General features: G+C 71.8%; 56 protein-coding genes (1 of these 56 only partly in view). 25 read left to right on the top strand and 31 right to left on the bottom strand.

Features of this window, described 5'->3' with window-relative positions; translation table 11 throughout:
• Positions 1-410, bottom strand: partial view of an ATP-binding cassette domain-containing protein gene (locus BLS95_RS20435; RefSeq protein WP_090933564.1) — the beginning only. It extends 541 nt beyond the left edge of the window; 410 of the gene's 951 nt are visible here — the first part of the coding sequence; it begins with the start codon at positions 408-410; its stop codon lies off the left edge, out of view.
• A gap of 48 nt (positions 411-458) precedes the next feature.
• Between BLS95_RS20435 and BLS95_RS20430 the strand changes: the two genes are divergently transcribed.
• Positions 459-1,226, top strand: a complete 768-nt coding sequence (locus BLS95_RS20430; protein WP_090933562.1) for a TetR/AcrR family transcriptional regulator — start codon at positions 459-461, stop codon at positions 1,224-1,226.
• Between the two features lie 137 nt (positions 1,227-1,363).
• Positions 1,364-2,038 carry a TetR/AcrR family transcriptional regulator gene (locus BLS95_RS20425; RefSeq protein WP_090933561.1) on the top strand — a complete coding sequence of 225 codons (675 nt, stop codon included), beginning with the start codon at positions 1,364-1,366 and terminating at the stop codon, positions 2,036-2,038.
• Between the two features lie 12 nt (positions 2,039-2,050).
• Here BLS95_RS20425 and BLS95_RS20420 read toward each other — a convergent pair whose 3' ends face one another.
• From BLS95_RS20420 to BLS95_RS20405, 4 genes are all read right to left on the bottom strand, one after another.
• On the bottom strand, positions 2,051-2,422 hold the full coding sequence (locus BLS95_RS20420) for a hypothetical protein (protein WP_090933559.1): 372 nt from the start codon (positions 2,420-2,422) through the stop codon (positions 2,051-2,053).
• Between the two features lie 121 nt (positions 2,423-2,543).
• Positions 2,544-3,239 (bottom strand): GNAT family N-acetyltransferase, encoded by a 696-nt coding sequence (locus tag BLS95_RS56895; RefSeq protein WP_218135880.1) that lies wholly within the window; start codon positions 3,237-3,239, stop codon positions 2,544-2,546.
• Positions 3,236-5,014, bottom strand: a complete 1,779-nt coding sequence (locus BLS95_RS20410) for an NAD+ synthase (protein ID WP_090933557.1) — start codon at positions 5,012-5,014, stop codon at positions 3,236-3,238. The genes BLS95_RS56895 and BLS95_RS20410 overlap by 4 nt, the downstream gene beginning before the upstream one ends.
• 73 nt (positions 5,015-5,087) lie before the next feature.
• Positions 5,088-6,281 (bottom strand): MDR family MFS transporter, encoded by a 1,194-nt coding sequence (locus BLS95_RS20405; RefSeq protein ID WP_090933555.1) that lies wholly within the window; start codon positions 6,279-6,281, stop codon positions 5,088-5,090.
• A gap of 59 nt (positions 6,282-6,340) precedes the next feature.
• Here BLS95_RS20405 and BLS95_RS20400 point away from each other — a divergent pair, with 59 nt between their 5' ends.
• Entirely contained in the window at positions 6,341-7,303 is a 963-nt protein-coding gene (locus BLS95_RS20400) for a DUF5937 family protein (RefSeq protein WP_090933553.1), read from the top strand.
• Between the two features lie 52 nt (positions 7,304-7,355).
• Here the strand turns inward: BLS95_RS20400 and BLS95_RS20395 are convergent, their stop codons facing one another.
• On the bottom strand, positions 7,356-8,348 hold the full coding sequence (locus BLS95_RS20395; protein WP_245765180.1) for a terpene synthase family protein: 993 nt from the start codon (positions 8,346-8,348) through the stop codon (positions 7,356-7,358).
• Positions 8,345-8,890, bottom strand: a complete 546-nt coding sequence (locus tag BLS95_RS20390) for an EF-hand domain-containing protein (RefSeq protein WP_090934057.1) — start codon at positions 8,888-8,890, stop codon at positions 8,345-8,347. The genes BLS95_RS20395 and BLS95_RS20390 overlap by 4 nt, the downstream gene beginning before the upstream one ends.
• Positions 8,891-9,044: 154 nt before the next feature.
• Between BLS95_RS20390 and glnA (BLS95_RS20385) the strand changes: the two genes are divergently transcribed.
• On the top strand, positions 9,045-10,406 hold the full coding sequence (gene glnA, locus BLS95_RS20385; protein WP_090933551.1) for a type I glutamate--ammonia ligase: 1,362 nt from the start codon (positions 9,045-9,047) through the stop codon (positions 10,404-10,406).
• Positions 10,407-10,425: 19 nt separating this feature from the next.
• Here the strand turns inward: glnA (BLS95_RS20385) and BLS95_RS20380 are convergent, their stop codons facing one another.
• Both BLS95_RS20380 and BLS95_RS20375 read right to left on the bottom strand, forming a co-directional pair.
• The gene (locus tag BLS95_RS20380) at positions 10,426-10,770 is read right to left on the bottom strand and encodes a YciI family protein (protein ID WP_090933549.1); all 345 of its coding nucleotides are present in this window, start codon (positions 10,768-10,770) and stop codon (positions 10,426-10,428) included.
• Positions 10,771-10,839: 69 nt separating this feature from the next.
• Positions 10,840-11,463, bottom strand: coding sequence for an AAA family ATPase (locus tag BLS95_RS20375; protein WP_245765179.1), 624 nt, complete (start codon positions 11,461-11,463; stop codon positions 10,840-10,842).
• Positions 11,464-11,912: 449 nt separating this feature from the next.
• Here BLS95_RS20375 and BLS95_RS20370 point away from each other — a divergent pair, with 449 nt between their 5' ends.
• Positions 11,913-12,626, top strand: coding sequence for a PaaI family thioesterase (locus tag BLS95_RS20370; protein ID WP_090933547.1), 714 nt, complete (start codon positions 11,913-11,915; stop codon positions 12,624-12,626).
• Positions 12,627-12,697: 71 nt separating this feature from the next.
• On the opposite strand, the gene BLS95_RS20365 is transcribed toward BLS95_RS20370, so the two are convergent.
• On the bottom strand, positions 12,698-13,570 hold the full coding sequence (locus BLS95_RS20365; RefSeq protein WP_090933545.1) for an alpha/beta hydrolase: 873 nt from the start codon (positions 13,568-13,570) through the stop codon (positions 12,698-12,700).
• Between the two features lie 144 nt (positions 13,571-13,714).
• Here BLS95_RS20365 and BLS95_RS20360 point away from each other — a divergent pair, with 144 nt between their 5' ends.
• The 3 genes from BLS95_RS20360 (at position 13,715) to BLS95_RS20350 (ending at position 18,645) form a co-directional block, all read left to right on the top strand.
• Positions 13,715-14,401 carry a type 1 glutamine amidotransferase gene (locus BLS95_RS20360; protein WP_090933543.1) on the top strand — a complete coding sequence of 229 codons (687 nt, stop codon included), beginning with the start codon at positions 13,715-13,717 and terminating at the stop codon, positions 14,399-14,401.
• 91 nt (positions 14,402-14,492) lie between these two features.
• Positions 14,493-17,585: a bifunctional [glutamine synthetase] adenylyltransferase/[glutamine synthetase]-adenylyl-L-tyrosine phosphorylase gene (locus BLS95_RS20355; protein ID WP_245765178.1), complete on the top strand. Its 3,093-nt coding sequence runs from the start codon at positions 14,493-14,495 to the stop codon at positions 17,583-17,585.
• Between the two features lie 31 nt (positions 17,586-17,616).
• Entirely contained in the window at positions 17,617-18,645 is a 1,029-nt protein-coding gene (locus BLS95_RS20350) for a hypothetical protein (protein WP_090933541.1), read from the top strand.
• A gap of 93 nt (positions 18,646-18,738) precedes the next feature.
• Here BLS95_RS20350 and BLS95_RS20345 read toward each other — a convergent pair whose 3' ends face one another.
• A complete protein-coding gene (locus BLS95_RS20345) occupies positions 18,739-19,575 on the bottom strand; it encodes a LysR family transcriptional regulator (protein ID WP_090934052.1) in 837 nt (278 codons plus the stop codon).
• 84 nt (positions 19,576-19,659) lie between these two features.
• Here BLS95_RS20345 and BLS95_RS20340 point away from each other — a divergent pair, with 84 nt between their 5' ends.
• Entirely contained in the window at positions 19,660-20,910 is a 1,251-nt protein-coding gene (locus tag BLS95_RS20340; protein ID WP_245765177.1) for an MFS transporter, read from the top strand.
• A gap of 123 nt (positions 20,911-21,033) precedes the next feature.
• Complete coding sequence (locus BLS95_RS20335) at positions 21,034-21,684, top strand: B3/B4 domain-containing protein (protein ID WP_245765176.1); 651 nt, start codon at positions 21,034-21,036, stop codon at positions 21,682-21,684.
• Positions 21,685-21,768: 84 nt separating this feature from the next.
• Here BLS95_RS20335 and glnA (BLS95_RS20330) read toward each other — a convergent pair whose 3' ends face one another.
• Both glnA (BLS95_RS20330) and BLS95_RS55775 read right to left on the bottom strand, forming a co-directional pair.
• Complete coding sequence (gene glnA / locus BLS95_RS20330; protein ID WP_090933537.1) at positions 21,769-23,193, bottom strand: type I glutamate--ammonia ligase; 1,425 nt, start codon at positions 23,191-23,193, stop codon at positions 21,769-21,771.
• 94 nt (positions 23,194-23,287) lie between these two features.
• A complete protein-coding gene (locus BLS95_RS55775; protein WP_090933535.1) occupies positions 23,288-24,352 on the bottom strand; it encodes a hypothetical protein in 1,065 nt (354 codons plus the stop codon).
• Between the two features lie 76 nt (positions 24,353-24,428).
• Between BLS95_RS55775 and BLS95_RS20320 the strand changes: the two genes are divergently transcribed.
• The 3 genes from BLS95_RS20320 to BLS95_RS20310 are packed head-to-tail and all read left to right on the top strand — an operon-like array spanning position 24,429 to position 26,499.
• Entirely contained in the window at positions 24,429-24,890 is a 462-nt protein-coding gene (locus tag BLS95_RS20320; protein WP_090933533.1) for an RDD family protein, read from the top strand.
• A gap of 59 nt (positions 24,891-24,949) precedes the next feature.
• Positions 24,950-25,564: a TetR/AcrR family transcriptional regulator gene (locus BLS95_RS20315; RefSeq protein WP_245765174.1), complete on the top strand. Its 615-nt coding sequence runs from the start codon at positions 24,950-24,952 to the stop codon at positions 25,562-25,564.
• Positions 25,561-26,499, top strand: coding sequence for a glycoside hydrolase family 113 protein (locus BLS95_RS20310; RefSeq protein WP_218135879.1), 939 nt, complete (start codon positions 25,561-25,563; stop codon positions 26,497-26,499). Before BLS95_RS20315 ends, BLS95_RS20310 begins: the two co-directional genes overlap by 4 nt.
• On the opposite strand, the gene BLS95_RS20305 is transcribed toward BLS95_RS20310, so the two are convergent.
• From BLS95_RS20305 to BLS95_RS20240, 14 genes are all read right to left on the bottom strand, one after another.
• Positions 26,480-27,244, bottom strand: coding sequence for a class I SAM-dependent methyltransferase (locus BLS95_RS20305; protein WP_090933531.1), 765 nt, complete (start codon positions 27,242-27,244; stop codon positions 26,480-26,482). The two genes, BLS95_RS20310 and BLS95_RS20305, sit on opposite strands and share 20 nt — an antisense overlap.
• Complete coding sequence (locus BLS95_RS20300; protein ID WP_090933529.1) at positions 27,244-27,924, bottom strand: DUF4191 domain-containing protein; 681 nt, start codon at positions 27,922-27,924, stop codon at positions 27,244-27,246. The genes BLS95_RS20305 and BLS95_RS20300 overlap by 1 nt, the downstream gene beginning before the upstream one ends.
• A gap of 62 nt (positions 27,925-27,986) precedes the next feature.
• The gene (locus BLS95_RS20295) at positions 27,987-30,362 is read right to left on the bottom strand and encodes a glycoside hydrolase family 3 protein (RefSeq protein ID WP_090934045.1); all 2,376 of its coding nucleotides are present in this window, start codon (positions 30,360-30,362) and stop codon (positions 27,987-27,989) included.
• An 82-nt stretch (positions 30,363-30,444) separates the two neighbouring features.
• Complete coding sequence (locus BLS95_RS20290; protein WP_245765173.1) at positions 30,445-31,284, bottom strand: alpha/beta fold hydrolase; 840 nt, start codon at positions 31,282-31,284, stop codon at positions 30,445-30,447.
• A complete protein-coding gene (locus BLS95_RS20285) occupies positions 31,260-31,646 on the bottom strand; it encodes a VOC family protein (protein ID WP_090933525.1) in 387 nt (128 codons plus the stop codon). The genes BLS95_RS20290 and BLS95_RS20285 overlap by 25 nt, the downstream gene beginning before the upstream one ends.
• Before the next feature lie 95 nt (positions 31,647-31,741).
• On the bottom strand, positions 31,742-32,695 hold the full coding sequence (locus BLS95_RS20280; protein WP_176993292.1) for an AraC-like ligand-binding domain-containing protein: 954 nt from the start codon (positions 32,693-32,695) through the stop codon (positions 31,742-31,744).
• 189 nt (positions 32,696-32,884) lie between these two features.
• Positions 32,885-33,814 carry a lipoyl synthase gene (lipA, locus tag BLS95_RS20275; protein WP_090933521.1) on the bottom strand — a complete coding sequence of 310 codons (930 nt, stop codon included), beginning with the start codon at positions 33,812-33,814 and terminating at the stop codon, positions 32,885-32,887.
• A 42-nt stretch (positions 33,815-33,856) separates the two neighbouring features.
• Positions 33,857-34,837 carry a M48 family metalloprotease gene (locus BLS95_RS20270; protein ID WP_090933519.1) on the bottom strand — a complete coding sequence of 327 codons (981 nt, stop codon included), beginning with the start codon at positions 34,835-34,837 and terminating at the stop codon, positions 33,857-33,859.
• A 58-nt stretch (positions 34,838-34,895) separates the two neighbouring features.
• On the bottom strand, positions 34,896-35,591 hold the full coding sequence (lipB, locus tag BLS95_RS20265; RefSeq protein WP_090933517.1) for a lipoyl(octanoyl) transferase LipB: 696 nt from the start codon (positions 35,589-35,591) through the stop codon (positions 34,896-34,898).
• A gap of 37 nt (positions 35,592-35,628) precedes the next feature.
• Positions 35,629-36,366: a Type 1 glutamine amidotransferase-like domain-containing protein gene (locus tag BLS95_RS20260; RefSeq protein ID WP_090933515.1), complete on the bottom strand. Its 738-nt coding sequence runs from the start codon at positions 36,364-36,366 to the stop codon at positions 35,629-35,631.
• A gap of 42 nt (positions 36,367-36,408) precedes the next feature.
• Complete coding sequence (locus tag BLS95_RS20255) at positions 36,409-37,302, bottom strand: TIGR01777 family oxidoreductase (protein WP_090933513.1); 894 nt, start codon at positions 37,300-37,302, stop codon at positions 36,409-36,411.
• Positions 37,303-37,412: 110 nt separating this feature from the next.
• Positions 37,413-38,888 carry a 2-oxoglutarate dehydrogenase, E2 component, dihydrolipoamide succinyltransferase gene (sucB, locus tag BLS95_RS20250; RefSeq protein ID WP_090933511.1) on the bottom strand — a complete coding sequence of 492 codons (1,476 nt, stop codon included), beginning with the start codon at positions 38,886-38,888 and terminating at the stop codon, positions 37,413-37,415.
• A gap of 38 nt (positions 38,889-38,926) precedes the next feature.
• Positions 38,927-40,291 (bottom strand): dihydrolipoyl dehydrogenase, encoded by a 1,365-nt coding sequence (gene lpdA, locus BLS95_RS20245; RefSeq protein WP_090933509.1) that lies wholly within the window; start codon positions 40,289-40,291, stop codon positions 38,927-38,929.
• Positions 40,292-40,414: 123 nt separating this feature from the next.
• Positions 40,415-41,884, bottom strand: coding sequence for a leucyl aminopeptidase (locus BLS95_RS20240; RefSeq protein ID WP_090933507.1), 1,470 nt, complete (start codon positions 41,882-41,884; stop codon positions 40,415-40,417).
• A 105-nt stretch (positions 41,885-41,989) separates the two neighbouring features.
• Between BLS95_RS20240 and BLS95_RS20235 the strand changes: the two genes are divergently transcribed.
• The 3 genes from BLS95_RS20235 to BLS95_RS20225 are packed head-to-tail and all read left to right on the top strand — an operon-like array spanning position 41,990 to position 44,189.
• A complete protein-coding gene (locus BLS95_RS20235; RefSeq protein ID WP_176993291.1) occupies positions 41,990-42,337 on the top strand; it encodes a GntR family transcriptional regulator in 348 nt (115 codons plus the stop codon).
• Entirely contained in the window at positions 42,334-43,305 is a 972-nt protein-coding gene (locus tag BLS95_RS20230) for a hypothetical protein (RefSeq protein ID WP_090933505.1), read from the top strand. The genes BLS95_RS20235 and BLS95_RS20230 overlap by 4 nt, the downstream gene beginning before the upstream one ends.
• Positions 43,302-44,189, top strand: coding sequence for a CPBP family intramembrane glutamic endopeptidase (locus BLS95_RS20225; protein ID WP_090933503.1), 888 nt, complete (start codon positions 43,302-43,304; stop codon positions 44,187-44,189). Before BLS95_RS20230 ends, BLS95_RS20225 begins: the two co-directional genes overlap by 4 nt.
• A gap of 80 nt (positions 44,190-44,269) precedes the next feature.
• Here the strand turns inward: BLS95_RS20225 and BLS95_RS20220 are convergent, their stop codons facing one another.
• Complete coding sequence (locus BLS95_RS20220; RefSeq protein ID WP_245765172.1) at positions 44,270-45,016, bottom strand: adenosylcobinamide-GDP ribazoletransferase; 747 nt, start codon at positions 45,014-45,016, stop codon at positions 44,270-44,272.
• 34 nt (positions 45,017-45,050) lie between these two features.
• Between BLS95_RS20220 and BLS95_RS20215 the strand changes: the two genes are divergently transcribed.
• Positions 45,051-45,851: an ABC transporter ATP-binding protein gene (locus BLS95_RS20215; RefSeq protein ID WP_090933501.1), complete on the top strand. Its 801-nt coding sequence runs from the start codon at positions 45,051-45,053 to the stop codon at positions 45,849-45,851.
• A gap of 434 nt (positions 45,852-46,285) precedes the next feature.
• On the opposite strand, the gene BLS95_RS56890 is transcribed toward BLS95_RS20215, so the two are convergent.
• On the bottom strand, positions 46,286-47,680 hold the full coding sequence (locus BLS95_RS56890) for a bifunctional adenosylcobinamide kinase/adenosylcobinamide-phosphate guanylyltransferase (protein WP_245765171.1): 1,395 nt from the start codon (positions 47,678-47,680) through the stop codon (positions 46,286-46,288).
• A 195-nt stretch (positions 47,681-47,875) separates the two neighbouring features.
• Here BLS95_RS56890 and BLS95_RS20200 point away from each other — a divergent pair, with 195 nt between their 5' ends.
• Positions 47,876-48,082: a hypothetical protein gene (locus BLS95_RS20200; RefSeq protein WP_090933497.1), complete on the top strand. Its 207-nt coding sequence runs from the start codon at positions 47,876-47,878 to the stop codon at positions 48,080-48,082.
• Between the two features lie 71 nt (positions 48,083-48,153).
• Here BLS95_RS20200 and BLS95_RS20195 read toward each other — a convergent pair whose 3' ends face one another.
• Positions 48,154-49,152: an aldo/keto reductase family protein gene (locus BLS95_RS20195; protein WP_090933495.1), complete on the bottom strand. Its 999-nt coding sequence runs from the start codon at positions 49,150-49,152 to the stop codon at positions 48,154-48,156.
• 56 nt (positions 49,153-49,208) lie between these two features.
• Between BLS95_RS20195 and BLS95_RS20190 the strand changes: the two genes are divergently transcribed.
• A complete protein-coding gene (locus BLS95_RS20190; RefSeq protein WP_143043808.1) occupies positions 49,209-50,342 on the top strand; it encodes a hypothetical protein in 1,134 nt (377 codons plus the stop codon).
• A gap of 41 nt (positions 50,343-50,383) precedes the next feature.
• On the opposite strand, the gene BLS95_RS20185 is transcribed toward BLS95_RS20190, so the two are convergent.
• Complete coding sequence (locus tag BLS95_RS20185; RefSeq protein WP_245765170.1) at positions 50,384-50,968, bottom strand: DUF3043 domain-containing protein; 585 nt, start codon at positions 50,966-50,968, stop codon at positions 50,384-50,386.
• Between the two features lie 177 nt (positions 50,969-51,145).
• Here BLS95_RS20185 and BLS95_RS20180 point away from each other — a divergent pair, with 177 nt between their 5' ends.
• The 6 genes from BLS95_RS20180 to BLS95_RS20155 all read left to right on the top strand — a co-directional run.
• Positions 51,146-51,937, top strand: a complete 792-nt coding sequence (locus tag BLS95_RS20180) for a PspA/IM30 family protein (protein WP_245765198.1) — start codon at positions 51,146-51,148, stop codon at positions 51,935-51,937.
• Positions 51,934-52,212 (top strand): PspA-associated protein PspAA, encoded by a 279-nt coding sequence (pspAA, locus tag BLS95_RS20175; RefSeq protein WP_090933487.1) that lies wholly within the window; start codon positions 51,934-51,936, stop codon positions 52,210-52,212. Before BLS95_RS20180 ends, pspAA begins: the two co-directional genes overlap by 4 nt.
• Before the next feature lie 5 nt (positions 52,213-52,217).
• Complete coding sequence (gene htpX / locus BLS95_RS20170; protein WP_090933486.1) at positions 52,218-53,117, top strand: zinc metalloprotease HtpX; 900 nt, start codon at positions 52,218-52,220, stop codon at positions 53,115-53,117.
• Between the two features lie 6 nt (positions 53,118-53,123).
• Positions 53,124-53,684 (top strand): PspA-associated protein PspAB, encoded by a 561-nt coding sequence (gene pspAB / locus BLS95_RS20165; RefSeq protein WP_090933483.1) that lies wholly within the window; start codon positions 53,124-53,126, stop codon positions 53,682-53,684.
• A 37-nt stretch (positions 53,685-53,721) separates the two neighbouring features.
• On the top strand, positions 53,722-55,212 hold the full coding sequence (locus BLS95_RS20160) for an alpha/beta fold hydrolase (protein ID WP_090933480.1): 1,491 nt from the start codon (positions 53,722-53,724) through the stop codon (positions 55,210-55,212).
• Positions 55,213-55,343: 131 nt separating this feature from the next.
• Positions 55,344-56,232, top strand: an 889-nt coding sequence (locus BLS95_RS20155) for a serine/threonine-protein kinase (RefSeq protein WP_176993290.1), incomplete at its 3' end; no start/stop codon positions are given.

The following is a 56,232-nucleotide window of genomic DNA, read 5'->3' as shown; positions in this document are numbered from 1 at the left end:
GCGGCGGCGGTGAGGTGGAAGCGCTCCAGCAGTTCGCCCGCCTGGCGCCGGGCCTGCCGCCTGCCCAGCTGGTGGAGCCCGGCGAACAGCTCCAGGTTCTCCCGCCCGGTGAGCAGGTCGTCCACGGTGGCCTGCTGGGCGGTCAGCCCGATCGCCCGGCGCACGGCGACGCCCTCACGGGTGACGTCGTGGCCGCCCACCGAGGCGGTGCCGGCATCCGGCGCGAGCAGCGTGGTCAGGATGCGGACCGTGGTGGTCTTGCCCGAGCCGTTCGGCCCGAGCAGGGCCAGCAGCGTGCCCACCGGCACCGTCAGGTCCACCCCGGCCAGCACCCGCGTGCTCCCGAACGACTTGGTTAACCCGCGGGCGTGGATGGCATCTGTGAATGAGCTACTGTGTATGACGTTCATAGTTTTAAGGTAATGCACAATCCTAGGAGGCGGTCAAGGAGGAGTTCGATGGCGCACGAGCGGTCGCTGCCACCCGAGGTGGAGCGGATGTGGGGGCGCGAGCCCGTCTCGCGCAGGGGACCGCGGCCGCGACTGGACCTCGCGCGGATCGCCGCCGCCGCCATCGACATCGCCGACGCCGAAGGTCTGGCCGGGGTCTCGATGGCCAGCGTGGCCGCGCGGGTGAGAGTGGCGACGACGGCTCTGTACCGGTACGTGGGCAGCAAGGAGGAGTTGCTGACCGTCATGGCCGACAGCGCCGTGCCCTTGCCGCCCGAACCGGGGGATCTGCCCTGGCGCGACTACCTGGCCCTGTGGACCCGCGGCAACCGCGACATTTTGCTCGAACGCCCCTGGCTGCTGTCCGCCGCCCGGCTGTCCCCGCCGCTCGGCCCGCGGCGGCTGCTCTGGCTCGACCGGTTGATGACCGCGCTCGGCGGCACCGGGCTGGACGACGGAGAGAAGATCAACGTGGCGACCACCCTGACGGGCTACGCGCTGACCGACGCGGCGGTCGTGCACGGGGTGGGCGGCGGCGACCCGCGGCTGGAGGAGGCCGGGGTCAAGGGGGCCTCCGACTACGGTGACGTGCTCGCGGAGGTGCTCGACCCCGAGACGTATCCGGCGCTGTCGGCGGCGATGCGCGCGGGCGTCCTGCGGGGCGCCGTCGGATGGGTGGACGACGAGGACTTCCTGTTCGGGCTCAACCTGCTGCTCGACGGCATCGAAGCACTGATCGCGCGGCGGGCCTCGGAGGGCCGCGCCGACAGGGGGTGACCGCACGCCGGCGGGCGTCGGAGGGTCGCGCCGGCGCTGAGGGACCGCACGCCGGCCCAGAGCCGGCCCGCCGCCCTCCTCGGTCCCGCCGGGCTAGGGTGGTCGTACGGTTTTCCGTACAGTGCACGGGAGTCGAGATGCCGGAGTCCATCTGGTTCCGCGGCGACGAGCGCCCGCGCAGGCCGCGGCTGTCGCGTGAGCGCATCGTCGAGGCCGCCGTCGCCCTGCTCGATGCCGAGGGCGTGGCCGGGTTCTCCATGCGGGCCCTGGCCGCGCGCCTGCGAGCGGGCACGATGTCGCTCTACGAGTACGTCACGAGCAAGGAGGACGTGCTCGACCTGGCCCTGGACGCGGTCATCGGCGAGATCGAGCCGGTGGAGGAGGGCTCGTGGCGCGAACGGCTGGCCGGTCAGCTCGCCCGGAGCAGGCAGGTCATGCGCCGCCATCCCTGGGTGCCCACCCTGACCTCCACCCGCCCCCTCATCGGCCCGAACGCGCTGGCCCGCTCCCGGCCCTTCTACGCCGCCCTAGCAGACGCCGGGCTGAGCGGCCCCACCCTTGTCGCCGCCGTCGGCACGTTGTCCTCCTACGTGAACGGGTTCGTCGCCGCCGAGAACACCTGGTGGGCCACGGTCCGCACCCCCGGCGCCGACGCCGAGGCACGCGAGAGGGTCGGCGCCTACCTGGAGGAGCACGTCGCCGACCTCGCCCGGCACGCCCAGGTGGACATCAACGACTTCGACGGCCAGTTCCTTCTCGGCCTCGACCTCATCCTCGACGGCATCGCCGCCCGCCTGCCACCCGGGGCGTAGCCGGGACGGCGGCTAGAGATCCAGGCCGAGCAGCGCCCCGCCGGGGAGGTGCTCCACGACGGCCGACACCGTCATGGCCCGGGTGAGCAGCGTGCCAGGCAGCAGGGTGACGGTGGCGACCTGCCCGCCGAGATTCCCGCGTTCGGACCACGGCACGAAAGCGCTCTCCGGCGAGAGGATTTCCGCCTTGCGCATCACAGTGACCGGAATCGAGTGCCCGGCGTCGATTCGCTGCGTTATGCCGATCACTTCGACCCTTTTATCGGTATGGAATTTGATGGCGGCGGTCGCGACCAGTCCTCCCAGGAATATCAGCAGGCCAAGGGCGATCAGGTGGAGCCTGCGCTGCCGGAACGCGGGCTCCATCAGATGATCCATCGTCATTGTCGGCTTTTGTACGCGCATGCCATCCGCGGCAGGCTCGTGATGACTCCACATGGCTCGAAACAGTGCCGGAAAAGATCGGCCCGCGTTTGATCAACGCACATTAAAGTTGGCACCCCGATCACCGGGTGAGGTGCCAGAGCCAGCCGAGGGGGCGCAGTCCGAGCCGGGCGGCCACCCGCTGGGAGGAGCGGTTGTCCGCGCTCGTGCTGTAGAACAGCGGGATGCCGGGCAGCAGGCCGGCCCAGGCGGCGGTGGTGGCCGCCGCGTACCCCCGGCCGCGGAACGCGGGAGCGGTCCAGGTGCCGGCCTCCGCGCCGGCGGAGGTCAGCCGTGCGCTGTGACAGACGGCGACCACCTGGTCGTCCTTCACCACCATCGCCCACGGCGCGCCCGGGCCGCCGTCGGCGAGGACCTCCCACTCCTCCGGCTCCCACCCGACGGGCCGCAGCGGCCGCACCCGGCGCGCGTGCGCCGGGTCGTCCGACCGGAGCACCTCGACCGGCGCGTCGAACCGGACCGGCGGGCGCACCAGATAGCTCGGCCCGCCGGACACGGTCAGGTCCGCCTCCAGCAGCTCGCGGCACCGGGCCAGGACGGCCGGGGGCGTGCCGGGCGGCGACGGGGCGGCCCCGGCGACGAGGTCGAGGAGGCGGGCGGCGAGCGGGCCGGGCACGCTCGCGCCCACCGCCGCCGTCAGGCCGTCGGCCGCCACGCCGACCACCAACTCCTCCGGACCGGGGAGACGACCGCGGTCGTCCAGCCGCCAGATGACCCCTGTCTCGATGCGGAGCAGGTCGACGTCCCGGACGCTCACGCCGGTCCGGTCGTCTCGCGCCAGCGGTTGGTGATGGGCAGGCGGCGGTCCCTGCCGAAGTTCTTCGGGGTGATCTTCGGGCCCGGCGGGTACTGGCGGCGCTTGTACTCCGCCAGGTCCACCAGGCGGATCACCCGCGTCACCAGCGCCGGGTCGTGGCCCGCCGCGATGAGCTCCTGGGAGCCCATGTCCTTCTCCACGTAGTCGTCCAGCAGCCGGTCCAGCACCTCGTACGGGGGCAGGGAGTCGGTGTCCCGCTGATCCGGCCGCAGCTCCGCGCTGGGCTCCTTGGCGATGGAGTTCTCCGGGATCGGGGCCTCGGCGTCCAGCAGGAACGAGGGGTCGGTGTGGGCGTTGCGCCACCGGGACAGTTCCCACACCATCGTCTTGGGCACGTCCTTGATCGGGGCGAACCCGCCGGCCGAGTCGCCGTAGAGGGTGGAGTAGCCGGTGGCCAGCTCGCTCTTGTTCCCGGTGGTCAGCACCAGGTGGCCGTGCTCGTTGGACAGCCCCATGAGGATCATGCCGCGCACCCTGGCCTGCAAGTTCTCGGCGGCCAGGCCCGACAGGTCGATCTCCTTCTCGTAGGCGTTGACGATCTCCGCGATCGGCACCACCCGCGCGTTGATCCCCTGCCGGCGTACCAGCTCCTCGGCGTCGGTCAGCGAGTGGTCCGAGGAGTAGCGCGACGGCATGAGCGCCACGTGGACGCGGGAGGGGCCGATGGCGTCGGAGGCGATCGTGGCCGTCAGGGCCGAGTCGATCCCGCCCGACAGGCCCAGGATGACCGACTCGAAGCCGTTCTTGGTGACGTAGTCGCGGACCGCGAGCACCAGGGCCGAGTAGACCTCCGCGGCCGGATCCAGCCGCTCCGCGATCCGCGCGGGCACCGGGGGACGGGGCTCGACCGGGTCGGCGGACAGGACCAGGCGGTCGACCGTGATCGTGGACCCGTCGCCCGCGTCGTACGGGAACGTGCCCGCCGGCGCGTCGGAGACCGGCAGGTCAAGGTCCACGACCAGCAGCTCCTCCTTGAACTGGCCGGCCCGCGCCACCAGCTCGCCCGAGCCGTCCACCACGATCGAGTCGCCGTCGAAGACCAGCTCGTCCTGGCCGCCGACCTGGTTGACGTAGACGAGCGCGCAGCCCGCCTCGCGAGCCCTGCGCGCGCACAGCTCCAGGCGGACGTCGTCCTTCTCCTTCTCGTACGGCGAGGCGTTCGGCACGACCAGCAGCCCGGCCCCCGCCTGCCCGACGACGGCCACGGGGCCGCCCTCCTGCCACAGGTCCTCGCACACCGCGATCGCCACGTCCACCCCGTGCAGCCGGAAGATCGGCAGCCGGTCCCCGCGGACGAAATAGCGGTATTCATCGAACACCCCGTAGTTCGGCAGGTGGTGCTTGCTCGTGCGGGTCACCACCTCGCCCTTGTGCAGCAGCGCCGCCGCGTCCAGTGGGGCGCCCCTCGGCTGCCCCACCCGGGGGGCCAGGCCGGCACGGTCGACGTAGCCGACCACCACCGGCAGGTCGCCCAGGCCCTCCCGGTCCAGCCTGCGCGCCACCTCCTCCAGAGTGCGGATGCTGGCGTCGACGAAGGATGTGCGCAGCACGAGGTCCTCGACCGGATAGCCGGTCAGGAACATCTCGGTGAAGACGACGAGATGGGCCTCGCGTTCGGCGGCGTCGCGGGTCCACGCGACCAGCAGGTCCGCGTTGGCGGCCAGGTCTCCGACAGTCGGGTTGGTCTGTGCGAGGGCTATACGCAGTTGGGCCACGCTGCCCAGCCTAGTACGGCGTGATTTTTATCGTCAAAGCGACGAAAAGTCGGGCGGCACCGGCCGGACGCGTTCAGCGGCGCCGGATCGCCGGTCCGAGCAGCAGGATGCCCGCCGCCGACAGCAGGCCCACCCCGCCCACCGTGAACCACAGCACCCGCGGCCCGAGCTCCAGCAGCGGCCCGCCGAGCAGCGGCGCCAGCACCGCCGCCAGCGACCAGGAGAGCCCGAACAGCCCGGAGTACCGGCCGCGCAGGTCCGCGGGCGCCAGCGCGGCCACGATCGCGCCGGGGATGCCGGCCGTGATGATCTCGCCGACCGTCCACACGGTGATCGTGACGGCCAGCCCCGCCACGTCGGTGACGAACGCGGTCATCGCGAAGCCCAGCCCCATCACGACCAGCCCCACCGCGAACGCGCGCGCGTGGTCCCGGCGTCCCAGCCAGTCGGACACCAGCGGCTGGACGATGACGATGAGCACCCCGTTCAGCGCCATGGCCAGCCCGAACTGTCCCGGCGTCAGCTTCACGACCTCGGCCGCCGCCACCGGCAGCATGGTCATCGTCTGCGAGTAGACCAGCGCGTTGCCCAGCGCCACCAGCGTGAACCCGATCATCACCCGGTCGCGCAGCACCACGCCGAAGCCGCCGGTCGACTCCCTGGCCGCCGGCCTGGTCTCGGGAACCGCCCGCCAGACCAGCGCCGCGAACACCAGGCTGGACAGCGCGTCCACCCAGAACAGCCAGATGAACCCGTGCCCCGCCAGCCAGCCGCCGGCGGTCACGCCCACGGAGTAGCCGAGGTTGATCCCCCAGAACAGCAGCCCGTACGCGCGGGGCCGCTCCTCGGGCGAGACCAGGTCGGCCACCAGGGCGTTCGAGGCCGGCCGGTAGATGTCCATGACCAGGCCGAGGGCGAACATCGAGATCAGGATCGCGGGCAGCGAGGAGCTGTAGCCGAGGGCCAGCATGATCGCGGACGTGGCCAGCATGCCGCCCGAGAGCGTGGCCCGGCGGCCGATCCGGTCGGCGAGCATCCCGGCCAGCAGCTGCGACAGCAGCGAACCCGCCCCGAACACGCCCATCGCCAGCCCGGCCGCGGTCAGGGACAGGCCGCGGGCCTGGGTCAGGTACACGCCGGTGAAGGGCATGACCATGGTGCCCAGGCGGTTCACGAAGGTGCCGCCCCACAGGGCCCAGAAGGGACGGGGCAGGCCACCGAACTTGGCCTGCAGGAAGGAGGGCTTCTCAGCGACAGTGCTCGACACCCGATAAAGGTTGATATTTACGGTTTTGCTACGCGAACGATTTAGCGCACACTAAAAACATGGCCATCACCTGGGTGCTGAAGCCCGAGGACGTCGCACGCATCCGGTTCGCGTTCTCGCCGGTGTGGGAGCTCGTCGCCAGCCTGCGCACCCTCCAGACGCCCGCCAGGCAGTCCATCCACCTGCCGTGGATCAAGGCCGCGCGGCCCCGGCTGGAGGGGCTCGACCTGGCCGAGCTGTTCGCGCTCGTGCCGCCGAGCGGCTATCTCGCCGACTTCATCACCCCGCCGCCCGACACGCCGGTGCCGGACTTCGCCGCCGAGCTCGACCGGATCAGGCGCACACCGCCGGAGGTGGCCCACCGGGAGGCCGGCTGCGTCGAGGGCACCGACAAGGCCGTGCTGAAGCGGTTCATGGCCGATCCGCGGGCGGGGGTGGCCAGGGTGGCGGACGCGCTGGAGGCGTACTGGGAGACGTGTTTCGCCGAGTTCTGGCCCCGGGTGTACGCGCTGCTGGAGCGTGACGTGCTGCGCCGCTCGCGGCAGCTCGCGCGGGGCGGGGCCAGGGAGCTGTTCGCCGGGTTGGATCCCGCCGTGGTCTGGACCGGGGAGCGGCTGCTGATCGACCGGCCGTGGTGCGAGGCGGGCGGGCTGCACGGTGACGGGCTGGTGCTGGTGCCCAGCGCGTTCTGGTGGCCGTCGATCGCGGTGATGTCGGCGCCGTACCAGTCGACCCTGATCTATTCGGTGCTCGGCGTCGGCACGTTGTGGGAGCAGAGCCCGCCGCCCGCGCCCGGCGCGCTGGCGGCGCTGATCGGCCGCAGCCGGGCGCAGATCCTGCTCGCGCTGGCCGAGCCCGCCACCACCTCCGCCCTGGCCGCGCGCATGGCGCTGACGCCGGGCGCGGTCAGCCAGCACCTCGGGGTGCTGCGCGGCGGCGGGCTGGCGGTGGGGATGCGGCTCGGCAAGCAGGTCGTCTACCGCCGCACCCCCGCCGGCGACATGCTCGCGGGCGCGTCCTGACACGCCGCCGGGTGGGGACGTGTCCGGACGCGCCCGCGAGCCGTCCGCCGCCTCAGGCGTAGCGTTTGGACTCCAGCAGCCAGTCGAGGTGGGCGCGCGGTGCCGCGAGATAGGCGCAGGCCACCTTGCTGACGTCCCTGGCCGTCTTCGGGTCGAGATCGTCCAGCGGCAGCCGCCTGGCCGCGTGCCGCATGTCCTGGCAGCGTTCCGCGATCCGGTCCAGCACCCAGGCGGTCGCCTCCCGCTCGCCCAGCCCGAGCTGCCGGATCGCCAGCACGACGAAGTTGTGCACGTCGCCGCGCTCCTTGGGTCGCGAGGCCACGTCGTTGCACCACGCCGTGACGTCGCTGCAGGCGTTCACGAGTTGCTGCCAGGGCTCGCACTCGACCACCCAGACCGGCACCTCGACCCGCAGGCACGGCTCGACCAGGTCGTAGACGTACGGGCCGACCGTGCCCCTGCGCAGCGCCGGATACTCCTCCAGCGTCGGCATCCGCCCCGAGGCCCGGTTGTCGGCCTCGGTACGGCAGGCGTCGTGCTGGCGCCGCAGCCCGACCGCGAACCTCGCCCGCCACCGGTCACTCATCCGGGCGCTGGTCACCCGCCACAGGTCGGCGAAGGCCGCCTCCAGCGGATGCCGGGCGGTGCCCTCCAGCATGCCCCGGAAGATCTCCGGCTGGCACGCGCCCTCGTCCAGGTCGTCGTCCAGGTGGAACAGCCAGGTGAGCCACTGCGCGAACAGCGCCGCCGCGGCCGCGTCGAACTCGGCGAAGGCCCGGCCCGCCATCCGGTGGAAGCCGACGCCGGGGTCGGCGCGCAGCCCGGTGCGCCTGGCCCAGTCGAGGACCGCCGCCTCGATCGCGTAGACGGCCGGGTGCATCCGGCACGGCTCCGCCATCGCGGGCACCCGCTCGGTGAGCGGCAGCAGCGCCAGAGCCGCGGAACCGCCCCTGCGCGGCACCGGCAGCATCGGCTTCCAGTGCATCACGTTGCGTAGCGCGGTGCGCACCGTGGCGAACACGGTGGTGTTCACTCCGGTGTTCACAGCGGTCCGTAGAGCCAGTTGCCGGCGGCGTTCGGGTCGTCGCTGCGGTAGTAGTCGGAGGCGGCCTGGACCAGCTCGTCCACGGTGAGCGTGCCCCTGCCCGACCGGTCGAGCCGGTCGAACGCCTCGTCCACGTCGTCGTACGCGACGCCGAACGCGCACAGCATCGTACGGAACTCGCCGGGCCCGATCCGCCCGTCCCGGTCGCCGTCGCACAGCTCGGCCACGGCCAGCGTGGCCGGTCTGAACACCGGGTCGTACAGGTCGCCGGTGACGAACGCCGCCGTCATCCCGGTACGGAAGTCCGGGCGTGCGATGCCGGAGTCGCCGTCGCGTTCGAGCGCCTGCGCCAGGGCGGACCAGATGCCGTCGAAGCTGTCGACGAGGCTGGCCCCGGTGACCGAGGTGGGGGATTCCCCGAAACCCACCAGGATGCGGGCTCCCAGCCCGAGCAGGTCCTCACGCTCGACGACGCCGTTGCCGCTCGCGTCGATGTGGTCGAACGCCCGATCGAGCTTGTGATTGAGCAGGTCGATAGCCACCAATGCCTCCCCCGAGACTGACTGCGTGATCACAGTAAGTCGGGGCGGGGGCTTTGTCAGCGAGGCTCGCACCGGTGCCCTCCGTAACGTGTGCGAAACACGAGCACGGCATGCTGGTAAATGACCCGTACTGTCTGTCTATCGAGGGGACGCTGTGGACCGCCAGCAGGAGTTCGTGCTCCGCACGCTCGAGGAACGCGACATCCGGTTCATCCGGCTCTGGTTCACCGACGTGCTCGGCTTCCTCAAGTCCGTGGCGATCGCCCCGGCCGAGCTGGAAGGCGCGTTCGCGGAGGGCATCGGCTTCGACGGCTCCGCCATTGAGGGGTTCGCGCGCGTCTACGAGTCCGACATGCTCGCCAAGCCCGACCCCGGCACCTTCCAGATCCTGCCGTGGCGCAGCGAGACGCCCGGCGCGGCGCGGATCTTCTGCGACATCCTCATGCCCGACGGCTCCCCCTCGCACGCCGACCCGCGCTGGGTGCTCAAGCGCACGCTCGCCAAGTGCGCCGACATGGGCTTCACCTTCTACACCCACCCGGAGATCGAGTTCTTCCTGCTGAAGAACCGGCCCGAGGCGGGAGACCGGCCCGAGCCGATCGACTCGGGCGGCTACTTCGACCACACCCCGCACAGCTCGGGCCACGACTTCAGACGCCAGGCGATCATGATGCTGGAGTCGATGGGCATCTCGGTCGAGTTCAGCCACCACGAGGGCGCGCCCGGGCAGCAGGAGATCGACCTGCGTTACGCCGACGCGCTGACCACGGCCGACAACATCATGACCTTCCGGCTGGTCATGAAGGAGGTCGCGCTGGAGCAGGGGATCTGGGCCTCGTTCATGCCCAAGCCGTTCACCGAGCACCCCGGCTCCGGCATGCACACGCACATGTCGCTGTTCGAGGGCGACCGCAACGCCTTCTACGAGGCCGGGACCGACTACCGGCTGTCCAAGGTCGGCCGCTCGTTCATCGCCGGGCTGCTCAAGCACGCCGCCGAGATCACGGCCATCACCAACCAGTGGGTCAACTCCTACAAGCGGCTGTGGGGCGGCGCCGAGGCCATCGCCGGGCAGGGCGGCGAGGCGCCCTCCTACGTGTGCTGGGGCCACAACAACCGCTCGGCCCTGGTCCGGGTGCCGATGTACAAACCGCACAAGGGCGGCTCGACCCGCATCGAGTTCCGCTCGCTCGACTCGGCCTGCAACCCCTACCTGGCCTTCGCGCTGATCCTGGCCGCCGGGCTGAAGGGCATCGAGGAGAGCTACGAGCTCCCCGCCGCCGCCGAGGACAACGTGTGGACGCTGACCAGCGCCGAGCGGCGGGCGCTCGGGATCCAGCCGCTGCCGGGATCGCTGGACGAGGCCATCGCGGTCATGGAGCGGAGCGAGCTGGTGGCCGAGACGCTCGGGGAGCACGTCTTCGACTTCTTCCTGCGCAACAAGCGGGCCGAGTGGGGCGAATACCGCCGCACCGTCACCGAGTTCGAGCTCGGCCGCTACCTGCCCGTGCTCTGAGGGGCGCGCGAGGGGGGTGTCAGCCCTCGAACTCGCGCACCTCGATCGGCAGCCGGGCCACCGCCCTCGCCAGCTTGCGGCCCCAGCCGAGGGCGGTCTCCATGTCGGGTGCCCGGATGATGGTGAATCCGCCGACGTGCTCCTTGCCCTCGGTGTAGGGGCCGTCGGTGGTGAACGCCTCGCCCGCCTTCATCCGCACCACGGCCGCCTGGTCAGCGGGCCGCAGCCCGCCGGAGAACACCCACACCCCGGCGTCCCGCATCTCCTCGCCGAGGGCTTCGAGGTCGCGCGTGATCGGGCCCAGGATCTCCGGGCCGGGCGGGGCGCCGTCGGGCTGGTAGATGGTGAGCACGTACTGCTTCATGGGTCGTTCCTTTCTGTGCTGTCTCACCCTCTACACGAGCGGTGCCCGCCGGATTCGACACCCGGCGCCTCATTGAGGTGAGGACTCGTTGCCCGCCCTGGGGCGGATGCCGGTGGGACGGGCTCCGTCGAAGACGATGGCCGCCACCAGATCGGCCTCGGCCCGGTCGACGATCCGCGCGCCGGTGGCCGGAGCGGGGTCGCCGCCGCGTACGCGGGCCAGCAGGCTCTGCCACCGGCGCTGGTGGCGGGCGAACGTCCGGGGGGCGACCAACCGGCCGCGGGCCTGCTGCCCGGCCAGCGCCACCTCCGGCGGCGTGTCGAGCAGCAGCAGGTGGAAGCTCGCCCGGTGGCGGCGGGCCAGCCACGCGAAGCCCCTGAGCACGTACCGGCTGCAGCCGCGGTTGTGCGCGACGACCGAGTGGCCGAGGAGCAGGGCCTGGCGGATGCGGCTCACGTGGGTGACGAAGACGACCGCGCGGCGCACCGGGGTGGGGGCCCAGGGGAGCCGGCCGTTCCAGTGCTGCCGGGACTGGAAGGAGTCGATCACCACGACCCTGCCCATGGTGACGGGCAGGCTCTCGGCGCCGTGCAGCCCGTACAGGCGTTGCAGCAGGGTGGTCTTGCCCGCGCCTGGTAGCCCGGTCAGGATGACCAGGGAACCGGGCGGGTAGCGCAACATCGCCTCCTGCACAGGCTCAACCCCGTTCTCGTGCCCTGTTCGCGCCGCCAGCATAGAGGCGCACGCACTCCAGCCTCGCCGAGGTTGGCGCAATGCGCGCACTTCCGCGGCGGGATTCGTGTGAAACGGGAAGAACGGGCGCTGATATCGGTGGAGTGGTCACGGGGCCGCGGAAGCCGGGATAGGGTACTGGCAACGTCTTGGTCGGCCTCACTCGTGGTTCGGAGTGAGGCCGATTTTTCGTTGCTTCTCGCCTTCGGGTCACGCCCACGCAACGTACGGCCCCTACCGTGCGTCTGGTAAGGGCCGGGAAGCTCCGACCCCTTCAGGGCGTTACGAGCAGATGTATCGGGCAGCACCAGTACCCTCAGCCCCTCGCTGAACGGGTGTCTAGTAAAATTGGTCTGTTCTTTACGATATTTATGGACTTCGCCTACTTGGGCGATATGGGAGGGTGTGGCATGACGACGGCTGCCCTGCAGACCGTGTTGACCGTTCCCGAGCGTTTCCGGGGTCCCGTGGGGATCGCCAACGGCGGTTGGATCGCGGGCACCATGGCGGAGGCCCTGAACGGTGGCCGATCAGCCGTCGAGGTCACGCTTCATGCGCCCACCCCCTTGGAGACCGAGCTCCGGCTGGAGCACCTGGCCAACTCCGTCACCCTCTCGCACGGTGACGGGCTGCTGGTCGAGGCCATCCCGGTGGCCGAGGACCTGGAGGGGCCGGGGTTCGTGCCCTTCAACGACGCCGCCCGCGCCGAGGCCGGGTTCGTCGGCCTGCGCATGCACCCCTTCGCCGAGTGCTTCGCCTGCGGCCTGCGCGAGCCCGGTGACGGCCTGCGCATCTTCCCCGGCCCGGTGGCGGGCACGGACCTGGTGGCGGCCGGGTGGCGGGTGCCGTTCACGGTGACGGGTGAGGAAGGGGTGCCGGCCTCCATCGTGGGCGCGGTGCTCGACTGCATCACCGGCTGGGCCCATTTCGGTCCGGGTGAGAGTGCTCTGCTGGGCCGCCTCACCGTGCAGATCAACGGCCCGATCCGCCCCGGTGGCCAGTATTCCGTGGTGGCCCGCCCGACCGGCCGCGACGGACGCAAGATGTACGGCCAGAGCGCCATCTACGAGCTGGACGGCACGCCGGTCGCCGCCGCCCGCGCCACCTGGATCGCTCCACGCTGACCCTGGCAAGAACGGCCCCTGAACGGCCCCCGAGCGGCCCCTGAGCGGTATGGCTCGGGGGCCGTTCGCGGTCAGGCAGGGTCGGAAGGTCCCGCGGTGAGGCGGGCGGCGACGGTCGAGGCGCAGCGGTCGTCGAACAGGATCGTGTAGTGGTTGCAGTCCGGCACCGTCTCGTCCGTCAGGCCGGGGAGCCGGGACACCCAGGGCAGCGCCAGATCGTCGGGGAGCAGGCCCATGTCCTGGTTGAGCAAGCCGCGCGGGGCCCTGAGCAGGGACAGCGGCGACTTGATCGAGGCCAGGGCGGCGGCGATGCGCTCGGACTCCAGATACATCCAGCGGCCGTCCTGCAGCACCGCGTCGGCGGCCACGCGTGACCGCAGCGCGCCCTCGGGGCCCGTCAGGTCGTAGCGGACGTAGGCCTCGACGTCGGCGTTCCAGTGGCCGGCGAAGGCGGGATGCGCCTTGAAGAAGTCGACGTACGCCTCCTCGGTGGGGAACGTCTGCCGCAGCCGTGCAAGGGCCGGTCCGAGAACGGCCGCCAGGGCCTCGTCCGCGTTCGTGCCCTCGGGCAGCGGCGCGAACGGGAGCCCGCCGTCCACCAGGACGACCCGGGCGAAATCCCGCTTCGCGGCCGCCAGAGCCGCCACGTACGCGCCCATCGAATGGCCGGTCAGCACCGCGTCAGGGCCGGCGCCGACGTGGTCGGCCACGCGCAGCACGTCCTCGGCGTGCCTGGGCAGGCCGTACGGACCCGGCAGATCGGCGCTGTGGCCGCGCCCGCGCAGGTCCATCGCCGCCAGCGACCACCCGTCGGGCAGCTTCCTGGCCACCGCCGCCCAGGCCATCAGCGAGGCGCTGATCCCGTGCACCGCGATGATCATCCGTGGACCCGATCCGAACGTGGCGATCCGCAGCCCGTCCACATCCTCGAAGTTCATGCTCATAGGCCGGAGCTTAAAGACAAATCCCCATGTGCGGTATGTGCCCGCCCCCTGATGTCCCGGGGTGTCGGGTGGAGGCTCGATGGGGCGGAGGTCACGCGGAGGCGGGGATGTGGTGTGCGATGAAAGTCCGGATAATTACCCAATATGCGGATTACGGTGATCGAGCATGAGGCTGAGGCCGGGCTCGGGTACTTGGGTGAATGGCTCGGGCTGGACTGCGACGTCGTGCGGCCGTACCTGGGCGAGGAGGTGCCGGGGAAGGCGGCGGACGGGCTGATCGTGCTCGGCGGCGCGGCGGCAGCCTGGGAGGACGAGCGCAGCCCGTGGCAGCCCGCCACCCGCGACCTGCTGCGCCGCGCCGTGACCGAGGGCACGCCCACGCTGGCCGTTTGCCTGGGGGCCCAACTGCTGACCATGGCCTGCGGCGGCACGGTCGAACGCGGGGCGAACGGGCTGGAGGTGGGCGCCTGCGACGTGGTCGCCCTGCCGGCCGCCGCGTCCGATCGGCTGCTGGCGGGGATCGGCACGGCGGTGGCCGTCCAGTACCACCAGGACGCCATGACGCGGCTGCCCGACGGCGCGGTGCCGCTGATGACCGGATCCCGGTATCCGAACCAGGCCTATCGGCTGGGCGAGGCCGCCTGGGCGGTCCAGTTCCATCCCGAGGCCACGCCGGAGATCTTCGCCCGCTGGACCGAGGAGACCGGCCTGGAGGCGGGCCCCGAGCTGAACGCCGAGGTCAAGGCCGCCGAGGACGCGCTCATCGCGACGTGGCGGCCGATGGCGGAGGCGTTCGCGGACGTGGTCAGAAGCGGGGGTGGCGGCGCCTGAGCGAGCACCCTATGATCACGTTGCGAGAGCGAATCGTGACGCAATGCTCGGACATTACGGCGAAATGCCCGAGTGCTGTCAAGATGGAAGGGTGCCCAGGATCGAATCCACTGCCGCGAAACTCGCCAAACTGGGCTTCGCCGACGGAGCCCAGGCGGCTCACATTGTCCGGCAGACCGTTGCCCCGCTGGACGACGTCCTGGAATACCTGGTGGACGTGGCGGACCCCGACCTGGCGCTGGCATCGCTGGCCCGGCTGACCGAGCGTGCGCCGGCGGTGCTCGATCGCCTGCGCGACGACGAGGCCCTCAGGTCCAGGCTCCTGGCCGTGCTGGGGGTGAGCGCCGCCCTCGGCGAGCACCTGGTGCGCCATCCGGAGCAGGTGGAGTTGCTGGCCGCCCCCAGGCTGGGTGACGCGCGGGCGGAGCTGCTGCGCGCGGTCGGCGCCGACCCCGGGCCCCGCCTGCCCGGCCCGGACCCCGATCCACCACCCGCCCAGGCCACCCAGAGCGCTCAGGACGGGCAGGGCGCCGGGGACGGTAAGGGCGCCCCGGGTGTCCAGGACGGGCAAAGCGCCCGGGACGGTAAGGGCGCTCAGGGCGCCCAGGACGGGCAGGGCGGGCAGGACGGTAAGGGTGCGCCGTTGGCCAGCCACAACGCGCTGGTGGCGCTGCGTGTCGCGTACCGGGGCCGGCTGATGCACCTGGCCGCCCGTGACCTGACCCACCAGGCCACCCTGAGCGAGGTCACCGCCGAGCTGTCCGACCTGGCCGGCGCCGCCCTGGAGGCCGCGCTGGCCATCGCCCGGCGCGAGGTCGACGCCGGTGAGGTCCGCCTGGCCGTGATCGGCATGGGCAAGTGCGGCGCCCGCGAGCTCAACTACATCAGCGACGTGGACGTGATCTTCGTGGCCGAGCCCGAGGAGGGCGCCGACGAGACCAAGGCCCTGCGCGCGGCCACCAAGCTCGCCCAGGCCACGATGCGGGCCTGCTCCGCGATCACCCCCGAGGGCGCGCTGTGGGAGGTGGACGCGAACCTGCGGCCGGAGGGCAAGGCCGGCCCGCTGGTGCGTACGCTCGCCAGCCACCTGGCCTACTACCGGCGCTGGGCCAAGACGTGGGAGTTCCAGGCGCTGCTCAAGGCCCGGCCGGTGGCCGGCGACATGGAGCTGGGCGCGGGTTACGTCGAGGCGGTCAACGACCTGGTCTGGTCGGCGGCCACCCGCGAGCACTTCGTGGAGGACGTGCAGGCCATGCGCCGCCGGGTCGAGACCCACGTACACGCCGAGGGGGAACGCCAGCTCAAGCTCGGCCCCGGCGGGCTGCGGGACATCGAGTTCGCCGTGCAACTGCTGCAGCTCGTCCACGGCCGGCTCGACCCCCTGCTGCGCCGCCGGGCCACCCTCCCCGCCCTGGCGGCGCTCTCCCGGGGCGGGTACGTCGGCCGCGACGACGCCCGCGGGCTGGCGGAGGCGTACTCGTTCCTGCGCCAGGTCGAACACCTGCTGCAACTGCACCGGCTGCGGCGCACCCATGTCCTGCCCACCGGCGAGGCCGACCTGCGCAGGCTCGGCAGGGCGCTCGGCATGCAGGTCGACCCGGTGGGGGAGTTCACGGCCAGGTGGCGGCGGCACGCGATGGAGGCGCGACGGCTGCACGAGAAGCTGTTCTACCGGCCGCTGCTGCAGGCCGTCTCGCGGCTGCAGGAGTCGGAGGCGCGGCTGTCGGCCGTGGCGGCCACGGCCCGGCTGGAGGCGCTCGGCTACGTCGATCCCGCGGGCGCGCTGCGCCACCTCGCCGGCCTGTCCGCGGGCGTGTCCAGGCGGGCGGCGATCCAGCGCACGCTGCTGCCGGTCATGCTGGGCTGGTTCGCCGACACGCCTGACCCGGACGCGGCGCTGCTCGGGTTCCGCCAGGTGAGCGACAAGCTGGGCAGCACGCCGTGGTACCTGCGGCTGCTGCGCGACGAGACGGCGGTGGCGGCCAGGATGGCGCGCGTGCTCGGCACCAGCCGGTACGCGACCGGCCTGCTCATGCACGCCCCTGACGCGGTCGCGCTGCTCGGCTCGGACGAGGAGCTCGCCGTACGGCCGGTCGAGTCGCTGCTCGGCGAGGCGTCCGCCGCGGTCTCCCGGCATGCCGACGCCCCGGAGAACGCCGTCGCGGCCGTGCGGGCCATCAGGCGCAGGGAGCTGTTCCGGACGGCCGTGGCCGACATTTCAGGACTTATCGATATCGAGACCGTCGGCTGCGCCTTGTCGTCGCTCACCGACGTGACCCTCCAGGCCGCCCTCGACGCCGCCCTCGGCAAGGCCGCGTCCGTCACCTCGTTCGCCATCATCGCCATGGGCCGGCTCGGCGGCATGGAATGCTCCTACGCCAGCGACGCCGACGTCATCTTCGTGCACTCGCCGCTTCCGGGGGTCGAGGAGCGCGAGGCCGCCGACGCCGCCTTCGCCGTGGCCAACGAGCTGCGCCGGCTGCTGTCGCTGCCCGCCCCCGACCCGCCGCTGATCATCGACCCCGACCTGCGCCCCGAGGGCCGGCAGGGGCCGCTGGTACGGACCCTGGCCTCCTACCGGGCCTATTACGCGCGCTGGTCGTCGCCGTGGGAGGCGCAGGCGCTGCTGCGGGCCAGGTTCTCGGCGGGCGACGCCGAGCTGGGCCGGCGGTTCACCTCGATGGCGGACGAGCTGCGCTATCCCCGCGACGGCCTGCCCGACGACGCGGTCAGGGAGATCAGGCGGCTCAAGGCCCGGATGGAGGCCGAGCGCCTGCCGCGCGGCGCCGACCCCGCCCTGCACATCAAGCTCGGCCCCGGGGGGCTGTCCGACGTGGAGTGGGTGGCCCAGCTCCTGCAGCTCCGGTACGCGGGCACGCTGCCGTCCCTGCGCACCACCCGCACGCTGGAGGCGCTGCGCGCGGCCGTGGCCGAGGGCCTGCTCTCCGCCGCCGACGAGGCCGTACTGGCCGAGGCGTGGCTCTTCGCCTCCCGTGTCAGGGACGCGATCATGCTGGCCAAGGGCCGGCCGGGCGACAGCGTGCCGCGCGAGTCGGGGGAGCGCAGGCTGATCGCCCGCACGCTCGGCTACCCGCCGGACGGCTCGGAGGACTTCCTGGACGACTACCGTCGCGTGACCCGCCGCGCCCGGCAGGTGGTGGACAGAGTCTTCTACGGGGGTTGATCGACCACCCGCTTTCGTTGTATCAAGGCGCGTGCTGTCCGTTTACGTGGACCTGGCCCTGGGCCTGGTCGTGTCGTTCCTGCTGCTGTCGCTGCTGGTGAGCGGGCTCAACGAGGCGTTCGTCCGCCTGCTCTCCATTCGCAGCAAGTTCCTGTGGGCCTACCTCAGGGACACCATGGACGGGGCGGACGAGAAATCCGGGTCGTGGTTACCGGCCAAGGTGCTCGACGTGTTCAGGGTGCTGCCGTTCCTGCGCGACCCGCGGCCCCGGCACAGTGATCGGCCCGCGCCCACCGAACCCGGCAAGGTGCCCGAGTCGACGACCGGCGACTCGATGATCAAGCTGCTCTACCAGCGGGTCCAGGAGATCGATCACGCCAAGCGGGGGCGTACGAGCATCTCCAACATCCCGCCCGCCCGGTTCGCGGTGGCGGTGATGGAGCTGGCGTCGGCGGAGAACGGCGACGTCGAGGAGTTCCTGCGCAAGCTCCAGCAGATCGACAGCCCGCTGTACGGGCACCTCAAGGGCGTGTGGGAGACGGCCCAGCACGACCTGGACCGGTTCCGGCAGGGGGTCGAGACCTGGTTCGACGGGGAGATGCAGCGGCTGTCGTCGCTGTACAGGCGCTACGTCAAGTGGGTCGTGGCGGTGCTCGGGGTCGTGGTGACGCTGCTGTTCACGATGGACGGGCTGGAATACGCCAAGACGCTGCTGCGGGACAACGCCTTCCGCGCCTCGGTGACGGCCGTGGCCGAGGCGGGGCCGGACGCGTACGAGGAGCTCAAGGCGCGGTGCACGGGCGGTGACCCGGTGCCGTGCGTCACCGAGACGCTCAGCCAGCCCGCCCTGGTCACGATGCTCGACCAGGCGCTGGTCAGCGTGTCGATCCCGGCGCAGGGCGACCCGACCGTGCACTGGAACGGCGGCCTGTGGTGGGACCGGATCAACACGCTCAGCCACTGGCCCGGGTTCCTGCTGACCTACGTGGCGCTGCTGTTCGGCGCGCCGTTCTGGTGGGACGTGTTCCGCCGCATCACCGGCATCAAGCCCAGGCGCTGAGCCCTCCCGTGGAGGCGGGGTCAGGCGGTCATCGCCGGGTGGGGTCGGGCGGACATCGCCGGGTGGGGTCGGGCGGACATCGCGGGGCGGGGGTCAGGCGCTCATCGCGTACAGGACGTCGCGTAGGGCGGGCTCGCGGCCGCGCAGCCAGACCAGCCGCAGCGCCAGCTCCGGGGCCTGCCCGGATTCGGGGTCGAGGGGGACCAGCGCGCCCGAGGCCAGGTCGGGGTCCACGGCGAAGTCCGGCAGGAGCGCGCTGCCCATCCCCTGCTTGGCCCACTCGCGGGCGGTGGCGATGCTGGTCAGCTCCCTGCGTGGCAGCCGCGTACCGAGGACCTGGTCGGCCGCCAGCCGGATCGAGCAGCCCGACGGGCTCACCAGGAGCGGCTCGCGGGCTCCACCCGGCGCCGCCACCAGCCACAGCCTGACCTCGCCCACGTCCAGGTGGTCCAGGTCGGCCGGCGGGGTGAACCCCAGCCCGCCGACCCGCTCGCCCAGGTCCAGCAGCAGCGCCGCGTCCAGCGTGCCGCCGGCCACCTCGGCCAGCAGCGACTGCCTGGTCAGCGGGCGCACGTCCACGTCCAGGTCGGGGCGGCGGGCCGACAGGCGGCGGAGCACGGCGGGCAGCCTGATCGCGGCCAGCATCTCCAGCGCGCCGATCCGCACCCGGCGGCGCCCGCCCGTCACGGCGCGCCGTACCTCGTCCGCGTGGTCGAGCAGGCCCCGCGCCCGCGTCAGCAGCGTGGCGCCCGCGTCGGTCAGGCGCATGCCCCGGGGCGTACGCTCGAAGAGCGCCACGCCGAGGCTGTGCTCCAGCCGCCGCACCTGCTCCGAGACCGAGGCCGGGGCGAGGCCGAGGGCGTTCGCGGCCCCGGTGACGGTGCCGGCCGCCGCGACCGCGACGAAGTTCTGCAGTTGCCGCAGATCCATGCATGTCAGCATACGGTTTTCCCGAATGCCCTCTACGGCCGCGCCTGTTGAGGCGACATATCGGGTTTCCGCAGGCTGGGACGCATGCGAATGTTCGGCTTCTCCCTCGCCTACTTCCTGGTGATCCTCGACACCACCGTGCTGACGATCGCGCTGCCCGACCTGCGGGCGTCACTCGGCGGCTCGCTGGCCGGGCAGCAGTGGGCCGTGAACGCCTACACGGTCGCCTTCGCCGCCGCACTGCTCGCCGGGGGAGCGGTGGCCGACAGGTACGGCGCCGCCCGGGTCTTCAAGCTCGGCGTGGCCTCCTTCGGCGTGATCTCGCTGCTGTCCGCCGCCGCACCGCAGCTCGGCGTGCTGATCGCGCTGCGCGCCCTGCTCGGCGTGGCGGGCGCGCTCTGCACGGGCGGCTCGCTCGGCCTGCTCGCCGAGCTCTACCCCGCCCCCGCCGGCCGCGCCCGCGCCACCGGCCGGTGGGCGGCCATCACCGGCAGCGCCCTGGCGGCCGGGCCGCTCCTCGGCGGCCTCCTGGTGGACGTGTCCGGCTGGCGGGCCGTGTTCCTGATCAACCCGCCCATCGCCCTGATCAGCCTGCTGGTCATGCGCGCGGTCCGCTCGCAGCAGGGCCACCGCCGGATCGACTGGCCGGTACAGGTGCTGGCCTGCGTGTTCCTCGGCCTGGTCGCCGAGGCCCTGATCGACGCCGCGCCGGTGGCCGCGGTGGCGGCCCTGGTCACCCTGGCCGCGCTGGTCCTCGCGGAGCGCCGCAGTCACGCCCCGGCCCTGCCCGGCGGCCTGCTCGCCGCCACCTGGCCGGAGCTGCTCGCCGGCACGGTGGCGAACTTCGCCTTCTCCGGCGCCCTGTTCGTCCTCACCCTCCTCTTCCAGGACACCCGCCACCTGACCCCGCTGGCCGCCGGGCTGGCCTTCCTGCCGCTCACGCTCCCGATGACGGTGAACCCGCTGCTCACCGGCCGCCTGGTGGCCCGCTACGGCCCGCGCCCGCCGATCCTCGGCGGTCTCGCCCTGATCGCCACCGGCCTGGCCGGCCTCGCCCTCACCGGCACGCCGGCGCCGTGGCTGGTGGTGATGGGCTTCGGGCTGTCGTTCGTGCTGCCCGCGCTGATGGCGGGCATGGTCGGCAGCGCGCCGCCCGGTACGGCGGGCACCGCGGGCGGGGTGCTCAACGCCTTCCGCCAGGTCGGCGCCACCCTCGGCGTGGCGGTCATGGGGGTCGTCGGCAGGCCGCTGCTGACGGCGGCAGTCCTGGTGGCGCTGACGTGCGCCGGTTACGCGCTGGCCGCCCGCCGGGCCCGCGCCGCCGTCACCGCCTGATGCGGTGGCGGGGATGCGAGTATCCTGATCGGCTCCTGCTCCACGAGCCGCGACGACGAGGTGACGGTGTATTTCCAGCATTCCCATGACATCTGGCGTGATTTTCCGGAGCTGGTGCCCGGCGTGATCCTCGCACGCGGGATCAGCGGGCAGGCCCACCTCGAAGAACCGCTCGCCCGGTTCGGCGCCGCCGCCGCGGAACGGCTCGCCACCGCCACGGAGGGCGAGCTGCCGGAGATCCGGGCGTGGCGGCGGGCGTTCTCGACGATGGGACTCAAGCCGACGCAGTATCGGTGCGCGTCGGAGTCGCTGCTGCGCCGCTTCAGGAAGGAAGGCTCGCTCCCGCGCCTGCACCCCCTGATCGACCTCTGCAACGCTGTGTCCATCGCGTACGCGATCCCGGTGGCGGTGTTCGACCTCGCCCGGATCTCCGCCTACGTCGAGGTCCGGTACGCCACCGGCGACGAGACGTACCTGACGTTCGCCGGCGAGACCGAGCACCCGCCGGCCAAGGAAGTGATCTTCGCCGACGCGGCGGGCCGGGCCCACGCCCGCCGCTGGACCAACCGCCAGAGCGGTCATTCGGCCGTCCGGGACACGACCGAGGACGTGCTCATCGTTGCCGAGGCCCTGCACGACACGGCCCGCGCGGACGTGGAGTCCCTCATCGCGGCGCTGTCAGCCGAGCTGAGCGCCCACTGGCCGGTCAGCCCCCGATCCGCCGTGCTGACCCCGTCCGCGCCCCGCTTCGAGTGCACGGAGGCCGCCACATAGCGCCGGAGACGCGCGAAGCCCGCGGGGAGGAGACTCCCTGCGGGCTTCGCACTCCGGTGTGCCTGGTCAGCACGCCCCTACGACCTACACGTCGTAGTAGAGCTCGAACTCGTGCGGGTGCGGCCGCAGCCGGATCGGGTCGACCTCGTTCTCCCGCTTGTAAGCCACCCACGTCTCGATCAGGTCGGGCGTGAACACGCCGCCTTCGAGCAGGTAGTCGTGGTCCTCCTCCAGCGCGTTGAGCACCTCGGGCAGTGAGCCGGGCACCTGCGGGATGTTGCGGGCCTCCTCAGGCGGCAGCTCGTAGAGGTCCTTGTCGACGGGCTCCGGCGGCTCGATCTTGTTGCGGATGCCGTCGATGCCGGCCATGAGCATCGCCGAGAAGGCGAAGTACGGGTTGCACGACGGGTCAGGCACGCGGAACTCGATGCGCTTGGCCTTCGGGTTGGAACCCGTGATCGGGATGCGGACGCAGGCCGAGCGGTTGCGCTGGGAGTAGACCAGGTTGACCGGAGCCTCGTAGCCGGGGACCAGACGGTGGTAGGAGTTGACCGTCGGGTTGGTGAAGGCCAGCAGCGACGGCGCGTGCTTGAGCAGGCCGCCGATGTAGTAGCGGGCCGTGTCGGACAGGCCCGCGTAGCCGACCTCGTCGTAGAAGAGCGGCGAGCCGTCCTTCCACAGCGACTGGTGGCAGTGCATGCCGGAGCCGTTGTCACCGAAGAGCGGCTTGGGCATGAACGTGATCGTGTGGTTGTACTCGGCCGCCGTGCTCTTGATGATGTACTTGTAGAGCATCAGGTTGTCGGCCGTCTTGAGCAGCGTGCCGAACTTGAAGTCGATCTCCGCCTGACCGGCCGTGCCGACCTCGTGGTGCTGCATCTCGACTTCGATGCCGCACTCGATGAGGTTGCGCACCATCTCCGAGCGCAGGTCGGTGAAGTGGTCCATCGGCGGGACGGGGAAGTAGCCGCCCTTGTAGCGCGGCTTGTAGCCGAGGTTGCCGCCCTCGGTCCGCTTGCCGGTGTTCCAGGCACCTTCGATGGAGTCGATGTAGTAGTAGCCGGCGTTCTGCTTGGTCTCGAAGCGCACGTCGTCGAAGATGTAGAACTCGGCCTCGGGGCCGAAGTAGACGGTGTCGGCGATGCCCGTGCCCCGCAGGTATTCCTCGGCCTTGCGCGCGACGTTGCGCGGGTCGCGGCTGTAGGCCTCACCGGTCAGCGGGTCGTGCACGAAGAACGTCAGATTGAGCGTCTTGTGCTGGCGGAACGGGTCCACCACCGCGCTGGTCGGATCGGGCAGCAGAAGCATGTCGGACTCGTGGATCGCCTGGAAACCGCGGATCGACGAGCCGTCGAACATGAGACCGTCGGTGAAGACGCTCGCGCTGAAGTTCTCGACCGGGAAGGTGAAGTGGTGCGTCGTCCCCGGCAGGTCGGTGAACCTGACATCGACGAACTGCACCCCTTCGTCACTGATGAACTTCAGGACGTCGTCGGCGGAGTTGAACACTCTCGAACCTCCCTGAGCACTGGCCATCGTTCCGACGCTATGGCGTGGCCGTTTCTTAACGGTGTCTCGATTGTTTCGCACGTGTTACACGGCATCAGGTCTCCTGGGCCGCCTGGCAGCCGTCCGGCTCCTTGGCGTCCAGGTCGTAGGGGTCCACGGGAATGCCGGTGGGGCCCACCTTGTCCTGCGGTGAGTCCTCGTAGACAGGGTGGATGAAGCCGTCCGGGACGTCGCAGCGGGCGGGAGTCGCGCTTGCGCCGAACTCCCACACCCAGGTCGTGACCCCGTCGTCGTCGTCGTAGATCCACACCTCGTTGACGGCGTGCGTGGCCACCCTGGTGGCGGTGCGGGGCTGGCCCGGCCGCTGGACCGCGTAGACGATCACGTGGTTCAGCATCACCTTGACGCCGCGCGTTCCGTACTTGTCCTTGAACGTGCCCAGCGTGGCGCGGCCCTTGACCTTGATCACGCCGGTGGCGAGCTCGGCCGTCTTCGGAGCGAAGCTGTTCACCATGGAACGGGTGGAATCCTTCTTGTCGTCCAGCCCGTCGCGGAACCAGCGGCGCTGGTCAGGGTGGAGCAGACGGTAGAAGGCGTCCGGCTTGCCGCCCAGCAGCGTCTTCTTGTCGAGGTAGGCGGCGGCCAGCAGCTCGCGCGTCCGTTCCAGTCCCTTGGCCACGTCCTTCTTCGACAATCCGCCGAGCGCCTTGGCCTTGGGGATGACGAAACCGTCGGCGCCCTCCGCCCAGTCCTCCGCCGGGGACCCCGCGAAGGGTCCCGCGGCCGGGTCCGCCGTCGCGGCGGCGGCCTCCGTGGGCTCCGGCTCGTCGGGCAGGGGAGCGCCCATGACCGGCATCGTCTCCTCGGGCACGGGGCCCATGGGGGCGAGCAGGTCGGGCCGGTACATGACGACCAGGCCCGCGGCGGCGATCATGATCGTGATCCCGGCCATCGCCAACCAGGCGCGCCCCGCACGGCGCGGTCTCCGGTAGGGGTCGGCCACGCCCGGATGCCGTCCGGGGGACACGCCGAATTCGCCGCCGCTGTCGCGCTCCTTGGCCCCTCTTTTCGCCGCGGCCCGCATCTTGCGTTGTTCCTCGGTGTCGATCTGCGCGACCAGCTCGTTGAAGCGCGCATCAAGGTCATCCCCGTGTGGCATGGCGTACATCCTGGCGATGCCGTGACTCGGTTGGGTCACGATCGGGACCGGCGTAGGGGGCGGCTACCGTGGAGGCATGAGCAGCAAAGAACCCCGGTGGACGCAGACGTGGCTCGGCGGGGTCCGCTCCGCCGGGGTCGATCTCGGATACCCCGGTGAGCGCCTCGGGCTGCCCCAGGAGGGCAGCGGGTCGATCGCCCGGTGGGGGCGCAGGATCGGCGCACTGGTCATCGACTGGATGATCTGCACCTGGGCCATCGCGCAGTTGCTGCTCAGGCTCAACCCGGCCGAGGCGCCCTGGGCGCCGGTCCTCATCTTCGCGCTGCAGTACGTGGTCCTGGTCGGGTTCATGGGCCAGACGTTCGGGCACCGGCTGATGGGGATCAGGGTCGCGGCGATGGACGGCGGCAGCCCGCGGCTGCTGCCCGTGCTGGTGCGTACCGTGCTGCTGTGCCTGGCCGTGCCGGCGCTGATCTTCGATCGCGACCAGCGGGGGGTTCACGACCGCGTCTCCAACACGATGGTCGTCCGCATGTAGTCCAAGAAAAAAACCGTACCGGGTTCAAAATCGAACCCGGTACGGTTTATGCTGTCCGCATGATGGCGGGGCTCAGGGAACGCAAGAAGGAGCAGACGCGGCGGCGGATCTCCGAGGTGGCGCTGCGGCTGTTCGACGAGCGCGGCTACGACGCCGTGACCGTGAACGAGATCGCCGAGGCGGCCGGGGTCGCCAAGGTGACGCTGTTCACCTACTTCCCGACCAAGGAGTGCCTGGCCCTCGACGGGGTCGCGGACGACACGGCCGCCGTCGTGGCCGGGCGCCGGGACGGGCAGACGCCGCTCGACGCGCTGCGCGAGCACTACCGGGCGATGGGCGCGCAGGGCGCCGGGGACCTGGACGTCGAGGGCATGCTCACCAGGGTCCGGGTGATCTCGGCCAGTCCGGCGCTGCTGGCGGGGGTCCAGCAGGCGCACGCGGGGCAGCGCTACGAGCTCGCCGCCGCGCTGCAGGACGTTCACCCCGGGCTGACCGCCCAGCTCATGGCCGCGCAGATCACCGCCGCCATCACCACGTTGCAGGAGGCGTTCTTCCAGCGGCTGGCCACGGGAGTGCCGCCGGCGGAGGCGGGGCGGAGCCTGGCGGAAGAGGTGGAGCTGGCCTTCGACCTCCTCGAACACGGCTTTTCATCGATAAAAGGAGAAAAATCGTGAAAAAAGGGATCAACTACGACACGGGGTTTCTGCCGGGTGACGACAACACCAGGAAGGTGTTCGACCCCGACGTCGTCGCCCGTGAGATGCGGGTGATCGCCGACGACCTGCACTGCGACGTCGTACGGGTCTCCGGCACCGACCCCGGGCGGCTGAGCGTGGCGGCGGAGCGGGCGGCGGCCGCGGGCCTGGAGGTGTGGTTCGCGCCGTTCCCCGTGGACCTCACCCAGGACGAGATGCTCGGCCTCTTCACCGACGCGGCCGGGCGCGCCGAGACCCTGCGCCGCACCGGCGCCGAGGTCGTGCTGGTCACCGGATGCGAGATCTCCGCCTTCGGCCACGGATTCTTCGAGGGCGCCGACTACCGGCAGCGGCTCGACGCGATGATGAACGGCGACGTCGCCTGGTGGACGTCCCAGGCGCAGGTCATGCCGCGCTTCAACGACTACCTGGCGCGGGTGGTGGAGAGCGTGCGGCCGCTGTTCGGCGGCCGGGTGACCTACGCCGCCGGGCCGTGGGAGCCGGTCGAGTGGGCCCCCTTCGACGTGGCGGGCGTGGACGCCTACCGCGCCTCCTACAACGCCCACACCTTCGTGGACGAGCTGCGCGCCCACTTCAAGCACGGCAAGCCGGTCGCGGTGACCGAGTTCGGCACCTGCCCCTACACCGGGGCGGGGGGGCGGGGCGGCGCGGCGTGGATGGTGCCCGAGGGCGCGGTGCGCGACGAGGGCGAGCAGGTCCGCTATTTCACCGAGTTGATGGACATCTTCGAGCGCGAGGGCGTGGAGACCGCCCTGTGGTTCACCTTCGCCGGATATCACGTGACCGGGGAGTCCGACCTCGGCTCGTACGGCGTCGTACGGCTGCTCGACGAGACGAGGTGGGAGCCCAGGGAAATCTTCCACACCATGGCCGCTAGATATTCGCGCAGCTGAAGATGGCCGTGCCCGGCAGGTGCCGGCCGCGTAGCGGGCTCCAGCCGCCCCACACCCGCTCGTGCCCCTCCGGCCACTCCGGCTCCACCAGCCCGGTGACGGTGAGCCCGGCGGCGACCAGCAGGGTGACCCAGTCGCCCAGCGTGTGGTGGTGCTCCACGTACGTCGGCGTGCCGCGCTCGTCGCGCTCCACGTACGGGGTCCGGTCGAAGTAGGACCGGTCGGAGGTCAGCCCGCGCGGCCCCGGGTCGTCCGGGAACGCCCACCGGACGGGATGGCTCACCGAGAACACGAACCGCCCGCCCGGCCTGAGTACCCGGCGCACCTCCCGGAAGACGGCCTGCGGATCGGCCACGAACGGCAGCGCCCCGTACGCCGAGCAGGCCAGGTCGAAGGCGTCGGCGGCGAACGGCAGCGCCTCGGCGTCGGCCTGCATCACGGGGACGTGCGAACCCGTGTCGAGGTCGATGCGCTGAGAGTGGCGCAGCTGCCGGTAAGACAGGTCGAACGCGGCGACCTGCGCCCCCCGCGTCACCAGCCACCGCGCGCACTGCGCCGCGCCGCAGCCGATCTCCAGCACGCGCCGCCCGCGCACCTCCCCGAGGAGGTGCGCCTCGGCCTCGTCGAGGCCCTCAGGACCCCACACGAACCCGCTGTCCCGCAGGAACTCGCCATGCTCGACCTGGTAGTCGTCGGCGTTGCCGTCCCACCAGCCCCGGTTGGCCCGGGAGGAGGTGGACGGCACTAGCGCATCTTCGGGCCGCGCGGCATGCGCATGCCCTTGGGCATCGGGCCCTTGGGCACCGGCAGGTTCTTCGGCAGCGAGCGCAGCCGGTCCTTCACCTCGTTGACCGAGGGCTTCTTCAGGTTGCGCGGCAGCTTCATGATGTGGCGCTGCAGCTTGCCGAGCGGCACCTGCCCCTCGCCGTCACCGCACTGGATGTCGTAGATCTCGATGCCCAGCGCCACCCGGGCCACCCGCTTCTTCTCGGCGGCCAGCATCCGCCCCACCCGACTGCCGGGCCCCTCGGAGACCAGCACCACGCCCGGATAACCGACCACCAGGTGGATCAGGTCCTGGTCACGGTTGACCGCGATCGCCGGGGTGACCTGCCAGTTGCCGCGCATGCCCTGCAGCACCGCCGCCGCGGCGCCCATCTGGCCGTGCAGGATCGAGTATTGGGCCCGCTGCGCCAGCTGCCCGAACACCACGAGCCCGACGGTCAGCGCCGCCAGCACGCCGATGAACACCGAATACCACAAATAGCCCGTGACCAGACCGATCACGACGACCACAGCCAGCGTGCCGACCGCCGAAAGGAAAACGATCGGCATCCCCTTGGGGTTGGCCTGCTTGATGATCTGCGCGATCATGCGGAGCTGTTTGATGCGCCCCGGCTTCTCTGAATCCTCGGACTTTGCCATGCTCAGAAGAATACAAACCAACCAGTGCGGGAACGAAAACGCGGCCCGCCGATTTTCGGGAATCAGATCTTCATGGTGACCGACAGTCGCGGATCGGCGACGTGGTGTGCCGCCTCGATCGTGTGCTCGCCCTCGACCGTGCGCCAGCCGCCCGCCCAGACCTGGAAGGCCCGCTCCCGCAGGAAGATCGTCGTGAGCACCGTCTCTCCCGAGGCGGCCTCGACCACGTCGAAACCGGCCAGCCTGCGCCCGGCCGCGTTGGACACGTAGATCTGCACGACCTCCCGGCCCGGCCGCGTCCCGGTGTTCGTCACCGCCACAGTCACCGTCACAGTGAAGGTGGCCTCGACCGGGCCGCCGGTCCGCTCGGCCGCGATGGAGTCGTACGACCAGGTCGTGTAGCCCAGCCCGTGCCCGAACCAGAACGCGGGCACGCGGCCCGACCGCTGCCACGCCCGGTAGCCGACGAACACCCCCTCCTCGTACGCCACCACCCCGTCCACCGGCCGCACCTCGGCCACCGGTGCGTCCGCCAGCCGCCGGGGCCAGGTCGTCGGCAGCCGCCCGCCCGGCTCGGCGTCCCCGAACAGCACGTCGGCCAGCGCCGCCCCCGCCTCCTGCCCGGGGAACCAGGTGAGCAGCACGGCCGCCACGTCCGCCAGCCACGGCATCTCCACCGGCGAGCCCGCGTTGACCACGACCACGGTCCGCGGGTTGGTGGCGGCGACCGCGCGTACGAGCTCGTCCTGCCGGCCCGGCAGCGCCAGATCGGCACGGTCGAGGCCCTCGCTCTCCACCTCGCGCGTGGTCCCGGCCACGACCACCGCCACGTCGCACTCCGCCGCCACCCGTACGGCCTCGGCCAGCAGCTCCTCCGCGCCGGCGGCCGGGGCGGCGTGGCCGAGCGTGAAGGAGACGAACGCCAGCCCGCCGAACGTGCCCGCCGGATGCGTCACCGCCACCTCGTACCGCTGCCCGGCCGCCATGGGCACGCTCACCCGCCGCTCGGGCGGTGTCAGGAAGGCCAGACCGGGGTCGCCGGAGGGCGGTTCGATCACCCCGTCGAAGACGGCCTCGCCGTTGACGGTGACGGCGTAGGCGCCCGCCCCGGCCACCGACAGTAGGTGCTCGCCGGAGACCTCCGCCACGTACGCGCTCAGCAGCCGCACCGCCGCCAGCCGGCCCGCGTCCACGCCGGACGGCAGCCCGCCGAGCCAGCGCGCCTCGGCCGTGGGCAGCGGGTGCTCGGCCAGCACGCCGCCCTCCGCGTCCAGGAACACGGCCCGGGCGGGGCCGGGCAGTGGTGACAGGCGCAGGCGGGGATCGGCGCCGAGCGCGTACCGGACCTCGGCCCTGGCCGCCAGGCCCGCCAGGGGCGAGACGACGCGCTCCGGGAAGACCTGCGCGCTGCCGCCGCCCATGATCCGCGCCTCGGCGGCGGCCGGGCCGATCACGGCGAGCGTCCGCACCCCGTCGAACGGCAATATCCCGTCGTTGGTGAGCAGCGTGAACCCCCGCCCGGCCGCCTCACGCGCCAGCGCCACCCCGTCGATCGAGCAGCCGGGGTCCGCGGGAGAGAGCCCGGGGTCGCGCAGGGCGCCCACCCGCGCCGCCAGCCGCAGGATGCGGCGCACCCGGTCGTCGATCGCGGACTCCGGTACGCGCCCCGCCCGCACGGCCGCCACCAGCCGCTCGCCCCACGGCCCGAACGGCCCCGGCATGGCCACGTCCGTCCCGCCCAGGGCGGCGGCCTCGGTCGTGCGCACCGCGGTCCAGTCGGACACGACCAGCCCGTCGAAGCCCCACTCGTCCTTCAGCACCCCGTTCACCAGGTCGGCGTGCTCGGTCATGGTGGTGCCGTTCACCGCGTTGTAGGCGGTCATGAGACCCCACGCGCCCGCCTCCACCACACGCTCGAACGGCCGCAGGTACACCTCGCGCAGCGCCTGCTCGCTCACCCGCACGTCCACGGTGAAGCGGTCGGTCTCGAAGTCGTTGGCCACGAAGTGCTTGGGCGTGGTGGCGACGCCGCCCTCCTGGACGCCCTCGACGTAGGCGGCGCCGATCTCGCCCGCCAGGTACGGGTCCTCCGAGAAGCACTCGAAGTGCCGGCCGCCCAGCGGGCTGCGATGCAGGTTGAGGGTGGGCGCGAGCAGGACGTGCACGCCCTTGCGCCGCGCCTCCCCGGCCAGCAGCCGCCCCGCCCGCCGTACGAGGTCGACGTCCCAGCTCGCGGCCAGGGCCGTCGGGCTCGGCAGGGCGATCGACGGGTCGGTGGCGGCCCACTGCTCACCGCGTACGCCGATCGGGCCGTCGCTCATCAGCAGCCGGTCCAGCCCGATCTCGGGCAGCGGCGGCAGCGACCACATGTCGGCCCCGGTGAGCAGGCGGATCTTGGTGATGAGGTCGAGCCGGCCCAGCAGTTCGTCGATGTCCACGACCACAGTGTCACCGCTGGACCGAGCGCTCGGTAGGTACCCGGCCGCCGCGTCGCGTAAAGCCCACACCCGCGGGCGGCCCTCACCCCGCCACGAAGAACTCCAGCAGCTCGGGCACCAGCGCCTCCGGCGCCACGTTGTGCGCCTGGCCCTCCAGCACCCGGTGGACCGTGCCGGGCACCGCCGCCGCCACCGCCAGCCCGGCACTGGCCATCCAGCCGGCGCTGTGCTCGCCGTTGAGCACGAGCGTCGGCTGTTCGACGGCGGCCAGCACCCGCGTGGGCAGCGCGTTGCCGGGCCCCAGCACGGCGGCCTCGTAGGCGAGGGTGTGCGCGAGCGCCTCCATCTGCGGCCAGGACGGCTGCGCGCGCATCGCGGCGACGGCCTCGGGCGGCGCCTCGGCCGCCTCCACCATGAACCGGCTCACCGCCTCGCCCCGCCGGCCCGTCCTGACCAGCGTGCCGAGCTGCTCCGCGAAGTCCGGCGGCAGCGTGGGGGCGCTGTCGTCCACGTGGTACGGCGGCTCCCACAGCGCCAGCTTCGACACCGCCGGGTTCCCGGCGGCCGCCCGCAGAGCCAGCGCCGCGCCCGACGAGCCGCCGAACACCATCGCCGTCCCGCCCGCCGCCTCGATGACGGCGGCCAGGTCCTCGACCTCCCGTTCGACGGCGTACGGAGCGGTGTCCCCGCTGTCGCCGCGACCCCTGCGGTCGTAGTCGAACACCGCGAACCACGGCGCCAGGGCGGTCGCCACGCCCGCGAGGGTGGCGTGCCCCCTGGCCGTGAACGCGCCGTGGACCAGCACGATCGCCGGCCCCGCGCCGTATCGGTCGAAGACGATCGTGGTGCCGTCCTTCGAGGTGACCCTGCCCGTGACCGGAGCCTCCACGGCCTGGCTCATCCGGCGGGCTGGATCAGGCACAGCGCCTCCCAGTGGTGCCCGTCGAGGTCGGCGAAACCACGCTGGTAGCGGACGCCGTCCTCCTGCTTGACGCCCGCCGGGGTGGCACCGGCGGCCAGCGCCTTGTCCACCAGCTCGTCCACCTGGGCCGGGTTCTCCACCCCGAGCACCAGCACCGCCTCGGTGGTCTTGGTGGCGTCGGAGATCTCCTTGGCGACGTAACCGGCGAACGTCGGCTCGGTCAACAGCATGACCTGCGTAGTCTCGCTGATGATCACCGACGCCATGCCCTCGGCCATGCCGAAGAGGGTGAAGCCGAGGTCGGTGAAGAACTGCTTTGACCGGTCCAGATCCTTGACCGGCAGGTTGACGAAGAGCTGCATCTTTCTGGTTCCTTCCAAACGATCGGTCGAACACCACTCAGTCTGCTGATCTACGACCCGCCGGTCTTGGATCCTGGTGCCAGGCGACTTGACGATCAGCGCACAGCATGCAGACGGCGGTACTCGGCGGGCGGCATCCCGTACGCGCGCCGGAACAACCTGCTGAAGTGCGCCGAGTCCGGCAGCCCCCACCGGGCCCCGATCTCGCTCACGGACCCGCCGCCCTGGGCCAGGTCGGCGCGGCAGCGCTCCAGGCGCCGCTGCCTGATCCAGGCGGCCACCGTGGTGTTCTCCGACTCGAACAGCCGGTGCAGGTAGCGCACGGAGATGTGGTGCGCGGCCGCCACCGTCGCCGGGTCGAGGTCGCTCTCACCCAGGCGCTGCTCGATGAAGGCGTGCACCTGCAGCGACAGGGTCCGCTGCCGGGTCTCGGCGGGCAGCGCGAGCGGCTGTTCGGCGCGTTCGGCGAGGGCGGTGCCGACCAGGTCCATCACCACGGTCGAGAGCCTGGCCGCGCTGGCCGGCTGGTAGCTCTCGTGGTCGTGGGCCACCCGGCGCAGCAGCGGCACGGCCAGCGCGGCGGTCCCCGACTCGGCCGTGATGGGGACCGCGGTGAGCGCGGCGGCGGTGCCGGCGGGCAGGGCCAGCAGGTCGCGCGGGAAACTGAACACCGCGAGCTGCACCGAGGAGTCGTAGGCCAGCTCGTAGGGGCGGGCGAAGTCGTAGATCGCGAACTCGCCCTTCCCGAGCCGGGCACACCTGCCGTCCTGGATCAGGCGCGGGCTGCCGGCCATGGCCAGCACCACCCGGTAGAGCTCGGGGCTGTCGCGGTCGATGAGGCCGGGGGTGCGATGCACGCTGTGCGGGGTGGACGTGCGCACCCGGCCGACGCCCACCGGGCCGAGCTGCCCGATCTCGACCTCGCCCCGCAGCGGCGCGTCGGGGTCGATCCGCAGGTCGAGCGGGCCGAGGATGTCGCACACGATGCCGCGCCAGGCGTCGTGGCGCCGCTTGGCGGGCAGGTCACTCGTACGGATCAGAACGGCCATGCCTGCCCTCCGTCGGCTGGGATGCCATGGTAGCGACGCCCCTCCCGACGAAGTCACCCGGACAGGGGCATTCCGGTATGAACCGGTCCCGGGCATGAAGCACCCCGGACATGAGGCGGCCCCGGATGTGAAGTACCCCGGGACATGAGGCGGCCCCGGGCGCGGGGCGCCCGGGGCCGTCCTGGTCGGTCACACGATCTGGCGTGCCTCGATCGCCTGCTTGTAGAGCTTGCCCGCCCGGTAGGACGAGCGGACCAGCGGCCCGGACAGGACCCCGGCGAACCCGATGGCCTCGGCCTCGGCCTGCAGCTCCACGAACTCCTCCGGCTTCACCCAGCGCTCCACCGGGTGGTGGCGGGGCGTCGGCCGCAGGTATTGCGTGATCGTCAGCAGGTCGGTGCCGGCCGCGTGCAGGTCGCGCATGGCCTCGGCGATCTCCTCGCGGGTCTCGCCCATGCCCAGGATCAGGTTGGACTTGGTCACCAGCCCGGCCGCGCGGGCCATCGTGATCACCGCCAGCGAGCGGTCGTAGCGGAAGGCCGGCCGGATGCGCTTGAAGATCCGCGGCACCGTCTCGACGTTGTGCGCGAACACCTCGGGCCGGCTGGAGAAGACCTCCTCCAGCTGGTCGCGGTGGCCGTTGAAGTCGGGCACCAGCAGCTCGACGCCGCAGCCCGGCAGCAGGTCGTGGATCTGGCGCGCGGTCTCGGCGTAGAGCCAGGCCCCGCCGTCGGGCAGGTCGTCCCGGGCCACGCCGGTCACGGTGGCGTAGCGCAGGCCCATCTGCTGGACGGACTCGGCCACCCGGCGCGGCTCGTCACGGTCATAAGCCTTCGGCTTGCCCGTGTCGATCTGGCAGAAGTCGCAGCGGCGCGTGCACTGGTCGCCGCCGATGAGGAAGGTCGCCTCGCGGTCTTCCCAGCACTCGTAGATATTGGGACAGCCCGCCTCTTCACAGACCGTGTGCAGGCCCTCCCGGCGCACGAGCGATTTCAGCTCGGTGTATTCGGGGCCCGTCTTCAGCTTGGTCTTGATCCACGGGGGCTTGCGCTCGATAGGGGTCTCGGCGTTACGCACCTCCAGGCGGAGGAGCTTTCGGCCTTCAGGAGCAACGGTCACCCACTCAGCTTACGTCTCCCGGGGAATCGGCCGGTTCCAGGGTCAGGAGATGAGGCCGAAGCCCCGGATCGCCCGCGTGTAGTGGGCCGACAGCTCCTCGTCGATCTGCCCGGACTCGCGGGTGCCGAGCAGCTCGGAGTCGGGGGCCGAGGTGAGCACGCCGTCGTCGGTGAGCCGGAACCTGACCAGCGCCGCCTGTCTGATCGAGGCGACGCTCTCGCCGCGCAGCGCCGCCGCCTGCATCGGGGCGAGGTAGCCGCCGGACGCCTGCTCCGCGAGGGCCGCCAGGTCCCGCTCCGGGCAGGCCCGCAGCGCCCGCTCATGCCGCCGCCGCTCGGCCTGCTCCTCGTCGGCCTGGGCGAGCCTGGTCAGCGGGATGTGCACCAGCAGCAGGGGCCAGCCGAGCACCCGCCCCACCATGCGGCCGATCACGCCCATCGCCTCGTATGTGGTGCCGGGGTGTTCCATCGGGCCCAGCGGCGAGCCCGCGATCCTGTCCTGGGCCTCCTGCCTGGCCCGCAGCGGCTCGGCCCTCAGCAGGGCGTCCCGCCAGGTGTCCAGTGTGTACAGGGCGGCGCTCACGATCCGTTCGTCGCCCGTCGGCACCCGCGCGTACGCGGTGGCCAGCAGCGCCACCCGCTGCCTGGGCGGCAGCGCCAGCCACAACGGCAGCCCGAGGACCAGCACCGGGGTACGCGGCAGGCCCACCCGGTCATAACGGGTCTCCGTGGCCAGGTCCCTGATCGCCACCTTCGCCGGCCGCCTGACCCGGGCCCGGTCGGCCACCCGCTCCGCGACGGCGTACAGCTCGGGGGCCGAGGCGCGGTCCAGCACCTCGGCGTCGGCCGGCAGGCGGCCCAGGCGGGGCCGCAGGGTCCACCCGACGGCCAGGCACAGCCCGCCGACCAGCCAGGCGAGCAGGGAGCCGGGGTTGGCGAGGATGGCCCACCCGCCCAGCACGACGAAGGCCAGCGTGAGCAGGTGAACGACGAGGGCGAGAAGGACAGCGGCCGCGCGCTTCACACGCGCGATCGTAAGCCGGAAACCGCCCGCATTTCATCGCGGGCCGGTGCCGATTTGATTACCGATGCCGGGTGAGGTCGTCCTCGTGCAGCTCGTACGGCTCCCTGTGCAGGGCCTCCGCCAGCCGCTTCTCCACGATCGGCATGACCTCCTCGACCACGATGCGCCGGCCCGTCTCGGCCGACAGCGAGGAGACGCCGACGCCGGGGATGCCGCACGGCGCGATGCGGTTGAACCAGCGGGGGTCGTTGGCGCAATTGAGGGCGAAGCCGTGCATGGTGACGCCGCGAGCGACGCGCAGGCCGACCGCGCCGAGCTGGCGGTCGGGCAGGCCGAGGCTGGCGTCGCCGGCCGCCCAGACGCCGCCGCGGCCGGGCAGCCGGCGGGCCGTGACGCCGAAGTCGGCGCACACCTGGATCATGGTCTCCTCCAGGCGGCAGGCGTAGGCGGTCACGTCGGTGACGGCGACGATCGGATAGGCCACGAGCTGCCCTGGACCGTGCCACGTGAGCCGGCCACCCCGATCGACGTCGACGACGGGGGTGCCGTCGGCCGGGCGCTCGTGCGAGGCGGTGCGCTTGCCCGCGGTGTAGACGGGTGCGTGCTCAAGGATCAGGACGGTGTCGCTCAGCTCTCCGGCGACCCGCTTGCCGTGCACCCAGCGCTGCAGCGACCAGGCCTGCTCGTAGGGGACGTCGACGCCGAGACGGACGATGGCGAGTGCGTGGGGATCGTCCCCGGGGATGGGGCGCATGAGCCTATTGTGCCGTTGCCTCACCCTTGAAGGGTAATCAGGGGGTCAGCAACCGTGGCTCGATCCGCAACTCCTTGACCCCACCGTCGCCGTCGCCGTCCAGCTTGTACGCGTAAGCACCCGGATCCACGGTCACCGCCTGGATGAACTCGGTGCCCACGTAGTGCAGCGCCACGCCCTCGTCGGCCGCGTAGCCGGCGGGCAGCTCGCCCTCGGCCACCGACTTCTGCAGCAGCGGGCGGCGCTGCGGCTCGGAGTTGTAGTGCACCCCGCACGAGTAGGGCAGGAAGGCCATGCCCTCGGCCCACACCCGCAGGTCGGGGCCGAAGGAGTCGGTGTTGCCCCCGACGTGCCAGCACAGCGCGCCCGCGCTCTGTCCCGACAGCACCACCCCGGCGCGCCACGCCTCCTCGAAGGCCTCGTCGTAGCCGTGCAGCCGCCACAGCACCATCAGGTTGGCCACGCTGCCGCCGCTGACGTAGATCATGTCCTGTTCGAGCATCCACGCGCGGGGGTCCTCGACGTTGGGCATCGGGAACACCGTCAGGTGGCTCAGCTCGACGTCCCAGCCGGAGAAGGCGCCGTACATCTTGAGGATCCAGTCGGACGCGTCGCCGCCCGCCGTGGCGACCAGGCCCAGCTTGGGCCGGTCCTGTCCGGTCAGGTCGAGACCGTAACGCAGCAGCGGGCTCGCCTCGATGACGTTGTGGCGCTTGCTCGGGCGGAACGATCCACCGCCGATGGCGAGGATGTGCGACTGTCCTGACCGGCTCATGTCAAGATTCTCCCCACGTTGCGAAAGATGACGAACGGCATCCTAGAGTACGGCGTCCAGCGCGTCACCCAGGCTCGGATGGGCGAAGCGGTAGCCGCTGTCCAGCAGTTTCTTCGGCATGATCCGGTGCCCCGGCAGCAACGCCCCGCGGGCGAACTCACCGAGCCCCGCGGACAGCGCGAACGCCGGCACCGGGATCGGCACCGTGCCCTTGCGCAGGGCCTTGCCGAGCGTGCGGGTGAACTCGGCGTTGGTGACGGGGGAGGGGGAGGTGAGATTGACCGGCCCCTCTATGTCACGATTTTTCAACAGATGGAGAACGGCTCCCGTCCAGTCGTCCACCGAGATCCACGACCAGTACTGCCTGCCCGACCCGAGCGGCGCCCCCAGCCCCATCCGGAAGATCGGCAGCACCCGTCCCAGGACCCCGCCGCGCTTGCTGAGCGCCATCCCCGTGCGCGCCTGCACGGTCCTGACCCCCGCCGTGCCGGCCTTCCTGGCCTCGTGCTCCCACGTCTCGCACAGGTCCGCCAGGAACCCCGTGCCCTTGCCCTGACTCTCGTCGATCACCCGGTCGCCCGTGTCGCCGTAGAAGTCCACGCCGGAGGCGGACACGAGGACCTCGGGCGGTTGTGACAGCCGCCCCAAAGCGTCGACCAGGACGCGCGTGCCCGACACCCGGCTGTCCAGCAGCTCCCGCTTGTACTCGGCGGTCCAGCGCCGGTCGCCGACCGACGCCCCGGCCAGATGGACCACGCCCTCGGCGCCTTCGAGCGCGGCCTGGTCGATCTCCTGCTCGGCGGGCTGCCAGAACGCCTCGTCGGCGGCGCGGGGCTCGCGCCGTACGAGCTTGACGACCTCCTGCCCGTCCGCCCGCAGCGCCTCCACCAGCGCGCTTCCCAGCAGCCCCGACGCTCCCGTCACGATGATCGCCATCCCCTCACAGTACGCCGCCCGGATCGCCCCGGCGCGGCACCTGCGCGGGTGTCGCGGGGCGGGCACGAAAAAGCCGGGCGGCCCGTACGGACCGCCCGGCTGTGGGATGACTACACGAGGCCGAGCTGCGCCTCGAAGCGGCCCTCCTCCAGACGGCGCTTCACCGTCGTCAGGAACCGGGCCGCGTCCGCCCCGTCCACCAGGCGGTGGTCGTAGGTCAGCGCCAGGTAGACCATCGACCGCACCGCGATGACCTCGCCCTCAGCCGTGTCGATCACCACCGGCCGCTTGACGACGGCGCCCGTGCCGAGCATGCCGACCTGCGGCTGGTTGAGGATCGGCGTGTCGAACAGGGCGCCGCGGCTGCCCGTGTTCGTCAGCGTGAACGTGCCGCCGGTGATCTCGTCGGGCGTCACCTTGTTGGCGCGCGTGCGCTCGGCCAGGTCGGCCGTCTTGCGGGCGAGCCCGGCCAGGTTGAGGTCGCCGGCGTTCTTGATGACCGCCGCGATCAGGCCGCGCTCGGTGTCGACCGCGATGCCCAGGTGCTCGACGTCGAAGTAGGTGACCTCCATGGTCTCGTTGTTGATCGTCGCGTTGAGCTTCGGGTGCTGCTTGAGCGCCTCGATCGCGGCCATCTCGAAGAACGGCATGAACGACAGCTTGACGCCCTCGCGCCGCAGGAAGTCGGCCTTGGCCTGGTCGCGCAGCCGGGCGATCCTGGTGACGTCGACCTCGACCACCGTGGTGAGCTGGGCCGCCGTCTGCAGCGACTCCACCAGCCGCTTCGACATCGTCTGGCGCAGCCGCGACATCTTCTCCGTACGGCCGCGCAGCGTCGTGTCGACCTCCACCGGCTCGGGCGCCGCGGCGACCGGGGCCTGCGCGGCGGCGGGAGCGGCGGCGGCGGGAGCGGGCTGCGCGGGCTGGGCGGCGGCCGGAGCCGGCGCGGCCTGGGCCGCGGCGGCCCGCTCGCGCTGCGCCTTGGCCGCCTCGAGCACGTCCTGCTTGCGGATCCGGCCACCCACGCCGGTGCCGGTGACCGTGTCGAGGTTGACGCCGTGCTCGTTGGCGAGCTTGCGCACCAGCGGCGTCACGTACGGGCTCTCGCCCGTCGCGGGCAGCGCCGTGGGCTCGGCGGCCGGCGCCGGCTGCGCCTGGGGAGCGGCCTGCGGCGCGGGCGCGGGAGCCGGAGCGGGGGCCGGAGCCGGAGCGGGAGCCGCGGGAGCCGCGGGAGCCGGCTGCGGGATGGAGGAGGCCGGCGGCGCCGGGGCGGGCTCGGGCTCCGGCTCCGGCTGCGCGGCCTGGGCGGGCGCGGCCTCGGGAGCCGCGGCGGGCGCGCCGGGCTGGCCCGCCTCGTCGATGAGGGCGAGCTCGGCCCCGACCTCCACCGTCTCGTCCTCAGCCACGAGGATCTTGGTGAGAACACCCGCGGACGGCGACGGGATCTCCGTGTCGACCTTGTCGGTCGACACCTCGAGGAGCGGCTCGTCGGCCTCGACGCGCTCGCCTTCCTTCTTCAGCCAACGGGTTACCGTGCCCTCGGTCACGCTCTCGCCGAGCTGGGGCATCTGTACGGAGACCGGCATCGTTATCTTCTCTCGCGTTCTGATCTCGAGGGCTTGGACTAGTTGTGTACGTGCAACGGCTTGCCGGCCAGGGCCAGCATCGCCTCACCGACGGCCTCGGACTGGGTCGGGTGTGCATGGATGAGCTGGGCGACCTCTGCGGGCAGCGCCTCCCAGTTGTAGATCAGCTGCCCCTCCGTGACGAGCTCGCCGATGCGCCGGCCCACCATGTGGACACCGACGACCGGGCCGTCCTTCCGGGCGAGGACCTTCACGGCGCCCGCGGTGCCGAGGATCTGGCTCTTGGGGTTTCCCGCGAGGTCGTAGACCTGCTCGACGATCTCGATGCCGCGCTCGGCGGCCTGCGCCGACGTGATCCCGACCGAGGCCACCTCGGGGTCGGAATAGGTGATCCGGGGCACGCCCGCGTAGTCGATGGGCGGCGGGTTGAGGCCGGCGATGTGCTCGGCCACCATGATCCCCTCGGCGAACCCGGCATGCGCGAGCTGGAGCGTCGGGATCAGGTCGCCGATGGCGTAGATGCCGGGCACGGACGTCCGGCAGTGCTCGTCGACCACGACCGCGCCGCGCTCGATGTTGATGCCCTGCTCCTCGAAGCCCATGCCCGCCGACACCGCGCCCCGGCCGACCGCGACGAGCAGCAGCTCGGCGTCGAGGGTCTTGCCGCTGGCGAGGGTGACGACCACGCCGGTCTCGGTGGTCTTGGCGCTGTCGAAGAAGACGCCGAGCTCGTATTTGATGCCACGGCGGCGGAAGGCCCGCTCCAGCAGCTTGGAGCTGGACTCCTCCTCGGTCGGCAGCAGGTGCGGCAGGGCCTCGACGATCGTGACCTCGGCCCCGAACGAGCGGTAGACGCTGGCCAGCTCGACGCCGATCACACCGCCGCCGAGCACGATCACCGAGCTGGGCACGTGGTCCATGGTGAGCGTGTGCTCGCTGGTGATGACGCGCACGCCGTCGATCTCCAGGCCGGGCAGCGTCTTCGGCGCAGAACCGGTGGCCAGGACGAGGTTGCGGCCCTCGTAGACCTCGGACCCCACCTGGATCCTGTCCGTGCCGACCAGCCGGCCCTCGCCCTCGACGATCGTCACGCCCGCGGCCTTCAGCAGGCCCTGCACGCCCTTCCAGGCGCGCGTGACGATCTTGTCCTTGAACGTGTGCACGCCCTGGACGTCGATGCCCTCGAAACGCGCCTTGACGCCGAAGGACTCGCTCTCACGGGTCTCGTCGGCGACCTCGGCGGAGTGCAGCAGAGCCTTCGTGGGGATGCATCCCCGGTGCAGGCAGGTGCCGCCGATCTTGTCCTTTTCGATCAGGGCGACCGACTTGCCCAGCTCGGCCGCCCGAAGCGCGCAGGCGTAGCCGCCGCTGCCGCCACCTAGGACGACGATGTCATAGGCCACAGGAAGGCTCCTTGTCGGGGTGTTCGTGATGCCGTCATCTTTTCATTTGTTTCCAGGGCTCGCGTGCCGCTCGGTGCAGATGCCCGCGTGCCGCCGGGTGTGAACGCCCACGTGCCGCTCCCTTCAGCGGCTCGCGTGCCGCTCGGCGAGCGCGATGAGGGTGCGGGTGATGACGCCCGTGCCGCCCTTGGGCGTGTAGCCGTGCGCCTCGCCCGTGTTGTAGGCGGGGCCGGCCATGTCGATGTGCGCCCAGCGAACCCCGTCGGGCACGAACTCCTTCAGGAAGACGCCCGCCGTCAGCATGCCGCCCCACCGCTCGGGGCTGACGTTGGCGATGTCGGCGACGGCCGAGTCGAGGCCCTTGCGCAGCTCCTCGGGCAGCGGCATGCCCCAGGCGCCCTCGCCGGCCGCGTTGGCCGTCTCGACGACCATCTCCCTGACGTCGTCGTCGTTGGCCATGACGGCCGCCGTGCGCCAGCCGAGCGCGACGATCTGGGCGCCGGTGAGCGTGGCGACGTCGACGATGAGGTCCGGCTCGTCCTCGGCCGCGCGGGTGATGCCGTCCATGAGCACCAGGCGGCCCTCGGCGTCGGTGTTGAGCACCTCGACCGTCTTGCCGCTGTAGCTGTGGAGCACGTCGGACGGGCGCTGCGCGGTGCCGCTGGGCAGGTTTTCCGCCAGGCAGAGGTAGCCGATCACGTTGACCGGCAGGCCGAGCCTGGCGATGCCGACGAGCGCGCCGAGCACCGTGCCCGCGCCGCCCATGTCGGACTTCATCACGTCCATGGACGCCGCCGGCTTGAGCGACAGGCCGCCCGAGTCGAACGTGATGCCCTTGCCCACGAACGCCAGCGTGCTGGTCGCGTCGGGGTGGCTGTAGGAGAGGCGGACCAGCCGCGGCCCGTTGACCGAGCCCTGGCCGACGCCGATGAGGCCGCCGTAGCCGCCCTCCTTGAGCTGCTGGTCGTCGAGCACCTCGACGCTCACCCCGGCCTTGTCGGCCTCCTGCTCCGCGATCTCGGCGAACTTGGCCGGCCACAGGTCGGAGGGGGGCGTGTTGACCAGGTCGCGGACCAGGGCCACGGAGTCGGCCAGCACGTCGGCGCGCCGGGCGGCCTCCTCGGACTGCCCGGAGACCACCGTGAGCTCCGCGACCGGGGGCTTCTGCTCGCCGTTGGTGCGGTAGCGGGAGAAGTCATACGCGCCGAGCAGCCCGCCCAGCGCCACGGCCTCGGCCTCCTCGGGGGTGTCCGCGGGCAGGACGAGCGCGGCGCGCGAGGTGCCGGCGAGGGAGCGTACGGCCGTGCCCGCGGCCCGGCGCAGGACCTCTGTGTCGGGGGACTCGCCCAGGCCGACCGCGACCAGCAGCGGGGCGGCGACGGCCCCGAACGTGGGGAGCTTGGCCAGCTCGCCGGCCTTGCCGGTGAAGGAGACAGCGTCGAGGACGTCGCCGAGCCTGCCGCTGAAGGCCGAGTCGAGGGAGTCGGCGCCCGTGGCGGGACGGGGGCCGTCCGGGCCGGACCTGAAGCCGACGATCAGTGCGTCGGTGTCGATCGAGACGGGATCTGCTGAGTTCAGCCGCACAGTGGTCACGTAAACCGATGCTATCCACGGTTTCTACGTACTCACAAACAGGGGTTCATCCCACCAATCAATGGTCATGAAACACAGCGAATTGGTGCTAATGTCATTAGCACCATGCTACTGACGCTGGATCTCAACGACCCCCGACCCCTGCACGAGCAGGTCGCCGGGGCCATCCGCCGGGCCATCGGCGAGGGCTCCTACCGCCCGGGAGACCGTCTGCCGCCCGCCCGCGACCTGGCCCTGGCGCTCGGCATCAACTCCAACACCGTGCTGCGCGCGCTGCGCGACCTGCGGGACGAGGGGTTGCTGGAGTTCAGGCGGGGGCGCGGGGTCAGCGTGGCGGGTCGCGTGGACGGTCGCGCGCTGCTCGTGCAGCGGCTGCGCGACCTGTTGGAGGAGGCGAGGAGGCACGGTTACGACCGTGACGACCTCATCACCATCCTGGAGGAGTTGTCATGAATCCCCGAGTCGCTGTCGCTCTCGTCTGGGGTCTGCTGGTCACCGTCGCACTGATCCTCATCCCGCCCCTGCTGCGCGACCGGCTGCCCGATCCGATGGCCACGCACTGGGGGCCCGGCGGGGCGGACGGCTCGTCGCCGTTGACCGCGGCCCTCACCGCGCAGGTGCTGGTGTGGGTGGTGCCCTGGTTGATCGCCCTGGCCATGGCGCTGCGCGGCCGGGTGCTGGTCCGCAGGCTCGGCCGGATCTACTGGTGCGCCGCCGTGGCCTTCTGGAGCGTGATGGCGCTCGGGATGGCCGGCACGATGCTGCTGGCCAACCTTGACGTGCCCGACTGGACGCGGGCCGAGCTGCCGGGATCGCACGTCGCGGCGCTCGTTCTCGTCGCCGCGGCGGCCGGTGCGCTGGCCGGCTTTCTGGGCCGGGGCGGGCCGGACCAGGCGCCCGCGGCGGGCGAGCAGCCGCCGAGCCTGCGTCTGAGGCCGGGCGAGCGCACGGTGTGGGTCAGCCGCATCGGGAACCCGTGGCTGGTCGCGGTGTCCGTGGCCGGGGTCGCCACGCTGTCCGTGGTGGTCGTGCTGGGCCTCGTCGGCGCCATGCCCGGCGCCGCCGCGGGCACCGCGCTGCCCGCGCTCGCCATCACGCTGGTCGTCGCGCTGGCGACCGCCTCGCTCACGGCCCGGGTGAGCGAGGACGGGCTGGCGATCGGGTTCGGGCCGTTCGGCTGGCCCGTGCGCCGGATCCGGCTGTCCCAGATCCTCTCGGCGTACCCGGAGGAGCGCTTCCCTAGCCAGGTCGGCGGCTGGGGCTTCCGCGGGATGTCCGGCAGCGCCACCATCATGTTGCGCGGCGGCGAGTGCCTGATCATCCGCTACCGTTCGGGGGGTCAGCTCGCGATCAGCATCGACGACGCCGCCCGCGGCGCATCCCTCATCAACGCCCTCATCGCGGAGCGAGTGGAACAGTGAAGAGACCCCTGCTCGTTTTCATCGCCCTGGCCTTCGGGCTGAGCTGGGCGATCATGTTGCCCGTGTGGCTCGACGGCGGGCTGGACTCGCCGCTGCTGGCGCTGTCGGCGTCACTGATGATGCTCACGCCCACGCTGGGCGTGCTCGGCGTGTGGGCGGTCTCGCGCACGCCCGCCCGCGAGTGGGCCCGGCGGACCGGCCTGACGCTCGGCGAGCGCCGGCGGCGCACCGGCGGGCTGGTGCTGGCCGCCTGGCTCGGCGTCCCGCTGCTGGCGCTGCTCGCCATGGGCATCAGCGCCGCCCTCGGGCTGGTGTCGCTGGACCTCGGGCGGCTCAGCCTGTTCCGGGAGGCGATCGAGGAGGGGGGCGTGTCCGCCCCCGCCGACCTCGGCTCGGTGGCCGTCCTGCAACTCGTGGTGGCGACGCTTGTAGGTCCCGTGGTGAACGCGGTGCTGGCGTTCAGCGAGGAGTGGGGCTGGCGCGGCTGGCTGGTGCCCCGGCTCGTGTCCTCCAACGGCGTGCTCGCCGGGCTCGTGTTCTCCGGGGCCGTGTGGGGTCTGTGGCATGCCCCGCTCACCCTGCTCGGTTACAACTACCCGCTCCTCGGCTCCTGGGCGGCGCTCTGCTTCATCGGCTTCTGCGTGCTGGCGGGGGTGCTGCTCGGCTGGTTGCGGCTGCGTACGGGCAGCATCTGGCCCGCGGTGGTGGCGCACGGCTCGCTGAACGCCATCGTCCCGCAGGTCCTGCTGCTCGGCGACGCCGCCGCGCCGCCCAACGAGGTCCTCGCCGGACTGACGGGCCTGACGGGCTGGGCGCTGCTGGCCCTGACCGGCGCGGCCCTGCTCCGCCTCATCCCGGTACGCCGCCCGCAACCGGTCGGCTGACCCGGTCACGGCAGGCGGGACCGGTCGGCCGAGGTCTAACCCTCGCCGGATTGGGGGACCCCACCCCGCCCGGGCGGGGCTCAGCCGAGCAGCGCGCACACCACCAGGGCGGCGGCCATGGCGGTTTCCACGAGGGCGCCCAGGACGTCGCCCGTGATCCCGCCGAGGCGCCGCCCGGCGTGCCGGAGCAGCAGCAGGGCGGCGCCCAGCCCGGCGAGCAGGCCGAGCGGGAGCACGACGGCGCCCGTGGTCCCGGAGTCCAGGGTGCCGAGCCCGGCCGCGATGAGCAGGGCGGCCGGGGTGGCGAGCCAGGGGGCGGAGGGGCGTACCGTGCCCGCGACCATCGCACCCAGCCCGCCCGGCCGGGCGGCGGGGACGCCCGCGCGGCAGGCCCACGTCAGGGCCAGCCGCCCGGCCACGCAGGCGGTCACCAGGGCCGCGTACCCCGCCTCCGCCAGCGCGGTCGCCTGGATGAGCAGCGTGAACACCAGCGCCATCACGCCGAACGGCCCGATGTCCGACTTTTTCATGATGTCGAGCGCCTGATCGGCGGGCTTGCCGCTGCCGAGCCCGTCCGCGAGGTCGGCGAGCCCGTCCAGGTGCAGGCCCCGGGTCAGCACGGCCAGCAGTCCGAGCGCCAGCGCCGCCCCCAGCAGCGGCGGCCCGGGCAGTAACGCGGGCAGCCCGGCGACCCCGCCCAGCACCAGTCCGACGGCCGGGGCCAGCACCATCGCCTGCCCCGCGACCTCCCGGTCCACCCGCTCGACTCGCACAGGGAAGACGCTGAGCGTGCCGGCGGCGAACCGCATCCCGTGCATCAGTCGCATAACGCGCGATCCTAGGTCCCACTAGGGTGGCGGAATGCACGTGGTTGAACTGGAAGGCGTTGGAGTCCGAGTCGTCGGCAAGTCGCTGCTCGACGGAGTCGATTGGCGAGTGGACTACGGCGACCACTGGGTGATCCTCGGCCCCAACGGCGCCGGCAAGACGACGCTGCTGTCACTGGCGGGCGCCGTTCGTCACCCCAGCGAGGGCACAGTGCGCGTGCTCGGCCACCAGCTCGGCCGGGTGGACGTGCGAGAGTTGCGCCGCCACATCGGCCTGGTCGCCGCCAGCCAGCGGCTGATCGACGAGGAGCTGATGGAGGAGGAGGGCGCGACCGCGCACACCGTCGTGCTGACCGGGCACACGGGGACGAGCGTTCCGCTCTGGGACAAGTACGGCACCGCCGAGCGCGACCGGGCCCACCGGCTGCTGGCCGACCTGGGGTGCAAGGATCTGGCCGAGCGGCCGTTCCGGGTGTGCTCGCAGGGGGAGCGGGCCCGGATCAGGGTGGCCAGGGCGCTCATGGCGGACCCGGCCGTGCTGCTGCTCGACGAGCCGTTCGCGGGGCTCGACCTGCCCGCGCGGGAGGACCTGATCGCCGCCCTGGAGGACCTGGCCGCGACCCGGCCCGTGCTCACCACCGTGATGGTGAGCCACCACCTGGAGGAGGTTCCGGCGACGACCACGCACGCGATGCTGATGGGCGACGCCCGGGTGCTGGCCGCCGGGCCGGTGGCCGACGTTCTCACGCCGGCCAACCTCTCCGACTGCTTCGGCCGCCCCCTCCACGTGGACCGCCTCGACGGCCGCTGGTACGCCCGCGCCCTCCGCCCATAACCCCCTGACCCGCCCCCGGCCTCACGGCCCTGCGTGGCCTCAGGGCCCCGCCGGGCTTCACGCGTCGGGCCGCGCCTCACGGCTCGGGCCGCGTCTCAGGGCCGCGTCACACTGCCCGGGCCGCGCCTCACGGTTCGGGCCGCGTCTCAGGGCCGCGCCTCACGATTCGGGCCGCGTCTCAGGGCCGCGCCTCACGGCTCGGGCCGCGTCTCAGGGCCGCGTCACACGGTCACACTGCTCGGGCCGCGTCACACTGCTCGGGCCGCCCGGGCGGCCCGGCGCATCACCGTCACGCAGCTTGTCCGTCCCTCTGCCTATCACCCTGCCTGGCGCACTGCCTGTCGGGCTGCCTGTTCCCCTGCCGGTCGCGCTGCCCGTTGCGTTTTGGGCGCTGTCGGTCGCCTTGGTGGTCGCGCTGGCCGTCGTGGCCGGGGTCAGAGTTCGAGCACGCGGCCCGCGACCACCAGGGCCACGTACTCGGACTCGGCGGCGAGGCGTTCGTTGAGGCGGCCGAGGGCGTCCCGGAAGGCCCGCCCGCTGGCCGTGGCGGGCACCACGCCCATGCCCACCTCGTCGGACACCGCCACGACGGGCTGCCGCGCCTGACGCCACGCCGTCACGAGCTCGTCGCAGCGGGCCTCCACCGGCGCCCTGTCGCCCTCCCAGGCCCCGTGCTCGTCGAACACCGCCGCCAGCCAGGTGCCGAGCCCGTCGATCAGCAGCGGCGTGGTGGCGTGCCCGATCGCGCCCACGAGGTCGGTGGTCTCGGCCGTCGCCCAGTGCGCGGGTCGCCGCCGTCGATGCGCCCGCACCCGTGCCGCCCACTCACCGTCGCCCGCGCCGTCCGGGCCGGTGGCGACATAGGTGACGTACGGCTCGGCGGCCAGCCGGGCCTCGGCCTCGGCCGACTTCCCGGACCGGGACCCACCCAGCAGCAACGCCCGCCGCGGCTGCCGACCGCCCCACACGCTGACCACCCCCGCCGCCGCACTCGCGCCCGCGCCCGCGCCCGAGGATGGTGCCGCGCCCGAGGATGGTGCCGCGCCCGAGGATGGTGCCGCGTCCGAGGATGGTGCCGCGTCGGCGGGGTGTGCCGTGTCCGGGGGTGGTGCCGCGTCCCAGGGTGGCGCCGCGTCGGCGGGGTGCGCCGCGTCTGGGGGTGGTGCCGCGTCTGGGGGTGGTGCCGCGTCCCAGGGGGGTGGCGCCGTGTCTGGGGGTGGCGCCGTGCCTCGGGGTGATTCCGCGTCCGCGGGTGGTTTCGTGTCTCGGCGTGGTTTCGCGTCCAGGGGTGGTTCCGTGCCTCCGGGTGGCTTCACGCTCGGGGGTGGTTCCGTGTTCGTGGGCAGGTCCGTGCGCGTGGGCAGGTCCGTGTTCGTGGACAGTTCCGTGCCGTCGGGGACGGTGATTGCGCCCCAGGAGTGCAGGCGCCGGGCGAGTTCCGACTCGGAGCGCACGCGGTGGTCCAGGCCGATGGCCACCACCTGGGTCGCGTCGTCGGCCAGACCCGTCCGGCGCAGGGCACCGAGCCGTTCCGGGTGGTCGAGGAGGTCGATCAGCACCACGTCATAGCGAGCGGGGCCGTCGGTGGGCACCGCCCGCCCCGCCGGGAGGTGGAGCAGGGTCGCGCCGTCGGGGCAGATCAGGCCGAGGCCGCCCGCGCAGGCCCGGTAGCCCGCCGGCAGTTCCGCGGCGGGGAAGCGGATCACGCCGTCCACGACCAGCTCGAACGGGCGGCGATGGCCGGGCGCCAGACCGGCGCACGAAGCGCATCCGCAGCCGGGTTCCGGCCAGCCCGCCGCGCCGCCCGTACCGGAGAGAAGGACCTTCACCGCGCAGAGCGTACAAAGGCCCTGGGGCGTCTGACCGGCGGGGGTCCTTCCCGCTCGATGGCCGGGTTGCCGTGAAGGCGGGCGCAGCCGCGACACGATACGCGCGCAGCGGCGATCGACCTCCAAGCTTCGGGAGTAGGGTTCCAGTGCCTGCGGAGGGTGCGCCGGCGAACCCGCGGAGAAGGAGCGTATGGCATGACATGGCGGTGGCGTTATGAGACTGCAAACGGTGGTGAGGTAACCGATCGCCCCTTGCCGCGAGAGGTCTTTCCGAGCCAGGCGGACGCCGAGTCCTGGCTCGGCGAAAACTGGCGTGACCTGCTCGAATCGGGAGTCGAACAGGTCGCCTTGCTCGATGAGGACCGCGTGGAATACACGGGATTGGCATTGCGTCCGGAGTAGGCGCCCGGGAAAGTGAGAACCCCTTGAGCGCTGATGCGGCTCAAGGGGTTTTTGTTGGTGTCGCGGTGTTGTCAGCGGTTACGCGGGCTCACGGTCTTGGCGGGGTCGCGCTCCACGATGTCGCCGAGTGCCTCGTCGATCCGGCGCAGTACCTCGTCGTCGAGCTTGACGCCCGCCGCCTTGACGTTGTCGCGGACCTGCTCCGGACGGCTGGCGCCGACGATGGCGCTGGAGACGTTCGGGTTCTGCAGGACCCAGGCGATGGCCAGCTGCGCCATGGTCAGGCCCAGGTCGGCGGCGATCGGCTTGAGCTCCTGGACGCGGGTGAGGACGTCGTCGTTCATGAACCGGGAGATCATGTTGGCGCCGCCGTTGGCGTCCGTCGCCCGCGAGCCTTCCGGCGGCTGCTGGCCGGGCACGTACTTGCCGGTGAGCACGCCCTGGGCGATCGGCGACCAGACGATCTGGCCGATGCCCTCCTTCTCGCTCAGCGGCACGACCTCGGCCTCGATGACCCGCCACAACATCGAGTACTGAGGCTGGCTGGAGACGATCCGGTCCAAGCCCATCTCATCAGCGATCTTCAACGCCTGGGCGATCTGCTCGGCGGTCCACTCGCTGACGCCGATGTAGAGGACCTTCCCCTGGCGTACGAGGTCGTCGAACGTCTTGAGGGTCTCTTCCAACGGGGTGTCGAAGTCGAAACGGTGCGCCTGGTAGAGGTCGACATAATCGGTCTGCAAGCGGCGCAGCGAGGCGTGGATCGACTCGGTGATGTGCTTGCGCGACAGCCCGCGGTCGTTCTGGCCAGGGCCGGTCGGCCAGTAGACCTTGGTGAAGATCTCCAGCGACTCCCTGCGCACGCCCTTCAACGCCCGGCCGAGCACCTCCTCTGCCTTCGTCCCCGCGTAGACGTCCGCGGTGTCGAACGTGGTGATGCCCTCGTCGAGGGCCGCCTGCACACACTGCTTGGCGGCGTCCTCCTCTACCTGGGAGCCGTGCGTGAGCCAGTTGCCATAGCTGATCTCGCTGATCTTGAGACCGCTGCGACCAAGGTGTCGGAATTCCATGGATCAGACCTTATGCCCAGACATGTGATGATCTGTTTCGGGATAGGGTGCGCGGCGTGCTGAAGCTCGTACGCCTGGCGCTGACGGCGGCCGTTCTGACCGCGATCGGGATACGGCTGCGCCGACGGGCCCGCATGCCGCGGGCCGGGGTACCCGCGATCCCGGCGCAGGGGCGGGCACGCTCTTCGGGCGCGCGGATGGGGCTGGTGTGGGGCGGGATCGCGGTGATCGTGGCCGTCACCCTGGTGGCCGCGCTGGTTCCCACGCGGGCGCAGGAGGAGGCGGAGGCGCGGTGGCGGGCCTACCAGGCCGAGCAGGACGCCATGACCGCCGAACTGCTGCGGTCGGAGGCCGAACGGCCACAGGCGAGCCTCCCGGCGCCCACCGGGACGCCAGGCGTCCTGCCCACGGGGACGCCGGGTGCTTCGGCCACGGGGACACCAGGCGCCCTGCCCACGGAAACGCCGGGCGTCCTGCCCACGGAAACGCCGGGCGCCCTGCCCACGGAAACGCCGGGCGCTTTGGCCATGGGGACGCCGGGGGTGGCGGGGGCTGAAACGGAGAGTCCGGATCCCTACTGCTCGCCTTCGCCCCGGCCCGTCACCGTGCGGCCGATCGACCCGGAGGTCAAGCGGGCGGTGGACCGGCAGTGGCGGCGGATCGAGCGCTGGTTGAGGGAGAACGCGCCGCGCACCTATCGGACGCTCGGCGCTCCCGGCAAGGCGCGGACGATCGCCGTCGCCGAGTCCCAGATGGGCGTGGACTTCCCCGACGACCTGCGGGCCTCGCTCCTGCGGCACAACGGCTCGCACGGGGCGTGGGCGTTCGGGTTCGGCTTCGGGTTCGACGGCGCGATCAACCTCGGCACCCGCGAGATCAGGGACGCCTGGCGCTGGATGTGCTCCTGGGAACGTACGGACTTCGGCACGGACCCCAGCATCGAACACTGGAACGGAAGGATGATCCCGTACCTCGACCTCAGAGGCGACTCGGAAGCGACGCCCTACGGGGTGGTGGACTCGGTGACCGGCGAGGTGGGCTGGCACGACGGGATCGGCGGCATGGCGCCGCGCCATCCGTCCTACTACAGGCTCATGCGGGCCGTCGCCGACGCCCTGGAGCAGGGCACGGCGATCGGCGACTGGCGGCCCACGGTCAAGCGCGGCGTGCTGCGCTGGAGGATGTCATGACGTCCGCCGGAAAGATGTGACCGAAATTTCGGAAATTTCTGTCACTTCTTGGCGGGCACCGGCTTGCCGCCCGGCAGCACCTGAGGCGGCGGGAATCGCAGCTTGCGGATCTGCAAAGCCCGCATCGCCGCGTAGAAGCCCACGCCCCTGGTGCTCTCGTTCGGCAGCTTCTCCGCGACCAGCCGCTTGATCCGCCATGCGACGTAGACAGAGGTGAGGAGCACCCCGATCATCATGATCGGCCAGCCCACCGCGATCACGATGTTGAGCACCGCGGCCCGGATCTCGATGGGCCATGGCACCCAGGTCGCCAGCAGGATAAGTAGCGAGAACGGCAGGAAATACTGGCTCGGCAGGCGCCGGGCGTCGACCCAGTCACGCGCCAGCTTGCGCGCCGGACCCTTGTCCCGGGCGGGAAGATAGCGCTCGTCACCTGCCAGCATGCCCTGGCGGGCCCTGTCGCGCTGAGCGGCCTGCTTGGCGCGCATCTGCCGGTAGGCCTCTTTGCGGTCTTTGGGGGCCGAGACCGGCTGGCGCCGGCTGCCTTCGGCATCCCGGCGCTTGGGTGTGGGACGACCTTTACCCTGGGGCTTAGGATCGTCAGCGGGGACGGGGGTGTCGTCCACAGTGGTTTGGGAACGGCGTCGCAACACGACGTCAACCCTACCTGGAGTGCAACTTAGTGACGCCCTCGTGCGTTATGCGTAGGGTAATCCCAAGGCGGTTGCGCTGCATTGGGAGAACACCAGCACGACCTTAGAAGGGGACGGCCGACGCGCATGAGCGTGATGAAGAGACTTTCCATGATCTTCAAGTCCAAGGCCAACAAGGCCTTGGACAAGATGGAGGATCCACGCGAGACCCTCGACTACTCCTACCAGCGGCAACTGGAGCTGCTGCAGAAGGTGCGCCGGGGCGTGGCGGACGTCGCCACCTCGCGTAAGAGGGTTGAGTTGCAGGTCACGGGTCTGGAGAAGCAGGCCCAGCGGCTTGAGGAGCAGGGCCGCAAGGCGTTGTCCGTCGGCCGCGAGGACCTGGCTCGCGAGGCGCTGCAGCGCCGGTCCAATCTGCAGACGCAGATGGCCGACCTGAAGGTGCAGCATGACAACCTGCAGGCCGAGGAGGAGAAGCTGACCACGGCTTCCCAGCGGTTGCAGGCCAAGGTCGACTCCTTCAGGACGAAGAAGGAGACGATCAAGGCGACCTACACCGCCGCTGAGGCGCAGACTCGCATCAACGAGGCGTTCTCCGGCATCTCCGAGGAGATGGGCGACGTCGGTCTGGCGATCCAGCGCGCCGAGGACAAGACGGCGCAGATGCAGGCCCGCGCGGGCGCGATCGACGAGCTGCTGGCCAGTGGCGCGCTCGACGACTACAGCGGCACCCGCGGTGACGACATCCAGGCCGAGCTCGACCGCATGGGCGGCGGCATGGACGTCGAGCTGGAGCTCGCCCGGATGAAGGCCGAGCTGGGTCAGGGCCCGGCGCCGAAGAGTGCCATCGAGCAGGGTCAGCCGCAGCAGCAGGCCCAGCCGCAGCAGCAGGGCCAGGGCGGCCAGACCCAGCAGTTCCGTCAGCCTGGGGAGGGCGCATGATTGTCAGGATCATGGGCGAGGGGCAGGTGGAGATCTCCACCGACGACATCTCGATCCTCAACGAGCTGGACAGCGAGCTCGAAGCGGCCATCGACGCGAGCGACGAGCAGGCGTTCCGCGTCAAGCTGCACGCGTTGCTCGACAAGGTGCGCCACGTGGGCAAGGCGCTTCCCGACGACAGCCTTGAGCCGTCAGAGCTGATCCTTCCCCCCGCGGACGCCTCGATCGAGGAGGTCCGGGAGATGCTGGGCGACCAAGGTCTCATCCCGGGCTGAGTCCCGTGCGTACGCGGTTCGCGTCCGATCGCGGCCTGACCAGCCGCATGGTCGTGACGATGTTCCTGCTCGGGCTGCTCTACGTGGTGTTCGTCGGCATCCTGGTCGCCGTGGGCGTACAGGTGCTGACCGTGCTGGTGCTGGCCGGAGGCCTGCTGCTCGTCCAGTTCTTCCTGTCCGACCGCATCGCGCTGTTCGCGATGCACGGGCGGGAGGTCTCGCCGCAGGAGGCCCCGGAGCTGCATGGCCTGATCGACCGGCTGTGCGCGCTCGCCGACATGCCCAAGCCGCGGGTGGCGATCGCGGATTCCGACGTCCCCAACGCGTTCGCCACCGGCCGCAACCAGAAGCGAGCGGTCGTCTGCGTGACGACCGGCATTCTCCGCAGGCTGGAGCCCCAGGAGCTCGAGGGCGTGATCGCCCACGAGCTCTCGCACGTCGCGCACCGCGACGTCGCCGTCATGACGATCGCCTCCTTCCTGGGCATCGTGGCCGGGCTCATGACCAGGTTCGCGCTCTTCGCGGGGCTGGGCGGGCGCCGTAACGGCGGCCAGGGCGGGATTCCCATCGGGTTGATCATCGTGCTGGTCTCGGCCCTCGTGTACGCCGTCAGCTTCCTGCTCACCCGCGCCCTGTCGCGCTATCGCGAGCTGGCCGCCGACCGCGCGGGCGCGCTGCTCACGCAACGCCCGTCGGCTCTGGCCAGCGCGCTGGTCAAGGTGACCGGCGACATGGCCAGGATCCCGACCCGCGACCTGCGCGAGGCGGAGCCGTTCAACGCCTTCTACTTCGCGCCCGCGCTGGCCAAGGGCGCGTCGCTGGCGAGCCTGCTCGCCACGCACCCGCCGCTCGAACGGCGGCTGGAGCAGCTGGCGACCATCTCCAAGCAGCTCGGCAGGGGGTGACCCGGCATGGGCTGGCTCGACGCGCTCCTGGGGCGCTCAAAGCCGGTCAAGCCCAACCTTGACGCGCTGTTCGCACTGCCGTCCGCGGCCGTGACGTTGCAGGCCGCGACCGGTCTCGTTCCCACCGGTCTCGGCTCGGTGGCGTTCCGGGCCGCGGAGGGCGGCGCGTTCGCCACCCTCGAACGCGACGTCAAAGCGCTGCTCGGGGGCCGCGTCGAGGAGTCCCATGACGACTACGGCTACACCTGGCTGCTGGTGAGCCGCCCGCCGGACGCGCTGAGCGACCTCGTGACGGAGCTGCACGCGGTGAACTCCTCGCTGGAGTCGGCCGGGTTCGGGCCCTCGCTGCTGTGCTCCCTGGTGTCGTTCACCGCGCCCGAGGGCGGCGGGCGGCTCGCGGTGGTCTATCTGTACAAGCGGGGCACGTTCTACCCGTTCGCGCCGGCGGCCGGGCAGCGGCGGGACAACGCCCTCGAACTGCAGGCCAGGGCGGCGCTGGCGGGTGAGCTGCCGCTGGAGGAGGATCTCAGCCGCTGGTTCCCGGTTTGGGGTGCTCCCGGGCTCTGATTTCGGACTTCGTTACCCATAGTGATCTAATTGTCACGTGGAGCGAAGGTTGTTGGTGCTCGCGGCTTCCGCGTTCATTGTGGCGGCGGTCCTGAGCAGCGCGTGGATCACCGGCCAGTTCACCACGCCGGCGGTCGACCGTACCGACGGCTACGTCAGCGAACTGGCCGCCAGGAACCAGCCGTGGACGCGGCTGTTCCGGGTGAGCGAGGTGTTGTCGGGGCTGTCGTGCGTGTTCGGCGTGGCGCTGGTGCCGAGGGTGGCGCGCGAGTGGCCGGGCTGGCTGGCGCTGGCCGCGTTCGGGCTGCTCACCTTCGCGGCCGGGCTGTTCCCGCTGGACTGCGCCGCACTGAGCGACCCGGCCTGCGGGCGGGCCGGGACGTCGTTCGCGCACCGGATGCACACGCTGGCCGGGCCGCTCGGCACGGTCGCGGTGCTGGCCGCCATGGTGGTGCTCAGCCTGCGCTGGCGGTCGTGGGTGTCCTGGCTGTTCACCTGGCTGAGCCTGGCCGCCACGCTGCTCACCGTGGCCGCGCACGCCGACCGGCACGGGGTGGGCATCGCGCATCGGGCCCAGCTCACGCTGATCGCGGTCTGGCTGGTGTACGTGGCGGTCCACCTGCTCATCTCCGACGACGACGACCACGACCACCACCAGGCGGCGTGGGACGAGCCGGCCATCACGGTGAACGGGACGACAGGGGCGGGTACGTGGAACAGTGTGGCAGGCGGTGCCGACGGGTACGGGCGGCCGCACGTGGTCGAGCAGGGTGCGGGGCCCGCGGTGCTCATCACGGCCGGGCCCGGGGGCGCCTGGTTCCACTGGGACCGGGTGGCCGGGCACCTGGCCGGAGGCCGCCGCCGCGTCATCCGCTTCGATCGGCCAGGGCTCGGGCTCAGCCCGCGCTCGCCCGCCCCGCCCACCCTGTACGCCGAGGTCGCCCGGCTGGCCGGGCTGTCGCCTGCCCACCCGGAGCGGGTGACCGTGCTCGCCCACGGCGTGGCCTGCTGGCACGCGGAGGCCTTCGCCCGGCTGCACCCGCTCTGCGTGGCCGGGCTCGTCCTGGTGGACCCGGCCTGCGCCGTCCGGCGCCGGCGGCTGGCGCTGGGCGGGAGCGCCGGGCAGTGGTTGCCCGCCCTGGGCGGTACGTGGGGCGCGACCGCCCTGGCCCGCCTCGCGGGACCCGCCGCGCACCGGCTGCTCACCGGCGAGCCCGACCCTTCCGGCGCCTACAGCCTGGGCAAGGTGCCGCTCGCGGTGGCGGGGGAGTGGCTGGCCCGCCGCGACATGGCCGCCGACCTGCGCCTTCTCCGGGGGGAGAAGCCGCTCCCCGGGGTGCCGGTCATCGTGGTCAGCACCGGCGCGCGGGACCCCTGCCGGCAGCGGCTGGCCACCATGCTCGGCGCCCGGCTCGTCCGCCTGCCGGTGTCCCGGCGCCAGGTCCACCTCAAGGCCCCGGAGGCGATCGCCGAGATGGTGTCCGCCATACCCGCGCGCGGCCCGGGGCCCTCCCACCGGAACCCGTAAGGGGGGCACGCAGGGCCGTAGATCGGTCGCGCGGGGTCGTGGGACGAACCAGAATGGCGTGAAAAGACGCCATATATGGGGGTTGCACCATGCCGGACCTCGCGGCTTCACGGCCAGAGGATCCCGTTTCCGTGGGGGACTACGCCGTGGCGGGGCGCCTGGGCGAGGGCGGGCAGGGCATCGTCTACCTGGCCACGGCGCGGGACGGGACCAGGGTGGCGCTCAAGCTGTTACGCGCCGACCTGGCCGGGGACGCCGAGGCGTCGGAGCGGTTCGTGCGCGAGGTGGCGATGGCCCGGCGGGTGGCGCCCTTCTGCACGGCCCAGGTGTTCGAGACCGGACTGTACGGCGGCCGGCCGTACATCGTGAGCGAGTACATCGACGGTCCCACCCTCACGGACGTCGTACGGACGCGCGGGCCGCACTCGGGCACCTCCCTGCACCGGCTGGCCATCGGCACGATCACCGCGCTGGTCGCCATCCACCAGGCGGGCATCGTGCACCGCGACTTCAAGCCGTCGAACGTGGTGCTGGCCTCCGACGGTCCCCGCGTGATCGACTTCGGCATCGCCAGGGCGCTCGACCTCTCCTCCACGCTCACCGGGGCCGTGATCGGGACGCCGTCGTACATGGCGCCCGAGCAGCTCACGGAGTCGAGTCCGGGGCCGAAGTCGGACATGTTCGCGTGGGCCTGCACGCTGTTGTTCGCGGCGTCGGGGCAGCCGCCGTTCGGGGCCGACAGCGTGCCGGCGGTGATCAACCGGATCTTGCACACCGAGCCGGACGTCACCGTCATCCAGGATCCGGCCCTGCGCGCGCTGGTGGCGGAGTGCCTGGCCAAGGACCCGGCGTCGCGGCCGGCCGCGAATGACGCCCTGATGCGCCTGCTCGGCCACACCCCCGCCACAAGCCCCGCCACAAGCCCCGCCACAACCCCCGCCGCCACCCCCGGCTCCCAGCTCCCCGGCTCCCAGCTCCCCGGCTCCCAGCTCCCCGGCTCCCAGCTCCCCGGCTCCCAGC

This window comes from Nonomuraea jiangxiensis (genome assembly GCF_900099965.1).
Taxonomy (GTDB): Bacteria; Actinomycetota; Actinomycetes; order Streptosporangiales; family Streptosporangiaceae; genus Nonomuraea; species Nonomuraea jiangxiensis.
The sequence above is the reverse complement of the archived record's forward strand: the minus strand, read 5'-3'. Positions and strand labels throughout refer to the sequence as shown.

What these genes read in the sequence shown, in the direction of transcription:
- BLS95_RS20255 (WP_090933513.1), bottom strand. Translation starts at nt 37,302, where the DNA reads ATGGCGATCATCGTGACGGGAGCGTCGGGGCTGCTGGGAAGCGCGCTG.
- BLS95_RS20230 (WP_090933505.1), top strand. Translation starts at nt 42,334, where the DNA reads ATGAATCCCCGAGTCGCTGTCGCTCTCGTCTGGGGTCTGCTGGTCACC.
- BLS95_RS20425 (WP_090933561.1), top strand. Translation starts at nt 1,364, where the DNA reads ATGCCGGAGTCCATCTGGTTCCGCGGCGACGAGCGCCCGCGCAGGCCG.
- BLS95_RS20430 (WP_090933562.1), top strand. Translation starts at nt 459, where the DNA reads ATGGCGCACGAGCGGTCGCTGCCACCCGAGGTGGAGCGGATGTGGGGG.
- BLS95_RS20370 (WP_090933547.1), top strand. Translation starts at nt 11,913, where the DNA reads ATGACGACGGCTGCCCTGCAGACCGTGTTGACCGTTCCCGAGCGTTTC.
- BLS95_RS20300 (WP_090933529.1), bottom strand. Translation starts at nt 27,924, where the DNA reads ATGGCAAAGTCCGAGGATTCAGAGAAGCCGGGGCGCATCAAACAGCTC.
- pspAA (WP_090933487.1), top strand. Translation starts at nt 51,934, where the DNA reads ATGATTGTCAGGATCATGGGCGAGGGGCAGGTGGAGATCTCCACCGAC.
- BLS95_RS20220 (WP_245765172.1), bottom strand. Translation starts at nt 45,016, where the DNA reads ATGCGACTGATGCACGGGATGCGGTTCGCCGCCGGCACGCTCAGCGTC.
- BLS95_RS20420 (WP_090933559.1), bottom strand. Translation starts at nt 2,422, where the DNA reads ATGACGATGGATCATCTGATGGAGCCCGCGTTCCGGCAGCGCAGGCTC.
- BLS95_RS20360 (WP_090933543.1), top strand. Translation starts at nt 13,715, where the DNA reads ATGCGGATTACGGTGATCGAGCATGAGGCTGAGGCCGGGCTCGGGTAC.
- BLS95_RS20180 (WP_245765198.1), top strand. Translation starts at nt 51,146, where the DNA reads ATGATCTTCAAGTCCAAGGCCAACAAGGCCTTGGACAAGATGGAGGAT.
- BLS95_RS20235 (WP_176993291.1), top strand. Translation starts at nt 41,990, where the DNA reads ATGCTACTGACGCTGGATCTCAACGACCCCCGACCCCTGCACGAGCAG.
- BLS95_RS20320 (WP_090933533.1), top strand. Translation starts at nt 24,429, where the DNA reads ATGAGCAGCAAAGAACCCCGGTGGACGCAGACGTGGCTCGGCGGGGTC.
- lipB (WP_090933517.1), bottom strand. Translation starts at nt 35,591, where the DNA reads ATGCGCCCCATCCCCGGGGACGATCCCCACGCACTCGCCATCGTCCGT.
- BLS95_RS20200 (WP_090933497.1), top strand. Translation starts at nt 47,876, where the DNA reads ATGACATGGCGGTGGCGTTATGAGACTGCAAACGGTGGTGAGGTAACC.
- BLS95_RS20380 (WP_090933549.1), bottom strand. Translation starts at nt 10,770, where the DNA reads ATGAAGCAGTACGTGCTCACCATCTACCAGCCCGACGGCGCCCCGCCC.
- BLS95_RS20195 (WP_090933495.1), bottom strand. Translation starts at nt 49,152, where the DNA reads ATGGAATTCCGACACCTTGGTCGCAGCGGTCTCAAGATCAGCGAGATC.
- BLS95_RS20365 (WP_090933545.1), bottom strand. Translation starts at nt 13,570, where the DNA reads ATGAGCATGAACTTCGAGGATGTGGACGGGCTGCGGATCGCCACGTTC.
- BLS95_RS20280 (WP_176993292.1), bottom strand. Translation starts at nt 32,695, where the DNA reads ATGGCCGTTCTGATCCGTACGAGTGACCTGCCCGCCAAGCGGCGCCAC.
- BLS95_RS20340 (WP_245765177.1), top strand. Translation starts at nt 19,660, where the DNA reads ATGCGAATGTTCGGCTTCTCCCTCGCCTACTTCCTGGTGATCCTCGAC.
- BLS95_RS20260 (WP_090933515.1), bottom strand. Translation starts at nt 36,366, where the DNA reads ATGAGCCGGTCAGGACAGTCGCACATCCTCGCCATCGGCGGTGGATCG.
- pspAB (WP_090933483.1), top strand. Translation starts at nt 53,124, where the DNA reads ATGGGCTGGCTCGACGCGCTCCTGGGGCGCTCAAAGCCGGTCAAGCCC.
- BLS95_RS20285 (WP_090933525.1), bottom strand. Translation starts at nt 31,646, where the DNA reads ATGCAGCTCTTCGTCAACCTGCCGGTCAAGGATCTGGACCGGTCAAAG.
- BLS95_RS20315 (WP_245765174.1), top strand. Translation starts at nt 24,950, where the DNA reads ATGATGGCGGGGCTCAGGGAACGCAAGAAGGAGCAGACGCGGCGGCGG.
- BLS95_RS20215 (WP_090933501.1), top strand. Translation starts at nt 45,051, where the DNA reads ATGCACGTGGTTGAACTGGAAGGCGTTGGAGTCCGAGTCGTCGGCAAG.
- BLS95_RS20345 (WP_090934052.1), bottom strand. Translation starts at nt 19,575, where the DNA reads ATGGATCTGCGGCAACTGCAGAACTTCGTCGCGGTCGCGGCGGCCGGC.
- BLS95_RS20400 (WP_090933553.1), top strand. Translation starts at nt 6,341, where the DNA reads ATGGCCATCACCTGGGTGCTGAAGCCCGAGGACGTCGCACGCATCCGG.
- sucB (WP_090933511.1), bottom strand. Translation starts at nt 38,888, where the DNA reads ATGCCGGTCTCCGTACAGATGCCCCAGCTCGGCGAGAGCGTGACCGAG.
- BLS95_RS55775 (WP_090933535.1), bottom strand. Translation starts at nt 24,352, where the DNA reads ATGCCACACGGGGATGACCTTGATGCGCGCTTCAACGAGCTGGTCGCG.